Source organism: Aliirhizobium smilacinae (assembly GCF_006335145.1).
Lineage (GTDB): Bacteria > Pseudomonadota > Alphaproteobacteria > Rhizobiales > Rhizobiaceae > Neorhizobium > Neorhizobium smilacinae.
Window position 1 is genome coordinate 338,457 of record NZ_VDMN01000003.1, and the last position, 54,333, is coordinate 392,789.

Annotated in this window: 60 protein-coding genes and 1 tRNA gene (1 of these 61 cut by a window edge); 27 read left to right on the plus strand and 34 right to left on the minus strand. The window is 59.6% G+C overall.

What is annotated here, in order from left to right:
* The 9 genes from FHP24_RS16325 to FHP24_RS16365 form a co-directional block, all read left to right on the plus strand.
* On the plus strand, positions 1–697 hold the 3' portion of the coding sequence (locus tag FHP24_RS16325; protein WP_139677280.1) for an urease accessory protein UreD. The gene continues 128 nt to the left of window position 1, outside the view; the window shows 697 of its 825 coding nt (coding positions 129–825); the start codon falls outside the window, past its left edge; the stop codon is at positions 695–697.
* Positions 698–730: 33 nt separating this feature from the next.
* Positions 731–1,033 (plus strand): urease subunit gamma, encoded by a 303-nt coding sequence (locus tag FHP24_RS16330; RefSeq protein WP_139677281.1) that lies wholly within the window; start codon positions 731–733, stop codon positions 1,031–1,033.
* Positions 1,034–1,043: 10 nt separating this feature from the next.
* Positions 1,044–1,307, plus strand: coding sequence for a DUF1272 domain-containing protein (locus FHP24_RS16335; RefSeq protein ID WP_139677282.1), 264 nt, complete (start codon positions 1,044–1,046; stop codon positions 1,305–1,307).
* Between the two features lie 11 nt (positions 1,308–1,318).
* A complete protein-coding gene (locus tag FHP24_RS16340) occupies positions 1,319–1,624 on the plus strand; it encodes an urease subunit beta (RefSeq protein WP_139677283.1) in 306 nt (101 codons plus the stop codon).
* Position 1,625: 1 nt separating this feature from the next.
* Positions 1,626–1,985: a GFA family protein gene (locus FHP24_RS16345; RefSeq protein ID WP_139677284.1), complete on the plus strand. Its 360-nt coding sequence runs from the start codon at positions 1,626–1,628 to the stop codon at positions 1,983–1,985.
* Positions 1,986–2,006: 21 nt separating this feature from the next.
* Positions 2,007–2,426: a lysozyme inhibitor LprI family protein gene (locus FHP24_RS16350; protein ID WP_139677285.1), complete on the plus strand. Its 420-nt coding sequence runs from the start codon at positions 2,007–2,009 to the stop codon at positions 2,424–2,426.
* A 74-nt stretch (positions 2,427–2,500) separates the two neighbouring features.
* Positions 2,501–4,210: an urease subunit alpha gene (gene ureC, locus FHP24_RS16355; RefSeq protein ID WP_139677286.1), complete on the plus strand. Its 1,710-nt coding sequence runs from the start codon at positions 2,501–2,503 to the stop codon at positions 4,208–4,210.
* Positions 4,211–4,234: 24 nt separating this feature from the next.
* Positions 4,235–4,906: a TIGR02117 family protein gene (locus tag FHP24_RS16360; protein WP_139677287.1), complete on the plus strand. Its 672-nt coding sequence runs from the start codon at positions 4,235–4,237 to the stop codon at positions 4,904–4,906.
* Positions 4,907–5,487: 581 nt separating this feature from the next.
* Positions 5,488–5,781 carry a hypothetical protein gene (locus FHP24_RS16365; RefSeq protein WP_139677288.1) on the plus strand — a complete coding sequence of 98 codons (294 nt, stop codon included), beginning with the start codon at positions 5,488–5,490 and terminating at the stop codon, positions 5,779–5,781.
* A gap of 97 nt (positions 5,782–5,878) precedes the next feature.
* On the opposite strand, the gene FHP24_RS16370 is transcribed toward FHP24_RS16365, so the two are convergent.
* Positions 5,879–6,349 carry a barstar family protein gene (locus FHP24_RS16370; protein WP_180356029.1) on the minus strand — a complete coding sequence of 157 codons (471 nt, stop codon included), beginning with the start codon at positions 6,347–6,349 and terminating at the stop codon, positions 5,879–5,881.
* Positions 6,350–7,373: 1,024 nt separating this feature from the next.
* Between FHP24_RS16370 and FHP24_RS16375 the strand changes: the two genes are divergently transcribed.
* The 3 genes from FHP24_RS16375 to FHP24_RS16385 all read left to right on the plus strand — a co-directional run bounded on the left by FHP24_RS16375 (position 7,374) and on the right by FHP24_RS16385 (position 9,306).
* On the plus strand, positions 7,374–7,916 hold the full coding sequence (locus tag FHP24_RS16375) for a peroxiredoxin (protein ID WP_139677290.1): 543 nt from the start codon (positions 7,374–7,376) through the stop codon (positions 7,914–7,916).
* Positions 7,917–8,055: 139 nt separating this feature from the next.
* Positions 8,056–8,580, plus strand: a complete 525-nt coding sequence (gene ureE, locus FHP24_RS16380; RefSeq protein ID WP_139677291.1) for an urease accessory protein UreE — start codon at positions 8,056–8,058, stop codon at positions 8,578–8,580.
* A 54-nt stretch (positions 8,581–8,634) separates the two neighbouring features.
* Positions 8,635–9,306 (plus strand): urease accessory protein UreF, encoded by a 672-nt coding sequence (locus tag FHP24_RS16385; protein ID WP_139677598.1) that lies wholly within the window; start codon positions 8,635–8,637, stop codon positions 9,304–9,306.
* A gap of 64 nt (positions 9,307–9,370) precedes the next feature.
* Here the strand turns inward: FHP24_RS16385 and FHP24_RS16390 are convergent, their stop codons facing one another.
* The gene (locus tag FHP24_RS16390; protein WP_139677292.1) at positions 9,371–9,562 is read right to left on the minus strand and encodes a hypothetical protein; all 192 of its coding nucleotides are present in this window, start codon (positions 9,560–9,562) and stop codon (positions 9,371–9,373) included.
* 289 nt (positions 9,563–9,851) lie between these two features.
* Here FHP24_RS16390 and ureG point away from each other — a divergent pair, with 289 nt between their 5' ends.
* Positions 9,852–10,463, plus strand: a complete 612-nt coding sequence (ureG, locus tag FHP24_RS16395; RefSeq protein ID WP_139677293.1) for an urease accessory protein UreG — start codon at positions 9,852–9,854, stop codon at positions 10,461–10,463.
* A 235-nt stretch (positions 10,464–10,698) separates the two neighbouring features.
* On the opposite strand, the gene FHP24_RS16400 is transcribed toward ureG, so the two are convergent.
* The 12 genes from FHP24_RS16400 to FHP24_RS16460 form a co-directional block, all read right to left on the minus strand.
* Positions 10,699–11,382, minus strand: coding sequence for a Crp/Fnr family transcriptional regulator (locus tag FHP24_RS16400; RefSeq protein ID WP_139677294.1), 684 nt, complete (start codon positions 11,380–11,382; stop codon positions 10,699–10,701).
* A gap of 151 nt (positions 11,383–11,533) precedes the next feature.
* Positions 11,534–14,860, minus strand: coding sequence for an efflux RND transporter permease subunit (locus FHP24_RS16405; protein WP_139677295.1), 3,327 nt, complete (start codon positions 14,858–14,860; stop codon positions 11,534–11,536).
* Positions 14,857–16,077, minus strand: a complete 1,221-nt coding sequence (locus FHP24_RS16410; protein WP_180356030.1) for an efflux RND transporter periplasmic adaptor subunit — start codon at positions 16,075–16,077, stop codon at positions 14,857–14,859. The genes FHP24_RS16405 and FHP24_RS16410 overlap by 4 nt, the downstream gene beginning before the upstream one ends.
* Before the next feature lie 264 nt (positions 16,078–16,341).
* Positions 16,342–17,307 carry an ABC transporter substrate-binding protein gene (locus FHP24_RS16415; RefSeq protein WP_139677297.1) on the minus strand — a complete coding sequence of 322 codons (966 nt, stop codon included), beginning with the start codon at positions 17,305–17,307 and terminating at the stop codon, positions 16,342–16,344.
* A gap of 53 nt (positions 17,308–17,360) precedes the next feature.
* Complete coding sequence (locus FHP24_RS16420; protein WP_139677298.1) at positions 17,361–18,488, minus strand: ABC transporter permease; 1,128 nt, start codon at positions 18,486–18,488, stop codon at positions 17,361–17,363.
* The gene (locus FHP24_RS16425) at positions 18,485–19,384 is read right to left on the minus strand and encodes an ABC transporter permease (RefSeq protein ID WP_139677299.1); all 900 of its coding nucleotides are present in this window, start codon (positions 19,382–19,384) and stop codon (positions 18,485–18,487) included. Before FHP24_RS16425 ends, FHP24_RS16420 begins: the two co-directional genes overlap by 4 nt.
* Positions 19,384–19,719: a hypothetical protein gene (locus FHP24_RS16430; RefSeq protein WP_139677300.1), complete on the minus strand. Its 336-nt coding sequence runs from the start codon at positions 19,717–19,719 to the stop codon at positions 19,384–19,386. Before FHP24_RS16430 ends, FHP24_RS16425 begins: the two co-directional genes overlap by 1 nt.
* Before the next feature lie 291 nt (positions 19,720–20,010).
* Positions 20,011–20,802: an ABC transporter ATP-binding protein gene (locus tag FHP24_RS16440; protein WP_139677301.1), complete on the minus strand. Its 792-nt coding sequence runs from the start codon at positions 20,800–20,802 to the stop codon at positions 20,011–20,013.
* 7 nt (positions 20,803–20,809) lie between these two features.
* Positions 20,810–22,264 (minus strand): dihydropyrimidinase, encoded by a 1,455-nt coding sequence (hydA, locus tag FHP24_RS16445; RefSeq protein ID WP_139677302.1) that lies wholly within the window; start codon positions 22,262–22,264, stop codon positions 20,810–20,812.
* A 52-nt stretch (positions 22,265–22,316) separates the two neighbouring features.
* Positions 22,317–22,679, minus strand: a complete 363-nt coding sequence (locus FHP24_RS16450) for a type II toxin-antitoxin system PemK/MazF family toxin (protein ID WP_139677303.1) — start codon at positions 22,677–22,679, stop codon at positions 22,317–22,319.
* Positions 22,676–22,888 carry an antitoxin MazE-like protein gene (locus FHP24_RS16455; protein WP_139677304.1) on the minus strand — a complete coding sequence of 71 codons (213 nt, stop codon included), beginning with the start codon at positions 22,886–22,888 and terminating at the stop codon, positions 22,676–22,678. Before FHP24_RS16455 ends, FHP24_RS16450 begins: the two co-directional genes overlap by 4 nt.
* Before the next feature lie 36 nt (positions 22,889–22,924).
* Complete coding sequence (locus FHP24_RS16460) at positions 22,925–24,178, minus strand: Zn-dependent hydrolase (RefSeq protein WP_139677305.1); 1,254 nt, start codon at positions 24,176–24,178, stop codon at positions 22,925–22,927.
* Positions 24,179–24,432: 254 nt separating this feature from the next.
* On the opposite strand from FHP24_RS16460, the gene FHP24_RS16465 reads away from it, so the two are divergent.
* Complete coding sequence (locus FHP24_RS16465; protein ID WP_139677306.1) at positions 24,433–25,071, plus strand: TetR family transcriptional regulator C-terminal domain-containing protein; 639 nt, start codon at positions 24,433–24,435, stop codon at positions 25,069–25,071.
* A gap of 100 nt (positions 25,072–25,171) precedes the next feature.
* Here FHP24_RS16465 and FHP24_RS16470 read toward each other — a convergent pair whose 3' ends face one another.
* Positions 25,172–26,206, minus strand: coding sequence for a glutamine synthetase beta-grasp domain-containing protein (locus FHP24_RS16470; RefSeq protein WP_139677307.1), 1,035 nt, complete (start codon positions 26,204–26,206; stop codon positions 25,172–25,174).
* A gap of 417 nt (positions 26,207–26,623) precedes the next feature.
* Here FHP24_RS16470 and FHP24_RS29430 point away from each other — a divergent pair, with 417 nt between their 5' ends.
* The gene (locus FHP24_RS29430) at positions 26,624–26,815 is read left to right on the plus strand and encodes a DUF2735 domain-containing protein (RefSeq protein ID WP_139677308.1); all 192 of its coding nucleotides are present in this window, start codon (positions 26,624–26,626) and stop codon (positions 26,813–26,815) included.
* A gap of 45 nt (positions 26,816–26,860) precedes the next feature.
* On the opposite strand, the gene FHP24_RS16480 is transcribed toward FHP24_RS29430, so the two are convergent.
* Positions 26,861–27,886, minus strand: coding sequence for a YeiH family protein (locus FHP24_RS16480; RefSeq protein ID WP_139677309.1), 1,026 nt, complete (start codon positions 27,884–27,886; stop codon positions 26,861–26,863).
* A gap of 114 nt (positions 27,887–28,000) precedes the next feature.
* Between FHP24_RS16480 and FHP24_RS16485 the strand changes: the two genes are divergently transcribed.
* On the plus strand, positions 28,001–28,912 hold the full coding sequence (locus FHP24_RS16485; protein WP_139677310.1) for a LysR substrate-binding domain-containing protein: 912 nt from the start codon (positions 28,001–28,003) through the stop codon (positions 28,910–28,912).
* A 60-nt stretch (positions 28,913–28,972) separates the two neighbouring features.
* Here FHP24_RS16485 and FHP24_RS16490 read toward each other — a convergent pair whose 3' ends face one another.
* The 3 genes from FHP24_RS16490 to FHP24_RS16500 form a co-directional block, all read right to left on the minus strand.
* Positions 28,973–29,587, minus strand: coding sequence for an acetate uptake transporter (locus FHP24_RS16490; protein WP_139677311.1), 615 nt, complete (start codon positions 29,585–29,587; stop codon positions 28,973–28,975).
* A 263-nt stretch (positions 29,588–29,850) separates the two neighbouring features.
* Entirely contained in the window at positions 29,851–31,755 is a 1,905-nt protein-coding gene (locus FHP24_RS16495) for a methyl-accepting chemotaxis protein (protein WP_139677312.1), read from the minus strand.
* A gap of 409 nt (positions 31,756–32,164) precedes the next feature.
* Entirely contained in the window at positions 32,165–32,569 is a 405-nt protein-coding gene (locus tag FHP24_RS16500) for a rhodanese-like domain-containing protein (protein WP_139677313.1), read from the minus strand.
* Positions 32,570–32,651: 82 nt separating this feature from the next.
* Between FHP24_RS16500 and ftrA the strand changes: the two genes are divergently transcribed.
* A complete protein-coding gene (gene ftrA / locus FHP24_RS16505) occupies positions 32,652–33,680 on the plus strand; it encodes a transcriptional regulator FtrA (protein WP_139677600.1) in 1,029 nt (342 codons plus the stop codon).
* Positions 33,681–33,696: 16 nt separating this feature from the next.
* Here ftrA and preA read toward each other — a convergent pair whose 3' ends face one another.
* Both preA and FHP24_RS16515 read right to left on the minus strand, forming a co-directional pair.
* Complete coding sequence (gene preA, locus FHP24_RS16510) at positions 33,697–35,010, minus strand: NAD-dependent dihydropyrimidine dehydrogenase subunit PreA (protein ID WP_139677314.1); 1,314 nt, start codon at positions 35,008–35,010, stop codon at positions 33,697–33,699.
* Between the two features lie 15 nt (positions 35,011–35,025).
* A complete protein-coding gene (locus FHP24_RS16515; protein ID WP_139677315.1) occupies positions 35,026–36,399 on the minus strand; it encodes an NAD(P)-dependent oxidoreductase in 1,374 nt (457 codons plus the stop codon).
* Positions 36,400–36,624: 225 nt separating this feature from the next.
* Here FHP24_RS16515 and FHP24_RS16520 point away from each other — a divergent pair, with 225 nt between their 5' ends.
* From FHP24_RS16520 to FHP24_RS16540, 5 genes are all read left to right on the plus strand, one after another.
* Positions 36,625–37,620 carry an MDR family oxidoreductase gene (locus FHP24_RS16520; protein ID WP_139677316.1) on the plus strand — a complete coding sequence of 332 codons (996 nt, stop codon included), beginning with the start codon at positions 36,625–36,627 and terminating at the stop codon, positions 37,618–37,620.
* Between the two features lie 187 nt (positions 37,621–37,807).
* The gene (locus tag FHP24_RS16525; RefSeq protein ID WP_139677317.1) at positions 37,808–38,230 is read left to right on the plus strand and encodes a hypothetical protein; all 423 of its coding nucleotides are present in this window, start codon (positions 37,808–37,810) and stop codon (positions 38,228–38,230) included.
* A gap of 156 nt (positions 38,231–38,386) precedes the next feature.
* On the plus strand, positions 38,387–38,710 hold the full coding sequence (locus FHP24_RS16530; RefSeq protein ID WP_139677318.1) for a FliM/FliN family flagellar motor switch protein: 324 nt from the start codon (positions 38,387–38,389) through the stop codon (positions 38,708–38,710).
* A 163-nt stretch (positions 38,711–38,873) separates the two neighbouring features.
* Positions 38,874–39,284 (plus strand): DUF2325 domain-containing protein, encoded by a 411-nt coding sequence (locus tag FHP24_RS16535; RefSeq protein WP_139677319.1) that lies wholly within the window; start codon positions 38,874–38,876, stop codon positions 39,282–39,284.
* Positions 39,262–39,486 (plus strand): hypothetical protein, encoded by a 225-nt coding sequence (locus tag FHP24_RS16540; protein ID WP_139677320.1) that lies wholly within the window; start codon positions 39,262–39,264, stop codon positions 39,484–39,486. The genes FHP24_RS16535 and FHP24_RS16540 overlap by 23 nt, the downstream gene beginning before the upstream one ends.
* An 18-nt stretch (positions 39,487–39,504) precedes the next feature.
* Here the strand turns inward: FHP24_RS16540 and FHP24_RS29030 are convergent, their stop codons facing one another.
* From FHP24_RS29030 to FHP24_RS16560, 4 genes are all read right to left on the minus strand, one after another.
* Positions 39,505–39,822 (minus strand): DUF423 domain-containing protein, encoded by a 318-nt coding sequence (locus FHP24_RS29030; RefSeq protein WP_246091814.1) that lies wholly within the window; start codon positions 39,820–39,822, stop codon positions 39,505–39,507.
* Between the two features lie 55 nt (positions 39,823–39,877).
* Positions 39,878–40,267, minus strand: a complete 390-nt coding sequence (locus tag FHP24_RS16550) for a group II truncated hemoglobin (RefSeq protein ID WP_139677322.1) — start codon at positions 40,265–40,267, stop codon at positions 39,878–39,880.
* 131 nt (positions 40,268–40,398) lie between these two features.
* The gene (locus FHP24_RS16555) at positions 40,399–40,578 is read right to left on the minus strand and encodes a hypothetical protein (protein ID WP_139677323.1); all 180 of its coding nucleotides are present in this window, start codon (positions 40,576–40,578) and stop codon (positions 40,399–40,401) included.
* Between the two features lie 77 nt (positions 40,579–40,655).
* Complete coding sequence (locus FHP24_RS16560; protein ID WP_139677324.1) at positions 40,656–40,958, minus strand: hypothetical protein; 303 nt, start codon at positions 40,956–40,958, stop codon at positions 40,656–40,658.
* A 466-nt stretch (positions 40,959–41,424) separates the two neighbouring features.
* Between FHP24_RS16560 and FHP24_RS16565 the strand changes: the two genes are divergently transcribed.
* The 3 genes from FHP24_RS16565 to FHP24_RS16575 all read left to right on the plus strand — a co-directional run bounded on the left by FHP24_RS16565 (position 41,425) and on the right by FHP24_RS16575 (position 45,008).
* On the plus strand, positions 41,425–42,147 hold the full coding sequence (locus FHP24_RS16565; protein ID WP_139677325.1) for a response regulator: 723 nt from the start codon (positions 41,425–41,427) through the stop codon (positions 42,145–42,147).
* Between the two features lie 78 nt (positions 42,148–42,225).
* Entirely contained in the window at positions 42,226–43,518 is a 1,293-nt protein-coding gene (locus FHP24_RS16570; RefSeq protein WP_180356031.1) for an ATP-binding protein, read from the plus strand.
* 359 nt (positions 43,519–43,877) lie between these two features.
* Complete coding sequence (locus tag FHP24_RS16575; protein ID WP_139677327.1) at positions 43,878–45,008, plus strand: porin; 1,131 nt, start codon at positions 43,878–43,880, stop codon at positions 45,006–45,008.
* Between the two features lie 355 nt (positions 45,009–45,363).
* Here the strand turns inward: FHP24_RS16575 and FHP24_RS16580 are convergent, their stop codons facing one another.
* Both FHP24_RS16580 and FHP24_RS16585 read right to left on the minus strand, forming a co-directional pair.
* On the minus strand, positions 45,364–45,669 hold the full coding sequence (locus tag FHP24_RS16580; RefSeq protein ID WP_139677328.1) for a hypothetical protein: 306 nt from the start codon (positions 45,667–45,669) through the stop codon (positions 45,364–45,366).
* 262 nt (positions 45,670–45,931) lie between these two features.
* A tRNA-Arg gene (locus FHP24_RS16585) sits at positions 45,932–46,008 on the minus strand.
* Positions 46,009–46,280: 272 nt separating this feature from the next.
* Here FHP24_RS16585 and FHP24_RS16590 point away from each other — a divergent pair.
* On the plus strand, positions 46,281–46,493 hold the full coding sequence (locus tag FHP24_RS16590) for a DUF3329 domain-containing protein (protein ID WP_139677329.1): 213 nt from the start codon (positions 46,281–46,283) through the stop codon (positions 46,491–46,493).
* 19 nt (positions 46,494–46,512) lie between these two features.
* On the opposite strand, the gene FHP24_RS16595 is transcribed toward FHP24_RS16590, so the two are convergent.
* The 4 genes from FHP24_RS16595 to FHP24_RS16610 all read right to left on the minus strand — a co-directional run bounded on the left by FHP24_RS16595 (position 46,513) and on the right by FHP24_RS16610 (position 50,321).
* Positions 46,513–47,016: a hypothetical protein gene (locus tag FHP24_RS16595; protein WP_139677330.1), complete on the minus strand. Its 504-nt coding sequence runs from the start codon at positions 47,014–47,016 to the stop codon at positions 46,513–46,515.
* Between the two features lie 67 nt (positions 47,017–47,083).
* Positions 47,084–47,932 (minus strand): transglutaminase family protein, encoded by an 849-nt coding sequence (locus tag FHP24_RS16600; RefSeq protein WP_139677331.1) that lies wholly within the window; start codon positions 47,930–47,932, stop codon positions 47,084–47,086.
* A gap of 26 nt (positions 47,933–47,958) precedes the next feature.
* A complete protein-coding gene (locus tag FHP24_RS16605) occupies positions 47,959–48,900 on the minus strand; it encodes an alpha-E domain-containing protein (RefSeq protein ID WP_139677332.1) in 942 nt (313 codons plus the stop codon).
* A gap of 11 nt (positions 48,901–48,911) precedes the next feature.
* Entirely contained in the window at positions 48,912–50,321 is a 1,410-nt protein-coding gene (locus tag FHP24_RS16610) for a circularly permuted type 2 ATP-grasp protein (RefSeq protein ID WP_180356032.1), read from the minus strand.
* A gap of 308 nt (positions 50,322–50,629) precedes the next feature.
* On the opposite strand from FHP24_RS16610, the gene FHP24_RS16615 reads away from it, so the two are divergent.
* On the plus strand, positions 50,630–51,514 hold the full coding sequence (locus tag FHP24_RS16615) for a DMT family transporter (protein ID WP_139677333.1): 885 nt from the start codon (positions 50,630–50,632) through the stop codon (positions 51,512–51,514).
* A gap of 6 nt (positions 51,515–51,520) precedes the next feature.
* Here FHP24_RS16615 and FHP24_RS16620 read toward each other — a convergent pair whose 3' ends face one another.
* The 3 genes from FHP24_RS16620 to FHP24_RS16630 form a co-directional block, all read right to left on the minus strand.
* A complete protein-coding gene (locus FHP24_RS16620) occupies positions 51,521–52,039 on the minus strand; it encodes a hypothetical protein (RefSeq protein WP_246091785.1) in 519 nt (172 codons plus the stop codon).
* A 71-nt stretch (positions 52,040–52,110) separates the two neighbouring features.
* The gene (locus FHP24_RS16625; RefSeq protein ID WP_139677335.1) at positions 52,111–52,350 is read right to left on the minus strand and encodes a hypothetical protein; all 240 of its coding nucleotides are present in this window, start codon (positions 52,348–52,350) and stop codon (positions 52,111–52,113) included.
* Positions 52,351–52,470: 120 nt separating this feature from the next.
* Positions 52,471–54,261: a DEAD/DEAH box helicase gene (locus tag FHP24_RS16630; protein WP_139677336.1), complete on the minus strand. Its 1,791-nt coding sequence runs from the start codon at positions 54,259–54,261 to the stop codon at positions 52,471–52,473.
* Between the last annotated feature and the right edge of the window lie 72 nt (positions 54,262–54,333).

Here is a 54,333-nt window from a genome sequence, read left to right on the forward strand (position 1 = left end):
CCTTCCGGAAACCTTTTCGCCTGAAATGGAGGCGATCCTTATCAATACGTCAGGGGGACTGACGGGCGGCGACGTGATCGAATGGTCCGTCGCCGCTGCGGCTTCTACCCGGCTCTCCGTCACCACGCAGGCCAACGAGAAGATCTACAAGGCCGCTTCCGGAACGGCCTCGGTCTCCACCGACATCACCGTCGGGCAGGGCGCATCCGTCCATTGGCTTCCCCAGGAAACAATCCTTTTCGACCAGGCCTCGCTGACCCGTCGTCTCGATGTGGATCTGGCCGAGGACGCAGAGTTTCTCGCCGTCGAGGCGGTGCTGCTCGGCCGCAAGGCGATGGGCGAGGCGGTCAGTCACGGTTTTTTCCGTGATCGCTGGCGGGTGCGCCGCAATGGGCAGCTTATCCATGCCGAGGAACTGCGGTTCGAAGGCGAGATCGAGCGGTTGACCCAGGCTGCCGCCGTGCTGTCGGGTCAGGTGGCGTTCGCCACGCTGTTTTATACAGGGCCGTTGGGCGAAGCGTTGCTGTCGCGGTTGCGGGATTGCCTTGCCGGTACGCCGGGTGGCGCCAGCTACTGGAATGGCAAACTCATCGCCCGTATCGCCGCCCCGACCGGTTTCGAGTTGAGAAAAATCCTGACACCGGCAATTTCCGTATTGCGTAACGGCGCGCCAGTGCCGAAAGTCTGGAACATCTGATTTGCCATATCTCATCTGGAATGCGGGTAAAACATGAACCTGACACCACGCGAAAAAGACAAGCTGCTGATTTCCATGGCGGCAATCGTCGCGCGCCGTCGCCTCGAACGCGGTGTGAAGCTGAACTATCCGGAAGCGATCGCGTTGATCACCGATTACGTGGTCGAAGGTGCCCGTGACGGCCGTTCCGTCGCCGACCTGATGGAGAGCGGCGCGCATGTCGTGACCCGTGACCAGGTGATGGAAGGCATTTCCGAAATGATCCACGACGTGCAGGTGGAGGCGACATTCCCGGACGGCACGAAGCTCGTCACCGTCCACGAACCGATCCGCTGAGGAGGACGCCATGGCTCTTGAATTGCGCCCGAACTGCGAATGCTGCGACAAGGATCTGGCCCCGGAAAGCCGGGAAGCGATGATCTGCACGTTCGAATGCACCTATTGTGCCGATTGCGCCACGAATGTGCTTGCCGGGATCTGCCCCAACTGCAGCGGCGAACTGGTGCGCCGGCCGGTGCGTCCGGCAGCTGCGCTGGTCAACAATCCGGCTTCGACCATCCGCGTCCTGAAGGCCGAGGGCTGCAAGCCACAAATCGCTTTAACGGCGTAAGGGAGAGATTCATGATTCCGGGCGAAGTCATTGCCGCTCAAGGCGAAATCGAACTCAATGTGGGTGCCCCGACGATCTTGATCGAGGTCTCTAACAGCGGAGACCGGCCGGTTCAGGTGGGCAGCCACTACCATTTCTTCGAGACCAACAATGGCCTCCTGTTCGACCGCGACAAGGCGCGCGGCATGCGGCTCGATATACCTGCCGGAACTGCCGTGCGCTTCGAACCCGGCCAGACCCGCTCCGTGACGCTGATCCCGCTTTCGGGCAAGCGCGAGGTCTATGGTTTTCAGCAGAAGATCATGGGAGCGCTCTGATATGGCGACCAAACACTACCTGGGCAGCTGCCAATGCGGTGCAGTCTCTTACGAGGCCGATGCTGATCTGGAGCAGACGGTCACCTGCAATTGCTCGCGTTGCCAGCGCCTTGGCGTCGTGCTTGCCTTCGCGCCGCGTGACGCGTTTTCGCTCACATCGGGTGGGGACAATCTGACCGAATACCGTTTCAACACGAAGACGCTGCAGCACCTTTTCTGCAAGACATGCGGCATCGAAAGCTTTGCCTACGGCAATTCACCGAAGGATGGTTCTGCGATGGTGGCGATCAACGTCAATTGTCTGGAAGGCGTCGATCCGAGGGCACTGACCTCGCACCACTATGACGGCGCAGCCGTCTGAGGCAATGCGGAGGAGGACACCATGCTGAAACTCGCTCTTTTGCCGCTATTATGCGGATGTGTGCTGCTTGTCGATGCACCGAGCTCTGCCCAGCAGCCGACACCCGATTGCAAGGAACCGCAGACACAGACGGACATGACGATCTGCGCCGGCCAGGATCTTGCCGATGCCGACAAGGCCCTGAATGCGCAGTACCAAGCGACGCGAAAACTCCTGAAAAAGCGGGATGCAGAGGCTTCCATGCCGGATCTGAAAGGTGGCGATGAGGCCTTGGTCAAGGCGCAACGCGCCTGGATCGGTTATCGCGACGCCCAATGCCTATCCTGGGGTTTTCAGGCGCGCGGCGGATCGATGGAGCCTATGCTGGTTTCCAGTTGCGAGGCTGATCTGACCCGCAAGCGCACCGCCGAACTGAAGGCGCTTGTCGACACCATGATGTAAATTACGGCCGGCTCCGCAGCCGTCCGATCCCCTATGTCCGAATTCGGATTGCCCGAACGATTGAGGTAGTACCCATGTCCTACAAGATGTCCCGCGCCGCCTATGCCTCGATGTTCGGTCCGACCACCGGCGACAAGGTGCGGCTGGCCGATACCGAATTGTTCATCGAGGTGGAGAAGGATTTCACCATCTATGGCGAAGAGGTTAAGTTCGGTGGCGGCAAGGTCATTCGTGACGGCATGGGACAGAGCCAGGCGACGCGCGCCGAGGGCGCTGTCGATACGGTGATCACCAACGCGCTGATCGTCGATCATTCCGGCATCTACAAGGCCGATGTCGGCTTGAAAGACGGCCGCATCCACGCGATCGGCAAGGCCGGAAACCCGGATACCCAGCCGGGCGTGACCATCATCGTCGGGCCTTCGACCGAAGCGATCGCCGGCGAGGGCAAGATCCTGACGGCCGGCGGCATGGATGCGCATATCCATTTCATCTGCCCGCAGCAGATCGAAGAGGCGCTGATGTCGGGCGTCACGACCATGCTCGGCGGCGGCTCCGGCCCGGCACATGGCACGCTGGCAACCACCTGCACCGGTGCCTGGCATATCGAGCGGATGATCGAAAGCTTCGATGCCTTCCCGATGAACCTGGCGCTTGCCGGCAAGGGCAATGCCTCGCTTCCCGCGCCTCTCGAGGAAATGATCCTCGCCGGTGCTTCTTCGCTGAAACTGCACGAGGACTGGGGTACGACGCCGGCTGCGATCGACAATTGCCTGACGGTGGCCGATGCATTCGACGTGCAGGTGATGATCCACACCGATACGCTGAACGAATCGGGTTTCGTCGAGGACACGGTTGCCGCCATCAAGGGCCGCACGATCCATGCCTTCCACACGGAAGGGGCGGGCGGTGGCCATGCACCCGACATCATCAAGATCTGCGGCAACCCGAACGTTATCCCGTCGTCCACCAACCCGACACGGCCCTATACGATCAATACGCTGGCCGAACATCTCGACATGCTGATGGTCTGCCATCACCTCTCGTCGTCCATTCCCGAAGACATCGCTTTTGCCGAAAGCCGTATCCGCAAGGAAACCATCGCGGCCGAAGACATTCTGCATGATCTCGGCGCGTTCTCGATCATCTCGTCCGACAGCCAGGCGATGGGCCGTGTGGGTGAAGTGGCGATCCGGACCTGGCAGACGGCCGACAAGATGAAGCGCCAGCGCGGTCAGCTTGCTCAGGAGACTGGCGACAACGACAATTTCCGCGTCAAGCGCTACATCGCCAAATACACGATCAACCCGGCGATCGCCCATGGTGTGAGCCATGAAATCGGCTCGGTGGAAGTCGGCAAGCGCGCCGATCTGGTGTTGTGGAGCCCGGCCTTTTTCGGCGTGAAGCCGGAAATGGTGCTGCTTGGCGGTTCGATCGCGGCAGCGCCGATGGGCGATCCGAACGCCTCGATCCCGACGCCGCAGCCAATGCATTACCGGCCGATGTTTGCCGCCTACGGCAAGCTGCGCACCAATTCTTCCGTCACCTTCGTTTCGCAGGCTTCGCTCGATGGTGGGCTTGTCCAGCGGCTCGGTGTTGCCAAGAAGCTGGTGGCGGTGATGAATGTTCGCGGCGGAATCGGTAAGGCGTCGATGATCCACAATTCGGCGACGCCGCATGTAGAGGTCGATCCCGAGACCTACGAAGTGCGCGCCGATGGCGAGCTGTTGACCTGCAAGCCGGCAACCGTTCTGCCGATGGCGCAGCGCTACTTCCTGTTCTGATGAACTGAAGGCAGAGGACGGCGAATGAGAGTGCTTGTTCGTCTCCTCATGGCGATTTTTGTAATCGTTCTCAGCGTCGCGGCGGGCACGTTTGTTCCGCGCCCGCTGTTTAAGCCCCAGCCTCCTATCGATGCCGCCACGGAAACGCGGCGCATTCTTATCCTCTCCAATCCGATCCACACGGATATCGCCATCCCGCTGAACGCAGAGACGCGGGTTGCCTATGCCTTTCTCGAAGCTTCCGGCATCCCGATTGCCGATCCCGCTGCCGAGTGGCTGATCATCGGCTGGGGAGGGCGCGCGTTTTATCTGGAGACGCCGACCTGGGCCGATCTGAAGCCGATGCCGGTATTTCGGGCGCTGACCATCGACCGATCGGTGATGCATGTGGACGTCGCAGGTCCGATCGATGAGACCCACCCGGCTATAAGGGTTTTCGACCTTCGGCCGGCCGAATTCGACAACTTGTCGGACTTCATTCAGGCGAGTTTCCTGCGCGAAGAGGGCAAGGTCGTGATGATTGCCGATGCGGGTTATGGGCAATACGATCAATTTTTCGAGGCGCATGGTTCTTTCAACGCTCTTGTCGGGTGCAACACCTGGACGGCTCGCGCCCTTCGTTTCGCGGGTATCCGGACCGGCTGGTGGAATCCTCTGCCGCAGACGCTGGGCCTGTCGCTCGATCTGTTCAACTGAGGGCGGATTGCGCCCTTGGCGATCCCGGATTTTCAGTTTCGGCCGGGACACGTCGGGTGCCTCGAATTGAATAAGTTATAGTGACACACGGCGTGTCCCGTTCAGTGTGTTTTTCCACGCAACTCCGGTCCGTCTGCTGCGGATCGGATGCCTTTCGGCAAGCGATCCGGGATGTGTGCGACACACGCACGCCCCTTGTTCAGGGAGGCAGACCATTTTCTGCGCAGCCTCGCATGTCCCGCTTGCATAAGGGCGGTCCACGCGATCACCGGCTCCCCTTCGCCGGTTATGCGGACCGGTGTAGCCGAAGCGGAACGGAGTAATTGTAGGCACAGGTTCGGAGGGCGGGGATGAGAGATTGGGTAAGAGATTGTAATGCCTTGGACCGGGTTCTGGATCTTCCCCGATGGGCGTTTACCGGTTCGGCCGTAAACCTTGCGCCATCATTCGATGTCAGGGCGGTAACGGTCGGTACTTCGCCGGCCGTATCGGAAGCTTCTTAGTCATGGGTGTCGGTCGTGGTGGAACTTCGGCAAACGCCAACTGTTCTCTGTTCATCATCCAAAGCCGAGATCACCACCATGAGAAAAACATTCATTGCCTTGGCCGTTGCGACGCTCACCGCGTGCAGTGCGACTGTCGATCCTGAATTGGTCGCACGCGACTACGGATCCGACATCAAGCCAATCTCGGGTAGCATCACATATAACGGTCAACCAAAAAGCCGACTTACGAAAGCGCCCGCCGGCAGCACGTTTGAACATGAGTTCAACAATAGCTTCGGCAATCGGGTTGTCGAGCGCTACCAAATTCAACCAGATCGAAGCCTCCGAATTGTTAGCCGCCAGATATTCAACCTACCTTCGGACGGTTGAATAGAGAGGTGTGGTCAGGACGTGTCCACTGCCCGCGACCGAAAGATGTAACGGTGGTGGGTGCCCGAGGAGCGCAAATCGGGGTACGACAAATGTCTCAACCCAACAATGCAGGGATGCTGAATGGAAGACGCTCACTAGCTTCTCTCTCAACGTAGACGTGAAAGGGAACCGCGTTCCGATCCCACCATTCCCCATCCGTCACAAGCCTTGCCCACTCTTCTCCGACTGAATTGAGCAATGTCATTAATGCCTGGAAGGATCGCTGGTCACGTCGAGAAAAAGCCGGCGCCCCTACAATAACGATATTGATCGAGTTTAGCCTAAGCCAAGAGAGGTCCGCGAGCGCCTCATCTAGCGCGTCCCAGTTTGGGATTTCTTGATACGGCATTTGCATCGCAACACGGAATTTCTCAAACATTTCGTGAGCGGTACTCGATGAGCTGATATCAACGATGTAGGTGGTCACACCAAGTAGCTGTAGCCGCCTCTCCACGCTGACGCGACCGCTTTCGCTTTGCAGGAGAAACGGAGAGCCAAGGGAGTTTACGAGATCCTGGAGAAACATCATTCAAGCCCAAACTATAGTCCCGGGATAGCTAATTCTCGCCCTGACCGCAATTTGTATGACGTATTTGATGTCAGGGCGGTGGGGGTTGCCAGCGGTAACGGCTTAGTTGACGATGACCGAGAACATACTTTAAGCCTTTTTCCTACAAGGCTTATCCAACGAGATGAGACATGATACCCGGACTACCTACCAAGTATGTTTTCATGATCCTGATTTTGGAAGCCGGCCTTATCGCCTCATGTTTCGCAAGTTATTCTGTAGAAATTGGCGTACTTGGAACGATAAGCGCACTGATCGTCGGCTATCTCCACCTAACTCGATCTACTTTTAAAGTTATTTCTTTCGTCAGAGGGATCGATCCTAAGGTGTATTCGCAAGAGATAAGGTGGGGGATCGTGATCGTGCCAGTTCTGATCTCATGCGGCCTTGCTGTTCCGATCACAGGGATCTTTCCGACAAACTACTCAGTTGACCTATAGAAGTTGGTTTTCTTCTTCAGCGTTGCGGCTTGGTCGCTATTGGAAGGCGTCTTCTGGATAAGATTCTGATGTCAGAGCGGCGGGTTACGCAGCCATCAGGCGATCGATGCCAAGCTGCGGGGTAATCACGCACAGCAATCGCCCCGACACCATTCAGATGAAGCCGTCGTCAGTGTGCTTCGGCTTCCACTTGCCGCTTTTCCAGGCCATCTCGGCTGCGGCTGCCAGATCAACGCAGCCGAACTGTCCGGACCCCACGTCGGGCACGATCATTGACCTTGATCCGCTCGGCATTCGCGCTGTCGAGCACCTGATCCGAGCAGTTCGCCGAAGACCATTCGCCCGTGGTCTTAGGCGGAACGGTCGCTTCCCGGATGCGAGCGCTTCGCCGAAGCCTCTCCCTTCCAGCCCTGCTTCCTGTGAATAGCTGCCTTGCTCGACTGCTTTTTATCAAGAACTTTGCTGCACTGCGGAAGAAGTATGGTTATGAGAAAACATCTGCCTCTCATCGGGGCGAATGTTCATTTCTCATGGAGGCATTGATGCTGGGCAAACGAGTTCCGCAAGTCACTTTCCGCACTCGCGTACGCGACGAGGCCGTTGGCGGTCCGAACCCTTTCCGCTGGCAGGACGTTACTTCTGCCGATTATTTTGCCGGAAAGCGCGTCGTGCTGTTCTCCCTGCCTGGCGCATTTACGCCGACCTGCTCGACCTACCAGCTGCCGGATTTCGAAAAGCTGTTTCCTGACTTCCAGGCTGAAGGCATCGATGCCATCTACTGCATGTCGGTCAATGACGCCTTCGTCATGAATGCCTGGGCCAAGAGCCAGAACCTTGCAAACGTCACCGTTATTCCGGACGGTTCGGGCGAATTCACCCGCAAGATGGGCATGCTGGTTGCCAAGGACAATCTCGGTTTCGGCATGCGCTCCTGGCGTTACGGCGCGATCGTCAATGACGGCGTCGTCGAACAGTGGTTCGAGGAAGAAGGTTATTCCGACAACTGCGAAAGCGACCCTTACGGTGCGTCTTCGCCGCAGAACATTCTCGATAACCTCAAGGCCATCAAGATCGCGGCCGAATAAGCCGCTTTTTCGACCCGCATTGCTCGAAGCCCGGTTCTCCAGCCGGGCTTTCTGCTGTCCGCCGGCAACTACCCCTTGTGTACGGCGCCGCCTTTGGCAATGATGGCATAAGATTTTACAGTTCAACGGGTTATCCATCATGCAGCATATCCATTCCTATCGCCCGGCCGGCGAGATCTCGGATCCGCCGATCGACACCGTCAGCCTGCCGCATGACCTGCGCCATCTGCGCCGCAAGCTGCTGCATCTGTCGAATGGCGACATGGTGATGCTCGACTTGAAGGAGGCAGTGCTTTTCCATCATGGCGACCGGCTGGTGCTCGATAATGGCGACACGGTCGAAGTGCAGGCGGCGCCCGAAAAACTTTTCGAGGTGAGGGCGCGCGATACGCTGCATCTGATCGAGCTCGCCTGGCATCTCGGGAACCGGCACCTTTCGGCACAGATCGAAGAGGGGCGTATCGTGATCCTGCGCGATCACGTGATCCGCTCAATGCTGCAAGGGCTCGGGGCAAATGTTTTCGACATAGAAGAGCCGTTCCAGCCGGCCCGCGGTGCCTATCATTCGCATGGCTCCCATGGTGGTCATGATGATCATAACCACGGACATGATCATGGCCACGACCATCATGACCACGGGCATCATGGCCACAAGCACGACTGATCGGGCAGCGTGTTGGAACAGGCGCTACCGGTGGATCCGGCGATGAACGAGGCGATGGAAGCTTCGTATGACACAAAGACCTTGCTGCGGCTGATGGCGTGGCTGTCGCCGGCCTTTCCGATCGGCGGCTTCGCCTGGTCGGGCGGGTTGGAGCGTGCGGTCGCGGATGGGCTCGTCAAGAATGCCGGGGACCTTCAGGGCTGGATTGAGACCGTGCTTTGCCATGGTGCCTTGTGGAACGATGCGGTGCTGTTAGCAGAGGCCTGGCGGCAGGTCGGCAACGAGACCGCGCTCAACGAGGTTGCGGCGCTCGGGCTGGCGCTTGCCGGTTCGGCCGAGCGTTTCAGCGAGACCTTGTCGCTGGGCAAGGCGTTCGTTACGGCTGCGGTTGCATGGCCGCATCCGGTATTCGATCGGCTTCCGGCGGATCTGCCATTTCCGGTGGCTGTCGGTGCCGTGGCGGCGGCCCATGGCGTGCCTTGCTCGCAGGCGCTTGCCGCGTTCCTTCATGCAGCCGTATCGCAAGCCGTCTCGGCCGCGATCCGGCTGAGTGTTGCGGGCCAGGCCGAGGGTGTTGCAATCGTTGCCGGGCTTGAGGCGCTGATCGACGACCTTTCGCAAAGGGTGGCTTCGACGACCCTCGATGACCTGGGTGGCGCAGCCGTGCAGGCGGAGATCGCTTCGTTGCGCCACGAGACGCAGCATTCCCGGCTGTTTCGGTCTTGAATTACGAAAATAGCAGTGACGCTACCGGCTGCCGCAATCCGCGTTGTGACACCAGCAGCGGCCGTCAGGCCTCATGGGCGACGAGAAGAATGCGGTCGTCGATCGCGTCTGCCAGCGACAGAAGCATCTCGCGTCGATCAAAGCCGTAAGAGGCCAGCATTTTCAGCATGCTGGAAAGGGCAGCTTCTGCCGCCTTGTGGCAGTCACGCTCTTTTCCCGATAGTTCAGATGTGGATGCAGTCGGCTGGTAATCCATTCTGATTTCCCCGTTTCCCAGTTCAGGTAAGTCTCAGCATGCGATAATGGAACACAACTACAATACGTATTATGACGGTCTTATCCGGCTACCACAATTTGAATGGAAGGTTTTCTACAGATATCTAAGGATATACTTAATCCCGCAAATCTCGATGACACTTTACTTTTCCGACGCAGAAAATCCGTGAAGTGGAAGGCATGATGCGCTGAAGCGGGATCCTCCAGTTTCCGATTGCGTCGGCATCCGACCGCATTATTGTGATCGCATCATACTGAAAGGACATTTCATGAAATCGGCAAACGGTCCCCTTCGTGTCGGCATTGGCGGCCCGGTCGGATCCGGCAAGACGCATCTGGCAGAAAAGCTGTGCAAGGCGATGCGGGACGAGTTTTCGGTCGCGGTCGTCACCAACGATATCTACACCAAGGAAGATGCCGACGCGCTGGTGCGGATGCAGGCGCTTTCATCGGATCGCATCGTGGGTGTCGAGACGGGCGGTTGTCCGCATACGGCGATCCGCGAAGATGCGACGATCAATCTCCAGGCGATTGCGGGCCTCAATGAGCGGTTTCCGGACCTGGATGTGGTGTTCATCGAATCGGGCGGGGACAATCTCGCAGCGACCTTCTCGCCGGATCTGGCAGATATCACGATCTACGTTATCTCAACCTGCCAGGGCGAGGAAATTCCGCGCAAGGGCGGGCCGGGGATTACCCGTTCCGATTTGCTCGTCATCAACAAGAAGGATCTGGCGCCTTATGTCGGCGTCGATATGGATGTGATGGACCGGGATGCCTCGCGCATGCGCGAGATGAAGCCGCATGTGTTTACCGATCTGAAACGCGGCGAGGGCGTCGGCCACATTGTCGAGTTTCTGAAACGGCAGGGCGGGCTGTAAGTTTTCGCGCTTTTCAGATGAATTTGAAAAGAAAAGGCCGGCGGTCTAATGACCCGCCGGCCTCGCCTGTCGCCGGACACCCCTGTGGCAACAGGCCGCTACGAAGGCTGCGTCGTCTCGCGCGCCCTCGAGCCTGAAGCAATTCCGCCTTTTTTCGAAAAGCGAAACTGCTCAATCTTGTATGTCTCGCGCAATTCCGGGCGCAAAACCGGTTCCCACTTTTTCTGGAATTTCTTTAGATGTTCTTGAGTGCCTGAACGTCGCCAACCTGGATGATACGGCCGCGGACCGTCACGCCGACGCGGCGCAGGCTGGAAAAGGCGCGGGAGAGCGCTTCCGGTGCAAGTCCGAGCATGCCAGCCAGAAGGCTTTTCTGGAACGGAAGGCGGATCGATGCGGAGCCACCCTCAACCGGGCAGCGGCTCAATATGTAATTGGCGACCCGCTGCGGCGCGGTGAAAAGGCGGTCGTTGGCGATGCAGTCCATCGTGCCGACCAGATGCCGGGAGATTGCGGCGATCAGCGCCTTGGCAATTTCCGGGTCCTGCTGGGCAAGATCGCGCACAGCCTGCATGTCGAAGCGGGCGAGCGTTGCCGGCTCGGCCGTCTGGGCGTTGCAGCGGTAAACGTTGTCGTTGAACAGCAGATGTTCGGCAAATGTGTCGCCGGGAGCGCAAACCATGATATCGGCCTCGCGGCCTTCGCGGCTCAACCGGAAAAGCCGGACATAACCATTCAGAACGCAGTAAAAGGCGTCGGCGGTTTCGCCCTCGCGCATGACGAACTTGCGGGCCGGAAGCGTGCTGATCGTCATCATAGACATCAGCCGGACAAGGGCACTGTTGCCCAGCCCTGCCAGAAACGGTGCTTTCATAAGCACTGCCCGGTCTCGATTGCTGAGTTTCAGACTGCTGTTCATCTCACTATCTCTTCCCTTTTTTCGACCAACGCGAAATCCTTGAAAACAGGATAACGCGTGAGGCAAAGAGGGATTTGATACTGATCAATCAATCACGCAATTTGGATCGTTGTCAGACAGTCAGATATGGCGGATCAACCCGACGGAAAGGTCACTCGGCGGCCGTTGGTGGCAGCCGAAGCACGCGTTGGCCTGCCTGCGTACCGGAAGTGTCTGAATTTCCGTTGTTTTCCAGGCGATCCAGTCGTTCTTCGAGTTCCGTCAGGCTGCGACGATTTTGCCGGGTCTGATGGGCGACTTCGTCCGATGACATCAGGTCTTCCTGCTCCTTGGCGCCGACGAAGCGGCCGAAGAGGCGGCCGAGAAGGCGTGACAGATCGTCCATGATGAGGAAAAAGGAGGGAACGACAAGCAGCGACAGCACCGTCGAGACGATGATGCCGCCGATGACGGCAATCGCCATCGGTGCGCGAAATGAGCCGCCTTCGCCGACGCCCATCGCAGAGGGCAGCATGCCGGCGGACATGGCGATCGAGGTCATGATGATGGGCCTTGCACGCTTGCGGCCGGCCTCGACCATGGCGTGAACCCGTTCCAGCCCGTGCCGTTTCATCTCGATGGCGAAATCGACGAGCAGGATGGCGTTCTTGGTGACGATGCCCATCAGCATCAGGATGCCGATCAGGACCGGCATGGAGAGCGCGTTCTGCGTTGCGATCAAGGCGACCGCCACACCGCCGATGGCAAGCGGCAGGGAGAAGAGGATGGTGAAAGGCTGGATCACGTCCTTGAACAGCAAGATCAGCACGACGAGAACCAGCATCAGGCCCATCAGCATCGCATTGCCGAAGCTTTGCGTCATTTCGCCCTGGACCTTGGCGTCACCGCTTTCTGCCAGCCGGACCGTGGAGGGCAAGTCGGTTTCATCGACGATGCGCTTGAATTCGGCGCTTGCTGTGTCCAGCGCCGTGCCGAAGGGAACGTCGGAGCCGATCGCCACGACCCGGTTTCGGTCGTTACGCTTGATCGAGCTCGGGCCTTCCGAATAATCGATATCGGCGACGCTGTAGAGCGGCACCATCGTGCCGGACGAGGTTTTTACCTTGAGATTGCGGATCGATTGCAGGTCGCGGCGGGTGTCGAGCGAAGTCTGCACCCGGATCGGGATCTGGCGGCTGTCCAGCGAGATTTTTGCGAGATTGGCATCGATATCGCCGATCGTCGCGACGCGGACGGTTTCGGAGATCTGCTGCGGGGTGATGCCGAGGCGCGAGGCTTCCGCCATGCGCGGGCGGATCTGCAGTTCCGGGCGGGGCAGGGCGCCTTCCGACGAAACGTTGACCAGGATCGGCGAAGCGCGCAGTTTTGATTCCAGCAGGCTGACCGCGTCGTTCAGGTCGTCCTCGCTGGAGGATAGGAAGTTGAACGACAGTTCGCGTTCGGCCCGGTCGTTGACCTTGGAGATGCGCACGTCCGGGATCGAGCGTACGGCGGCAAAAATATCCTTTTCGACATCCCATTGCGGCCTGCTGCGGCCGTGTTCGGGAATTTTCGGCAGGAGATCGCCGATCAGCGGGATGGCGCCAAAACCCTTGTTGACGATGGTTTTCACCAGCGAATGGTCGATATTCTGCAGGATTACGCGCACGGTTGCGCGGCGCAGTTCGAGATCGCCCTTGGGGGAGGCGCCGCCCAACGTGAAGACGCTTTCGACGCCGTCGATATTCTTGACGGCCTCATAGACGCTGGTGCTGACGGCATCCGTCTCTTCCAGCGTCGCATTGGGCGGCAGCTCGAGAGAGAGGACGACGCGGGACGAGTCATCCGGCGGCAGGAATGAGCCGGGAACCTTGCTGAGCAGGAACAATGACCCGGCGAGAAAACCGATCGCAACGAGAAGGGTCGTGTAGCGCCAGTACCATTTGCGCGTTGTGCCGGTGACGACGCGGGTATAAGCCTTCATCAACGGGCCGTCATTGTCGTGATGGTCGTCCTCTCTCCCGTCTTCGGCGCGCATCAGGTAGGCAGCCATCAGCGGCGTGATCAGGCGTGCCACCGCCAGCGAGAAGAATACCGAGAAAGCCACCGTCAGGCCGAACTGGATAAAATACTGGCCCGGAATACCCGGCATGAAGGAGACCGGCACGAAAACGGCGATGATGGTGAAGCTGGTGGCGATCACCGCAAGGCCGATTTCGTCGGCCGCTTCCAATGCGGCGCGATAAGGTGTCTTGCCCATCTTGATGTGGCGGGCAATGTTCTCGATCTCGACGATCGCGTCGTCGACGAGGATGCCGGTCGCAAGCGTCAGCGCCAGGAACGAAACGAGGTTCAGCGAGAACCCCATCATATGCATGATCCAGAAGGTCGGGATGGCCGACAGCGGCAGGGCGACAGCCGCAATCAGCGTTGCACGCCAGTTGCGCAGGAAGAGAAAGACGACGATGACGGCAAGGATCGAGCCCTCCACCAGCGTGTGAAGGGCCGCTTCGTAATTGCCGTAAGTGAAGTAGACGGAATCATCGACCATTTCGATGGCGACATCGGGATGCGCCTTGCGGATACCGTCCAGCCCCTCGGCCACGGTTTCGGCGACCGACACTTCGCTGGCGCCCTTGGCGCGGAAGACTGCGAAGGTGACGGACGGGTTGCCGTTGAAGCGCGAGAAGGATTTCTGCTCCTCGTAGGTGTCGGTCACGCGGCCGAGTTCGGACAGTTTCACGAAGCGCCCGTTGGACAGGGCGATGTTGGTATCGGCAAGCTGCTGGACATTGCGGGCGTCGCCGAGCGTGCGGATCGTCTGTTCGTTGCCGGCCACCTGGCCGCGGCCGGAGCCGAGATCGACATTGGTACCCTTGATCTGCGTGTTCACGTCGGCGGCAGTGATGCCATAGGCATCGAGCTTTGCCGGGTTGAGCGATACACGCACTTCACGATCGGAGCCGCCGTAACGGTCTATGCGGCCGATGCCGGGCTTGCCCTGCAGGTCACGGGTGATCGTATCGTCGACGAACCAGGAGAGTTCCTCCAGCGTCATGTTGGGAGAGGAGACTGCGAAGGTCTGGATCGCCTGTCCTTCGACATCGACCTTGCTGACGATCGGTTCCTCGATGCCTGCCGGCAGGTCGCTGCGGATCTTGTCGATCTGGTCCTTGGTGTCCTGCACCGCTTCTTCGGTCGGCTTTTCGATGCGGAAGACGATGACGGTCTGCGACTGGCCGTCGGTGACGGTCGACTGGATTTCGTCTATGCCGCTGATCGAGGCGACGGCATCTTCGATCTCCTTGGTCACCTGCATCTCGAGTTCGGCCGGCGAGGCGCCGCTCTGCGTTACGGTGACCGAGACGACGGGAACGTCGATATTCGGGAAACGGGTGATCGGCAAAGCGAAGAAGGATTGCAGGCCGACGACCAGCAACAGGGCGAAGGCCAGCAGGGGTGCGATCGGATTACGGATCGACCAGGCGGAAAAATTCATTGCGAGGCCTCCGTGCCCTTCGCTGCCGCCGGTTTTTCCGGAACCGGTGCGATATGATCTCCGTCACGGACGAAGGCACCGGCCTTGGCAACGACAACGTCTCCTGACCGCAGGCCGTTCAGAACCTGAACAAAGCCGCCGTCCTGAAAACCAATGTCGATTTTGACCTGCTTGACGATGCCTTGCTCGACCTTACGGGCAAAGGACCCCTCGCGTCCCGTCGTGACGGCGGAGAGCGGAAGGGCGAGCGCTTCGGCCTGCTCAACGATGATCGCGGCGCGGCCGTACATGCCGGCGCGGGCGCCGCTGTCGGCATCGATCTCGATATGGACGAGGCCGAGCCTGGTGGTCTGGTCGACGGTCGGGGAGACAAGCCGGACGCGGCCTTCAATCTCCCGCTGGCCGCCGGCGACGGTGACGAGCGCCTTCTGGCCGATCTTGGCTTTCTGAATGTCGGATTCGGAAATGTCGGCGACCAGTTCGATCGCACCGTCCTTGATAATGGTGAAAAGCGGATCGCCATTGCCGGAGGCGATGGCCCCGACCTTGGCATTTTTCGCAGAGATGACACCGGCAACCGGCGCCTTGACGCCGGTGCGGGCGAGCTGCAGATCGACGTCCGCAAGCTGGGCCTCGATGACGTGGACATCGGCTTCGCCAACCGCGACCGACTGGCGGGCGGCATTCAGCCGGGCGCGGGCAACATCGACCTGGGCATTCGCCTGTTCTAGCTGGGAGACGGTGCTCGTGCCGCTCTCGTTCAGCTTTTTCGTGCGGTCACGCTGTTTCGTTGCGTCATCGAGATTTGCCTCAGCCTCGATGACCTGAGCCTGGTACTGGGCGACCGAGGCCTCGGCCTTGGCCCTATTGGCCTGATACTGGCTTTTCTGCAGCAGCAGGGCATCGTCGTTGAGGGTCGCCAGGACGGCGTCCGCTTCAACCTCGTCGGCGATATCGACGTTGATCGTCTTTACCGACAGGCCCTCGACAAGCGGCTGCACATAAATCTCGTCGATCGGCCGGATGGTGCCGGTTGCGATGATGCGATTGGTCAGCGGCCTGGTCACGGCCTCGGTGACGATGATCGACGGGAGCTTTGCTTCTCCAATTGCGGCCTGGCCGGTTTCCTGGGCTGCAAGCGGCGAGGCCGCAAAGGAGGCGGCCAGCAGGATCAATGCAGGTATCGATTTCGACAAGCGAAGCGGCATGCGACACATCCAATATTCGAGGTCAGAAGCGCGCCGAAGATCGGCGTCCCAGCGTCATACGTCCTCCCTGTATGACGCGGGACAAGAGCGGCATCCGACATTGCTTCGAAACAAAAGCCGGAAATAGTGATGCTCGCTTTCGCGGCTACATTTAAGTGCTTGCCGTCCGGCGATCAATCCGTTCATTCCAGACGAGATGACACGCCCTGATGGCAAAAAAATGCCCGGCAACGTGCCGGGCATGAAGAAGTATCAGGGATATTTGTTGCCGGATTATTTCAGCGCTGCACTGGTGATATCTGCCGTATAGGCGCCTTCCGGTGCCTTGCTGATGATCTTCTGGTCGGTGAGCGCCTTGACCGTACGATCATAAGTTCCCTTGTCCAGCTTGCCGTCGCCGATCAGCTTGGCGACTTCGCCCACCATGCGCTTCTGATGGTTCTCGTCCTGACCGCCGTTGTCCATGACGATTTCGGCGGCTTCTTCCGGATTGTCGATCGCGTACTTCCAGCCCTTCATCGAAGCGCGGACGAACTTGACCATGTTTTCCTTGAATTTCGGGTCCTTGAGCTTGGTGTCGAGGACGTAAAGCCCGTCTTCCAGCAGGTCGTTGCCGAGCGCGGTATAGTTGAAGACGACAAGGTCTTCCGCCTTGAAGCCGGCATCGATCGCCTGCCAGTACTCGTTATAGGTCATCACAGAGATACAGTTCGCCTGCTTCTGGACGAGCGGTTGCACGTCAAAGCTCTGCTTCAGCACGGTGACGCCATCTGTACCGCCCTCGGTCTTCAGACCGAGCTTGTTCATCCAGGCGAAGAACGGATATTCGTTGCCGAAGAACCAGACGCCGAGCGTCTTGCCCTTGAAGTCCGCCTCGGTCTTGATCGGGCCGTCCTTGGGGCAGATCAGTTCGAGGCCGGATTTCTGAAACGGCTGGGCGATGTTGATCAGCGGCACGCCCTTTTCGCGGGCGACCAATGCGCCGCCCATCCAGTCGACGATGACATCGGCGCCGCCACCGGCGATGACCTGCTCCGGCGCGATATCCGGGCCGCCCGGCTTGATCGTGACGTCCAGGCCTTCCTCTTCGTAATAACCCTTGTCCTTGGCGACGAAATAACCGCCGAACTGGCCCTGGGCCACCCATTTCAGCTGCAACGTCACCTTGTCGGCTGCGATCGCCTGCGCGGCCGCAAGCGACATCACACCGGCCATCAATGCCATCATCATCTTTTTCATTGCTGCTACCCTCTCTTTCCGCGGCGCGATGTTACGCGGGCGGTTCGTTGCGCCTAACCCCCACGGTTAGACGGATGCCAGAATGTGGTGGCTCTCTCTCCCAGAGCGACCACACCATAAAAGACAGAACCGACGAGCGCTGCAACCGCGATTTCGGCCCAGACCATATCGACATTCATGCGGCCGATCTCGGTGGAGATGCGGAACCCCATGCCGACGATCGGGGTGCCAAAAAATTCGGCGACGATCGCGCCGATCAGCGCCAGCGTCGAATTGATTTTCAGCGCATTGAAGATGAAGGGCATGGCTGCGGGCAGGCGCAGTTTCGTCAGCGTTTGCCAGTAGTCCGACGCGTATGAATGCATCAGGTCGCGTTCCATCGAACCGGCTGCGCTCAGGCCCGCGATCGTGTTCACCAGCATGGGGAAGAAGGTCATGACGATGACGACGGCTGCCTTCGATTGCCAGTCGAAACCGAACCACATGACCATGATCGGCGCGACACCGATGATCGGCAGTGCCGACATGAGATTGGCGATCGGCAGCAGGCCGCGACGGAAGAAGGCGATGCGGTCGGCCAGGATCGCCACCGCGAAGCCCGCAGCGCAGCCGACAAGATAACCGAAGATCACGGCCTTGAAGACGGTCTGCTGCACATCCGCCCAGAGTGTCGGGATCGAGGATGCGAAGCGGACACCGATCGCCGACGGTGGCGGCAGGATGATGAAGGGAATGCCGAAGCCGCGGGTCGCCGCTTCCCAGAGGATCAGGATCCAGGCGCCGAAGATTGCCGGGATGACGAGGCGCAGAAGGCCATCCACGGTTTTCGACCGGACCTTAAGCGCGGAAAGGATGCTGACGCAGCGCCAGGCCAGCAGCCAGTTGGCGGCGAGTGCTAGGAAAAAGGCCGTGGATGCCATTCCTTCGTTACCGGCAAGGCGGGCAATCAACAGACTGGTGGAAAAATGCGCGCAGACGAGCAGCGTGACTGCCACGAATACAGAGGGCAGTGGCAGGAGTGAGACGAGTGTCGCGCCGATCGTCAGGACGAAGATGGAGAACATCCGCATCGGATTGTAGGCGAATGGCGCTTCTGCTGAGAGAAAGGGGAGAGTCGCCAAGGCTGCGAGCGCAAGCGCCAGTGCCAACCACGATTGCCAGGATCTTTTCAGGATGGTCATCCGAGCCTCCTTTCCGGTTTTGCACCCATCGCCCGTTCCACGAGCTTTCCGACCAGTGCGACGATGGCGACCAGAAGTGCCGCAAGCACCGAGCCGGCGATCAGGGCTGCCCAGATGTCGATCGTCTGGCTGTAATAGGCGCCGGCGAGCAGTTTCGAGCCGATGCCGGCAACCGCGCCGGTCGGCAGTTCGCCGACGATCGCGCCGACAAGGCTGGCGGCAATCGCAACTTTCATCGAGGTGAACAGGAAGGGGACGGAGGCCGGGACACGCAGCTTCCAGAAGGTCTGGGCGATGCTCGCATGATAGGTGCGCATCAGGTCGAGCTGGATCAGTTCCGGCGAGCGCAGGCCTTTCACCATGCCGACGGCGACGGGGAAGAAGGAGAGGTAGGTCGAGATCAGCGCCTTGGGCAGGAGGCCGGTGATGTTGACAGCGCCGAGCACGACGATGACCATGGGGGCGACAGCAAGGATCGGCACCATCTGCGAGGCGATGATCCAGGGCATCAGGCTGCGGTCGAGCGCCTTCACGTGGACGATGCCGACAGCAATCAGGATGCCGAGAAGCGTGCCGAGCGTGAAGCCGACCGCCGTCGACGAAAGCGTCACCCCGGCATGATAGACGAGGCTGCGGTTTGAGGTGACTTTTCGCAGAAACGTGTTTTCGAAAACGCTGCTTGCCACCTGATGCGGTGCCGGAAGCGTCGGTTTCGGCTGCGACATGGTCTTTTCGAAGAACTCGATTGACGTCGAGGTGACGTTGGCGCGGCGGTCGAGATCGCGCTGGAAGGGCGCATTCATGAAATACGCGCCGACATACCAGATCGCGATGATGGCGATGACGATCGTCGCGACGGGCATGATCCTGTGCTGGAACAGTTTTTCGCGTTGCATCAGCTTTTCGCTCCGACCGGGAACAGCATCAACACCATGGCGGCGACACCCAATCCGACGCCGGCAAGCTGCAATGATGTCAGCCGCTCGCCGAAGACGGCAAAGGCGATGACGTTGATGAGAAGAAGCTGGGCAATGGCCGAAGCGGAGATGGCCAGACCGAGCCCGCCCTCGCGCATCAGCTTCACCATCATCAGATTGCCGACGCAATAGAGCGCCAGAGAGAGGATTAGCAGAGCCATGTTGCTGGAGGCGATATAGGCGCGCGAGGCGGTGGCCGCGGCGAGGAATACGGCCATGGCGCCGGTGAGCCAGAGGAGGAAGGCGGGGCTCATGGGCTAACTCCTGAAGCGAATATGCCGCTTTCAATTCTGTTATGTCTTGAGATACCCCCCTCTGCCCTGCCGGGCATCTCCGCCACAAGGGGAGAGATCGGATTGAAGCGAAGCCACCGCTTCAATCCGATGCCGAAATTGCCGCTCTCCCACGTCTGATCATCGCTACCGATATGACGGTCGATGTAATGTGGCGGCAGTGCGTCTTGGTGATCTCCCTCCTTGTGGGGGAGATGCCCGGCAGGGCAGAGGGGGGTATCTTTCGACAGTACGAAAAGCATATTCTGGAGATTATTCCTCATAACTATGCCCCGCCCGCAAACCTTCCCGTACCCGGTGGGCGATTGCCAGAAACTCCGGCGTCTCGCGGATTTCAAGCGGGCGTTCCTTTGGTAGTGTCGACTCGATCACGTCGGTCACCCGGCCCGGGCGAGGGGACATGACGACGATTTTGGTCGACAGATAGACGGCCTCGGGGATCGAATGGGTGACGAAACAGATGGTTTTTTGCGTCCGCGCCCAGAGTTTCAGAAGCTGCTCGTTCAGGTGGTCGCGGACGATTTCGTCGAGCGCGCCGAAGGGTTCGTCCATCAGGAGAAGATCGGCATCGAAGGCGAGTGCGCGGGCGATCGAGGCGCGCTGCTGCATGCCGCCGGACAGCTGCCATGGGTATTTCTTGCCGAAACCCGCAAGATTGACGAGGTCGAGCGTGCGTTCGATGCGTTCTTTCCGCTCGGCGGCCGTGTAGTTCATGATCTCCAGTGGCAGCGCGATATTCTTTTCGATCGTGCGCCAGGGATAGAGCGCCGGGGCCTGGAAGACATAACCGTAGGACCGCGATTTGCGGGCGTTTTCAGGCGTCATGCCATTGACGGTAATTTCGCCCGCAGTAGCACCTTCAAGATCTGCGATGACGCGCAGAAAGGTGGTCTTGCCGCAACCGGACGGGCCGATGAAGGAGACGAAATCGCCTTTTTTCACCTCCAGATCGACATCGGAAAGCGCATGCACCGGGCCATCGCCGGTTTCGAATGTCAGGCCGAGTTTTCTGGCGGAGACGACGGAGAAATTATTCTCAGCCATGTGCCGATCAAACCCCGCTTGCTGGGATGCCACTGCGCTCCACCTTTCGAGGAGCGGTCAGTTCCTTCCAGGTGGAGAGCGCCTTGTTGACCGCGGGATAGGGTTCGCGGGCGACGAACTGGCCATGGCCTTCGCGGCTTTTCAGCGAGCCGTCCTCGACCGCGACCACGCCGCGCGACAGCGTGTAACGCGGCAGGCCGGTCACCTGCTTGCCTTCGAAGACGTTGTAATCGATCGCGGATTGCTGGGTTTTGGCCGAGATCGTCTTCGATTTCTTCGGATCGAGCACGACGAGATCGGCATCGGCACCGACGAGGATCGCACCCTTTCTCGGGTAAAGGTTGAGGATCTTGGCGATGTTGGTGGAGGTGACGGCGACGAATTCGTTCATGGTGATGCGGCCGGTTGCGACGCCATAGGTCCACAGCATCGGCAGGCGATCTTCCAGTCCGCCGGTGCCATTTGGGATCTTTCGGAAATCGCCGACGCCGTAGCGTTTCTGGTCGGTGGTAAAGGCGCAGTGGTCGGTCGCGACGCATTGCAGCGAGCCCGCGGCGAGGCCGGCCCAGAGTGAATCCTGATGCTGCTTGTTGCGGAAGGGAGGCGACATGACGCGGCGGGCGGAATGATCCCAGTCCTTGTCGAAATATTCGCTTTCATCGAGCGTCAGGTGCTGGATAAGCGGTTCGCCGTAGACCCGCATGCCGTTCTGCCGCGCCCGGCGGATCGCCTCATGGGCCTGCTCGCAGGAGGTATGGACCACGTAGAGCGGAACGCCCGCCATGTCGGCGATGATGATGGCGCGGTTGGTGGCCTCGCCCTCGACGGAGGCCGGACGGGAATAGGCATGGGCTTCCGGCCCGTCATTGCCTTCATCCATCAGCTTCTGCTGCATGGAGGCGACGATATCGCCGTTTTCGGCATGGACGAGGGGGAGCGCGCCAAGCTCGGCGCAGCGGGAGAACGAGGCGAACATCTCGTCGTCATTGACCATCAGCGAGCCCTTGTAGGCCATGAAGTGCTTGAAGGTGTTGATGCCCTTTTCCTGAACGACGGTCTGCATCTCGTTGAAGACCTGCTCGCCCCACCAGGTAACGGCCATGTGGAAGGAATAATCGCAATGGGCACGGGTTGCCTTGTTGTCCCAGCGCTTCAGCGCGTCGAGCAGTGACTGGCCGGGATCGGGCAGACAGAAATCGACGACCATGGTCGTGCCGCCGGAGAGCGCCGCGCGGGTGCCTGAGTCGAAATCGTCGGCGGAGTAAGTGCCCATGAAGGGCATTTCGAGATGCACATGCGGATCGATGCCGCCCGGCATGACATAACAGCCGGTGGCGTCGAGGGTTTCGTCGCCCTTCAGGTCCGGGCCGATCTCGATGATCTTGCCGCCGTCGATTTTCACATCCGCCTTATAGGTCAGGTCGGCGGTAACGATGGTTCCGTTCTTGATTACTGTGGCCATGGTTGTTCCCCTTATTGGCTCTTCTAATCTGATGAAGGAATTGTTTCCCTTGTTATCTGATCCTCGTAGTCGGCATCACGGTCTGCCTCAGGCCCGTAATGTTGATCACCGCCGCCTCCAGCATCTGTATTTCGTCCTCATCGAGATGGCCGATGACCTGGCTAATTGCCGACTTCCGCAGGTGGGTGATCTTGTCGACCATGATCTGGGATACGGAGTTCAAGCCATTTGTCCCTGAGGGCTGGATGGTCGGCCGGAAGGCGGGGGAATCGGCGAGAAAGGTGGTCAGCGGACAGAGAAGAAGCGTGACGTGATCGGCAATGAACTCGTCGGCATGAATGATGACAGCCGGTCTGGGTTTGCCCAGATCCCCTTGGAATGCCGCCGTCACCATGTCGCCTCGCGTTAGTTTCACGGCTTATCCCAGTCTTCGGCGGCGCCTGGGTCGACAAGTTCGGTCAGGCCCGCCCGCCTGTCAGCTTCAACGGAAGCTTGCGCCTGCCGTGCAGCGTCCTGCCGATAGGCTTCGCTGGCACCATCCGGCACCCAGATTTCAACGGGGCGATAACCGCGGCGGATGAGGTCCGCCCGCTCGTCCTGCGTCAATTCCCGTGGTCGTCCCATCGTCGTTACCCTCCTCAGGGTGCGTCCTTTGACAAGCTACTCCACAATCTCCGCCGTCTCCACCACCGCATGGAAGAGCACATCGCAGCCGGCGGCGGCCCAGTCCTTCGAGATCTCTTCGGCCTCATTGTGCGACAGGCCGCCGACGCAAGGGCACATGATCATCGTGGTCGGCGCGAGTTTTGCGGCCCAGCAGGCGTCGTGGCCGGCGCCGGAAATGATGTTCATGTGGCTGTAACCGAGCTTTTCAGCGGCATCACGGACACGGTCAACCAATGTCGGATCGAAAGTGACCGGATCGAAATGGCCAACGGCCTCTACCGAACAGCCGACGCCGAGCGGCTCGCAGACTTCTATCGCTGAGGCCTCGATCTTGGCGCGCATGCGGTCGAGCTTTTCCTGGCTCGGGGTGCGCAGGTCGACGGTGAAGACCACCTTGCCGGGCAGGACGTTGCGGGAATTCGGGGTGAAGAAGGCCTGGCCGACACCGGCCACTGCGCCCGGCTGTTCGGCCATGGCGATCTCCTGCACTTTTTCCATGATGCGGCCGAAGGCCAAGCCGGCATTGACGCGCATATCCATCGGGGTGGAGCCAGTGTGGGCTTCCTTGCCGGTCAGGGTGAATTCCAGCCACCACAGTCCCTGACAGTGAGTGACGACGCCGATCTGCTTGTCTTCGGCTTCAAGGATCGGGCCCTGTTCGATGTGATATTCGAAATAGGCATGCATCTTTCGCGCGCCGACTTCTTCGTCGCCCAGCCAGCCGATGCGCTTCAGTTCGTCGCCATAGGTCTTGCCTTCGGGATCGCGGCGCGCATAGGCGTAATCGAGCGTGTGGATGCCGGCGAAGACACCGGAGGCGAGCATGGCGGGCGCGAAGCGGGCGCCTTCCTCGTTGGCCCAGTTGGTGACGACGATCGGGTGTTTCGTCTTTATTCCGAGATCGTTCATCGAGCGGACAACTTCAAGGCCGGCCAGTACGCCCAGCACACCGTCATATTTGCCGCCGGTCGGCTGGGTGTCGAGGTGGGATCCGACGTAAACGGGAAGGGCGTCCGGGTCGCTGCCTTCGCGGGTGGCAAACATCGTGCCCATTCTGTCGGTGCCGACGGTCATGCCAGCTGCTTCGCACCAACGCTTGAACAGATGCCGGCCTTCGCCATCGGCGTCGGTCAGCGTCTGGCGATTGTTGCCGCCGGCAATGCCGGGGCCGATCTTCGCCATGTCCATCAACATGTCCCAGAGCCGGTCGCCGTTTACGCGCAGGTTCTCGCCCGGTGCTGCCACCATTTTTCAGTCCTCATCTGGTTATGCTCTGCCAAACGGCAGTAATCTGTTGTTCCCACCGGCTTCGTCCTGTCCTTAACGGCTTTGTCGCCGTTAGGTCCGGAAGATCGGCATTGCGTTTGTTCTGCTTGTCGCCGATAATTTGACCGCTTGGTAAAAGCTTACAATTTCCGCGGCATCACTCAAGCTCAAAATCGTCACGCTTCAGATGTTTTCGAGGATTTTGCGGAAGGGAAGGACGAGGGGCACAAGAGAGCATGGCCATTCCCAGAGCTGCGAAGACGCAGCGGCGTACGCGCATCCAGGAGGAGAAGGAAGAGCTTATCCTGGAGGCGGCTCTCGACATATTTTCGCAGAATGGTTTTCGCGGTGCGACGATCGACCAGATCGCCGATGCGGCCGGAATGTCAAAGCCCAACCTGCTCTATTATTTCCGCACCAAGGAAGCGGTCCACAGGCAGCTTATCGACCGGGTTCTGAGCACCTGGCTGGAGCCGCTCCGGGCGTTCGATGCCACTGGCGACCCGGAAAGCGAAATCCGCTCCTATATTCGCCGAAAGCTGGAGATGGCACGCGATTTTCCGCGTGAAAGCCGGCTGTTCGCCAATGAAATACTGCAGGGCGCGCCACGGATCGAGGACGAGCTGAAAGGGCCGTTGAAAGAGCTGGTGGACGAAAAGGCAGAAGTTATCCGCGTCTGGGCGCGTGCCGGCAAGATCGCCAGATGCGATCCCTATCACCTGATTTTTTCGATCTGGTCGACCACGCAGCATTATGCCGACTTCGATGTGCAGGTGAGAGCCGTGCTGGGGCAGGCGCATTCCGGCGACGGGCGGTTCGAGGATGCTGCGCGGTTTCTAGAGAAGCTGTTTATGGACGGGTTGCGGGTGAGGTAAGGGATGAGGGCGGATTTGCAAGCCGCCGCACCCGGAACCCATAAACGGAAAACGCCGGCGCTAAGGCCGGCGTTCTCGTTAATCCTTGGGAGGACTTCTATCAGGCAGCAGCCGACTTTGCAGCCGGGACTTCCGAGATCGTCTTCAGAACCTGCGAAGCGATCTGGTAGGGGTCGCCCTGGGAGTTCGGACGACGATCTTCGAGGTAGCCCTTGTAGCCATTGTTGACGAAGGAATGCGGAACGCGGATCGAGGCGCCACGGTCAGCAACGCCGTAGGAGAACTTGTTCCACGGAGCCGTTTCGTGCTTGCCGGTCAGGCGCTTGTCGTTATCGGGACCGTAGACGGCAATGTGGTCGTCCAGGTTCTTTTCGAACTGGGCCATCAGGGCTTCGAAATATTCCTTGCCGCCAACTTCGCGCATGTGCTTGGTCGAGAAGTTGCAGTGCATGCCGGAGCCGTTCCAGTCGGTGTCACCGAGCGGCTTGCAATGATATTCGATGTCGATGCCGTACTGTTCGGTCAGGCGCTGCAGCAGGTAACGGGCCATCCAGATCTGGTCGGCGGCGCGCTTAGAGCCCTTGCCGAAAATCTGGAATTCCCACTGGCCCTTGGCCACTTCGGCATTGATGCCTTCATGGTTGATGCCGGCTGCGAGGCACTGGTCGAGGTGCTCTTCGACGATTTCGCGAGCGACAGGGCCGACATTGCTTGCGCCGACGCCGCAATAATAGGGACCCTGCGGAGCCGGGTAACCCAGTTCCGGGAAGCCGAGCGGACGGCCGTTTTCGTAGAAGAAGTATTCCTGCTCGAAGCCGAACCATGCATCTTCGTCGTCGAGGATGGTTGCGCGGCTGTTGGACGAATGCGGCGTGACGCCATCCGGCATCATGACTTCGCACATGACCAGGACACCGTTGGTGCGGGCCGGATCCGGGTAGATGGCGACCGGCTTCAGGACGCAGTCAGACGAACGGCCTTCAGCCTGCATCGTCGAGGAACCATCAAAGCCCCAAAGCGGAAGCTGCTCAAGTGTCGGGAAAGAATCGAATTCCTTGATCTGCGTCTTGCCGCGCAGGTTCGGGACGGGGGTGTAACCGTCCAGCCAGATGTACTCGAGCTTATACTTGGTCATGTTGTGTCTCTCAGGCCGTGGTGTTCATGGTTGAGCCATCCAAGGATTACCTTCCGTAACAGTCGATATCCCGGGCTTGAACCTATGAATGCATGCTCCGTGCCAGTTTGAGCGTTGGCAGGCGTGACAAGATGAAAAAAATGCAGATGCCTTCATATGGGTCGTTTTCAGCAGGTTGCCGGTGTTTGGAATTGCTTAATAAACAAGCCAAATTCCATATAGGAGCAGGAGATGTGGAACCTAGTCTGCTCAGCCCTTGTTTACCGGCATTCACGGCATGCGGCGTTGTGCAATTTTAATTGCTTGCAATTTCCGCTAGCGGACTCGCTGTAAATGATGTAAAATCATGCAATTGGATTAAAAAATAGGCAGATATTGTGCCTGTCCAATGTCATGCAGTTGTTCAGGAGGCGATAGATGGCAGGCATCCATCGTGAGACAGCAAAGATTTATGAGTTTCCTCTGATCCAGCGGAGACGTCTTGATAATGGATTGACGGCGCCTGTCCCTTCCAGGGACATCGTCTTTTCCGTTGTCGATACGTGCTGGTATCACGGCGATGCTATCCGCGAGGATGACCCTGCGCCGGATCGACCGAAACCCTGCTGATACGGAAGTATATCGGAGAACGCCACCCGCTGAAACGTGGCGTGATCAGAAGCCGAACAGCTTCAGGGCGGCATAACCGAAGGCTGCGATAAAGATCCAGCCGAATGCGCCCAGCGCCAACGGTCTCCAGCCCTCCGCGCGCAATTTGCCGATATTGGCCTGCAGTCCCATGGCGGCGAGAGCCATTGCCAGAAGGAAGTTCGTCAGCGTTACGATATTCCTGCTGATATCTGCCGGGATCGCGATGACGCTATTGGCCAGCATAATCGCGATGAAACCGAGGACAAACCATGGCATCGGCGCCTTGACGCGTTGCCCCTCGGTTGTGTTGGATCGCATCGCAAAAGCCAGCGTCATCACCAGCGGGGCGAGCAACACGACGCGCGCCAGTTTGGAGACCGTACCGAACTGGCCGGCCACGTCGCCGGCCTGAAACGATGCGGCGACGACCTGGGCGACTTCGTGGATCGTTGCGCCGGACCAGAGGCCATAGGCGCGTTCATCCAGCCCAAGCGGGGCGGCGAGCAGCGGATAGGCAATCATCGAAATCGAGCCGAAAAGGGTTACGCAGGCGACGGCATAGGCGACATGTTCTTCCTTGCCGCGGACGACGGTGTTTGCCGCGATGATTGCCGATGCGCCGCAGACGGAGGTTCCGGCGGCGATCAGGTCCGTCAACTGCCGGTCGACACCCATCAGCCTGCCCGCCAAACGCATCGCTACGAATGTCGTCGCAAGCGTCAGGGTAACCATGACAATGGCCGCGCCGCCGAGCGAAAGGATCTGGCTTGCCGTGATCTGAAGGCCGAGAAGGATGATGCCGGCCCGGAGAATGCGCTTTAAAGAAAAACGTATGCCTGGCTCTACGCTCTGGGGCAGGGTGACGGTGTTGCGGATCAGCATGCCCAGGATGATGGAAAGGATGAGCGGGCTCAGTGCCATCCAGCCGGTCGCGGATCTTATCGTCAACGCCGCTGCGGCTATTGCTGCGGTCAGGGCCAGCCCCGGAACGAGCGGCTTTAACCCGGATAGCGATGAGTAAGGACGTTCTGCCCAATCCGAAAACGACATGAATAAAATTCCACAAAATCACAAGATTATCGAATTCCATTCTCCATTTTTGAAAAGAACAAATCCAATTCATAAGCTTTGTGATATCGTTCGACAAAATCGAACGGTGTGCGGATGACGCTTGAGCAATTGAAGATATTCCTCGAGGTTGCGCGCCTCGAACATGTGACGCGGGCAGCAGAAGTGCTCAGTCTCACCCAGTCGGCGGTCAGTGCCGCGATCTCGGCGCTGGAGGCCCGACACGGGGTCATTCTGTTCGACCGGGTGGGGCGTCGCATCGCGCTGACGGAAGCGGGCCGGCTTTTCGTCGATGAGGCGCGGGCGGTGATGGAGCGGGCGAGGGCGGCAGAGCTGGCGCTTGCCGATCTGGGAGGCTCTGCCTCCGGTGTGCTGCGCGTCCATGCCAGCCAGACGGTGGCGAGTTACTGGCTGCCATCCAGGCTGGTTGCCTATCACGAACGATTTCCGCGCGTCGATCTGAGATTGATCGTCGGCAATACGCTAAGTGCCGTGGAAGCGGTGGTAACAGGTTCGGCGGATCTGGCCGTGGTCGAGGGCGAGATTGGGCAATCGGAACTCAAGCGCTCGACGGTGGCGGAGGATCGTCTTGTTCTCGTGGTCGGCCGGCGGCATGCCTGGAGGGATGGGCGGAAACTTGCGGCGAGCGATCTTCTGGAGACCAACTGGATCATGCGCGAGGCGGGATCGGGAACGAGGGCCGCTTTTGAAAGCCAGCTCTTGAGCCTTGGTGTCGATCCGCAGCAGCTTTCCGTCGTTCTCGAACTGCCGTCGAACGAGGCGGCGATGGCGGCGGTCGAGGCGGGGCTTTCGGCGACGGTGCTTTCCAGCCGCGCGACCCAGTTTCATTCTCTGGCGGGTCGGCTGCATGTGGTGGATTTCCCCATGCCGCTGCGCCGGTTTTCAGTCGTCCATCATCCGGAGCGACATGTCACACGCGCCTTGCGCTCGATGCTCGATCTGCTGGACGAGGATTTCGGAGACGAGGATGCGGCTGGCGGGGAATGAAAACGGCCCCGTCTTCAAGAGACGAGGCCGTACAATAACAGTGATATCTGTAGAAATCGGTTAGATCATCGGCTTGCCGACCGGCAGCACATCGCGACCGAAGGCATCCTTATAGATCTGGTGGGCCATGACATAGAGCGCCAGCGCGCCGCAGACCATCAGCTCGTAACCGGCGATGACATTGAAGACGTGCGGGCCGAAATGGCCGATGACGAGCAGGACGAAGCCGATGAACAGGGTGATGAAGACCAGGCCGAGGCCGGTGCTGGCGCGCATCGCACCGGGGGTCATGATGGCGGTGTAGATCGCCCAGATGACCAGGAACCAGCCGAGATCCGTTTCGCTCGTCGGGAAGAGGCCCGTCGCATTGCCGATCTGCAGCAGGCACAGCGCGATCCAGAAGCAGCCATAGGCGGTGAAGGCGCTATAGCCGAAATTGTTGCCGACCTTGCCTTCATGCAGGCCGGCGATCAGCTGCGCCAGACCGCCGAAGATCAGCCCCATCCAGATGACCGGCCCGAGCGAGGCCCAGCCGACATTGTGGAACTGCAGGACGATGGTGGTCATGCCGAAGCCGGCGAGACCGACGACCGCTGGGTTGCCGTGACCACCGTGTGCGTGGTCGGAAGCAGGTGTTGCCGTGCTGGTGGAGGATGGAGAGACGTTCGCGTTCATGTCGGATCCATGGTTCGGGTGGCTGTGTTCAACAGGCTGCCAACCTCCTCATGTGTGCAGCGCGCATCGGGATGCGCTGACTAGCGTGGCGTCCGACGATTGAGGCTTGATCTCGATCAAATGCGGCGGTTGGCCTCAGCCGGGAGTTGTGTTTTCGCAAGGCCAGCCGGCGATTTGCTTGCAACGCAAGCTCAGGACGTGCCGGGCATCAACGGAAAAACCCGGCGCTGGGCCGGGCTTTCGGGTTTCGAAACAGGATGTGGTCAGGCTGCGTAGCGCATGCCGCGGGAGGATGTGGCTTCGCCGCCAAGCTTGAAGTTCGACAGGATGTGCTGCAGCTGGCGGCTTTCCTCGGCGAGCGTTTCGCTCGCGGCGGTGGTCTCCTCGACCATGGCCGCGTTCTTCTGGGTCATCTGGTCCATGTGGTTGACCGAGGAGTTGATCTCGGCCAGTGCGGTCGCCTGTTCGCGGGCGGCGGTGGCGATCGATTCCACATGTTCGTTGACCTTGTTGACGAGGCCTTCGATCTCGAGCAGCGCGTCACCCGTCGAGCGGACGAGCGAGACGCCGCCTTCGACTTCGGCAGCAGACGCGCTGATCAGCGTCTTGATTTCCTTGGCGGCGTTTGCGGAGCGCTGTGCCAGCTCGCGGACTTCCTGGGCGACGACCGCGAAGCCGCGGCCGGCTTCACCTGCACGGGCTGCCTCGACGCCTGCATTGAGGGCGAGCAGGTTGGTCTGGAAGGCGATCTCGTCGATCACGCCGATGATCTGGCTGATCTTGCTGGACGAGTCTTCGATGCGACCCATGGCGGTGACGGCCGAGCGGACGATGTCGCCGGACTTTGTCGCGCTCTGCTTGGTGGCATGCACCATGTCGCGGGCTTCGGTGGCGCGCGACGATGCAGCACGGACGGTTGCCGTGATCTCGTCGAGAGCGGCTGCCGTTTCTTCCAGCGCTGCCGCCTGCTGTTCGGTACGCTTGGACAGATCGTTGGCGGCGGCTGAGAGTTCTGCCGAGTTGTTGTTGATCGTGCCGGCAGCGCCGCGGACGTTGTTCATCGTGCCGCGCAGGCGGACCATCGTGGTGTTGACGTTGGTCTGCAGTTCGGCGAAGGCGCCCTGGAACTGGCCGTTCATGCTCTGCGTCAGGTCGGCATCGGCAAGCGCTGCGATGACCCGGCGGACTTCGGTGGTCGCTGACTCGACACTTTCGACCAGTTCGTTGACGCCGGCGGCGAAACGGTTGAGGTCGTCGTTGTTATAATCCCTGGAGATGCGGCCGGAGAAATCGCCGGCGACGGCGGAGGCGACGACGGTCGAGATGCTCGACTGCAGGTCGCTGCTGTTGCGATGCAGGGCGGCTTCCTGGGCCTTCAGATCGTTCATGGTCAGCGCATTGGTGCGGAACACCTCGACGGCACGTGCCATTTCGCCGATCTCGTCCTTGCGGGCGGCATCGATATCGAGATTGTCGAGCTGGCCGTTTGCGAGGCGGCTCATGGACTGGGTCAGCGACCGGATCGGGCGAACGATGCCGCGGGTCGCAACCATCAGGCTGATTGCAGCGCCGATGACGATGAAGACGACGGCAGAGATTGCCGAAATCAGGATGGCGGTCGTCGAGGAGGCAACGGCGGCCTCACGAGCGCCGGCCAGCGATTTGCCGGAATAGGTGCTGTAGACCTTGACCGTATCGGTGACGACCTTCTGGCCATCGAGTGCAGCCTTGAGTGCCACGGAAATGGCGGCGGTATCCGCCGGGTTCTTCTCGGCAACGCCGACCATGCTGCGGATCGTGCCGAAATAGCTGTCGAGTGCGCCGCGGATCGCCTTCAGCTGATCCTTTTCGGTGATATCGGCAGTGGATTCGATCTTCGGCAGGCGGGCGAGCATTTCGGAAGAGCGCTTGTCCGTTTCGGCGCGAAAATCCGCTGCCTTATCCGGCGCGGCGGCCAGCTGGTAGGTCATGCGGCTGATGGCGATGATATCGACGCGCAGGTCCATCGCTTCACGGGCGACTTCCTCGCGGGCGCCAACGGAAATCATTGCATTCTGCAGGCCGTAAAGACCGGAAGCCGCAATGCCGGCAATAATCAGCGAAGAAAGGCCCATCACAACCGTGACGAGACCGAGTTTCTTCGAAATGGCCATATCTCGAAATGCCATGTAACACACCACTTAAGTTTGCCCAACACATCAGCTCATGGCGCGTCTTATGAAGCGCGTCAGGATGCCGCGCTAAAATATTGTCATGACTAGACTAATTGCAGGTTAAAATGGCTACGCGGTGTGGAGTTTTGCTTTCTCGACGCGTCGTTTGCTTGGTCGAATTTGAGCAATATTTCGAGATGCGAGCAATTGCTCGTAAAAGATGCACCTAAAATTCATTGTTTGTCCGACACTTCACTCTATGCGGGTGAGGTGGAATCGGTTTTTGTTGCGTTGCAGCATATTGTTGATTTTTTTAGTTGTCTCGCCCGCCTTGGCTGGAATTGATGATTTCCGGTTGGAAACCGGCCGTCCCTGATATGGATGTGCGACCGGTTCCTTTCTTCCTGACACTTAAATCCGCGGTTCAGGCCGCTGCTGCAGTCTCGTAAGCGAAGCCCTCATCTGCCCAACCGGTCATGCCGCCGATCATCACCTTGACGGAGATGTTAAGTCGGGAGAGGCGCAATGCCGCCTTGTCGGCACCGTTGCAATGGGGGCCGGCGCAATAGACGACGAACAGCGTATCCGCCGGCCATTCTGACATGCGATGCGCGGTCATCTTGCCATGGGGCAGATTGAGCGCGCCCGGTAGATGCGATTGCGCAAAGAGCGTCGGAGAGCGGACGTCGAACAAGACGAAATCGACCTTGCCCGAGGCGAAGGAGGCGTGGACATCCCAGCAGTCCGCCTCGAAGGCGAGCTTGCGGGAAAAATGCGCGGCTGCATCCTGTGGTGATGCGGCTGGAAAATCGGAGACCGGGCTTGGCATGGAGCGATCCTTTCATGGGTGTCGGTGGAAGCGTGTTGCTGCCGATCATGACTGATGATACGGATGGTTGAAATTGGCCATCGTGACCGGTAGCGTAAACATCATGCCAAAATCCTCTATGCACCAGACCAGCGGTCCGCATGTCGTCGCGCTTGTCTATGACGGGCTTTGCACGTTCGAATTCGGCATTGCCTATGAAGTCTTCGGCCTTGACCGCCCGGAGCTGGGGGAGGGCTGGTACCGGTTTTCCGTCGCGGGTGTGGAGCCGGGACCGCTGCGGGCGGCGGGTGGATTGACTGTCTCCGTCGATTACGGGCTGGGCGTGCTTGAGACTGCCGATCTTGTCGTCGTGCCCGGTTGGCGGGGAATAAGCGAGCCGGTGCCTGCACCTTTGATCGAGGCACTGCAGGCTGCGCACCATCGCGGTGCGCGGATCATATCGCTCTGCTCGGGCGTGGCGGTATTGGCGGCTGCCGGTCTGCTGCACGGACGGCGGGCAACGACGCATTGGCGGTATGTGGAGGCGATTGCCGAGGTCTATCCGGAAACCGATTTCGATGCGGACGTACTCTATATGGATGAGGGCAATACGCTGACGGCTGCAGGAAGTGCTGCCGGCATCGATCTCTGCCTGCATGTCGTGCGTGGCGATTTCGGGGTCGAGGCGGCCAATAGCGTTGCCCGCCGGCTGGTCGTGCCGCCGCATCGCGAGGGCGGGCAGGCGCAGTTCATCGCGTCACCGGTGCCGCGGGAGAGGGAAGAGCTTCGCCTCGGGCCACTGATCGAGTGGATGCGCAAGCGGCTTTTCGAGGAGCAGCCGATCCGCATGCTGGCGGAGCGGGCGGGCATGAGCATGCGGACCTTTCAGCGCCGTTTCGAGGCTGCCACCGGCGACAGTGCCGGAGAATGGCTGGTCAAGGAGCGTTTGCGGCTGGCGCGCGATCTGCTCGAGAAACAGGTTTCGGCGTCGCTGGACGATATCGCGATCGCCTGCGGTTTCGGCACGCAGGCGACCTTGCGCCACCATTTTCGCAAGCGACTGGGAACGAGCCCGGCGGCTTACAGAAAGACATTCGGTCAGCAGGAGGCCGGTCGCCGGGAAGGCGGCTGACTTTGTGCTTTTGTGGTCACTCCGCCGCTTGCCGCGCCATCGGGTTGTTGGGATGGGTCGTCCAGTTGGCATAGTTGGGATCGACCGGCCGGCCGGTGCGTTTGTCGAGGCTGCCGGCGGGCAGGGCATCCATGGTGATGCAGTTTTCCACCGGACAGACGTTGACGCAAAGATTGCAGCCGACGCAATCCTCTTCCTTCACCTCGAAATGCCTGACTCCATCGACCATCGCGGTAATCGCCTGGTGCGACGTGTCCTCGCAGGCGATGTGACAGCGGCCGCATTTGATGCAGGCGTCCTGATCGATATGCGCCTTGGCGATGTAGTTGAGGTTGAGATATTGCCAGTCGGTGACGTTCTGCACTGCGCGGCCGGTAATGTCGTCCAGCGTCCGGTGGCCCTTCGAGTCCATCCAGGCGGTGAGGCCGGTGATCATCTCCTCGACGATCTTGAAGCCGTAGGTCATGACCGCCGTGCAGACCTGCACGTTGCCGGCACCAAGCGCGAGGAATTCTGCAGCATCACGCCAAGTCGTCACACCGCCGATGCCGGAAATCGGCAGGCCGTAGGTTTCCGGGTCGCGGGCAATCTCGGCCACCATGTTGAGCGCGATCGGTTTGACTGCCGGGCCGCAATAACCGCCATGGCTGCCCTTGCCGTTGATCGACGGATTGGGCGAAAAGCTGTCGAGATCGACCGAGACGATCGAGGAGATCGTGTTGATCAGCGATACGGCGTCAGTACCGCCACGCTTTGCGGCGCGGGCAGGGAAGCGGATGTCGGTGATGTTGGGCGTCAGCTTGGTGATGACCGGCATGCGGCTATATTGCTTGCACCAGCGCACCACCATCTCGATATATTCCGGCACCTGACCAACCGCGGCGCCCATGCCGCGCTCGGACATGCCGTGCGGACAGCCGAAGTTGAGTTCGATGCCATCGACTTCGGTTTCCTCGACCAGCGGCAGGATCGCCTTCCAGGCGTTTTCCTCGCAGGGGACCATGATCGAGGCGACCACGGCGCGATCCGGCCAGTTCTTCTTCACCTGCTTCATCTCGATGAGATTGGTGTAGAGGTCGCGGTCGGTGATCAGTTCGATATTGTTCAAGCCGAGAAGCCGACGGTCGGCGCCCCAGATGGCGCCGTAGCGCGGGCCGTTGACGTTGACGACAGGCGGCCCCTGTTCGCCAAGCGTCTTCCAGACGACGCCGCCCCAGCCGGCCTTGAAGGCGCGCTCGACATTATAAGCCTTGTCGGTCGGCGGTGCCGAAGCGAGCCAGAAGGGGTTGGGGGATTTGATGCCGACGAAATTGTTGCGGATATCAGCCATGGTCGATGTCTCCCCTCAGGCCACTGCGCTGGACGGCTGAGCGCCGGCTGCCAGCATGCGGTTGATGCTTTCTGCTGCATCGCGCCCTTGCGCGACCGCCGAGACGGTCAGGTCTTCGCCGCGACCGATGCAATCGCCGCCGGCCCAGACATTCTCGACCGAGGTGCGGCCCTGGGCGTCTACCGCGATCTTGCCTTTTTCGAACTGGAGAGCGCCGAGGCCGGAAGCTTCGAAGGTCTGGCCGATGGCCTTGAAGATCTGGTCGGCAGCGAGAACGCCCGTCTCACCGGTGCCGGTCAACCTGCCTTCGATCATCGCGGTATATTCGACCTCGATGCCGGCGACATGAGCGCCGTTCGGGCCGTCCTTGCCGATGATCGATTTCGGCTGCATCCAGTGGCGGATGATGACGCCCTTCGAGGCGGCGAGATCCTGCTCGTATCCGGAGGCGTTCATGTTTTCCTTGCCGCGACGATAGCAGATCGTCACTTCTTCGGCGCCGAGCAGTTTTGCCTGGATGGCGGCATCGATGGCGGTCATGCCGCCGCCGAGCACGACGACACGGCGGCCGACCGGAATGGCCGCCTTGTCCTTCGCCTGACGGAGTGCGGCGATGAAATCGACCGCATCTTCGACGCCGGACAGGTCCTCGCTTTCGATGCCGAGGCCGTTGACGCCGGAAAGCCCCATGCCGAGAAAGACTGCATCATAGTGTGCGGAAAGATCGGACAGCGAATAATCGCGGCCGAGCGCCTTGCCGTGTTCGATGGTGATACCGCCGATGGCGGTGACATAATCGACTTCGCGTTGGGCGAAGTCATCGACCGACTTGTAGGTGGCTATGCCGTATTCGTTGAGGCCGCCGGATTTTTCACGGGCTTCGAGAATGGTTACGTCGTGGCCGTTGACCGCCAGCCGGTGCGCGGCGGCAAGGCCAGCGGGGCCTGCGCCGACAACGGCGATCTTCTTTCCGCTCGCTGCCTTCCGCTCGAAGAACTGACGCCCGGTCTCCATGGCGATGTCGGTCGCATAACGTTGCAACCTGCCGATCTCCACCGGTCGATCCTCTGCGGTGTTGCGGACGCAGACGTCCTCGCACAGCGTCTCGGTGGGGCAGACGCGGGCGCACATCCCGCCCAGAATGTTCTGGTCGAAGATGGTTTTCGCCGATCCGAGCGGGTTGCCAGTCGATATCTGCCGGATGAACATCGGGATATCGATGGCGGTGGGACAGGCCGTCATACACGGCGCGTCGTAACAGAAGTAACAGCGGTCTGATGCCACCAGTGCCTCATGCTTGTCGAGGCGCGGGTGAAGGTCGGAAAAATTCGATGCGTATTCGTTGGACGAGAGCCTTCCGGCCTCGATCCCGCTTCCCAGTCGCTCCATCCGAGTTCCCTCATTATATGGTTATGGACAACTATTGGGCAGATCGTAACACGGCTTAAAATTTTATCAAACGGTAAATTTTTTGAGATGCGTGTGCTGCGGCATGCCGTCTCGCGCCTATCGAACGGACGGCATCGCGCCCTTGCGATCGTGACATGTATCAATAGCCGGAAGTCGCTTCGGCTCTAGATACGGACTGTAGAACAAAGCAATTGGAGTGACGAAATGGTTGATACGTTCAGGGCGATGGTCATCGACACGATCGACGGCAAGCCAGCAGGGGTCTTCAGGGAGGTCGCTCTCAGTGAACTTCCGGACAACGATGTCCTCGTCGAGATCGCCTACTCGACGCTGAATTACAAGGACGGGCTGGCGATTACCGGCAAAGGCCGGATCGCCCGCCGTACGCCTCTCATCGCCGGAATTGATATTTCCGGAACGGTCGTCGAGTCGCGGTCCGCCGAGTGGAAGCCGGGTGACAAGGTCATCCTGAACGGATGGGGCATGTCGGAAACCGAGCCGGGTGCATACGGGCGCTACCAGCGGGTGAAGGCCGAATGGCTGATCCCGCTGCCGGAAGCGTTTTCCATGCAGCAGGCAATGGCGATCGGCACGGCAGGTTACACATCCGCGCTTTGCGTCGATGCGCTGGAAAAATGGGGCAGGATCAAGCCGGGTGAGGGCGAGGTGCTGGTAACGGGGGCTGCCGGCGGTGTCGGGTCGGTGGCGATCGCGCTGCTTGCCGCCCGAGGCTACAGTGTCACCGCCTCCACCGGACGGCCGGAAACCCATTCCTATCTGGAATCCCTTGGCGCGACGAATTTCATTGATCGGGCCGAACTGCAGCAGAAGGGCGGGCCGCTGCAGAAGGAGCGCTGGACGGGTGGTATCGACAGCGTCGGTTCCACGACGCTGGCCAATGCGTTGGCGCAGACAGTGCGCGGCGGGGCGATTGCCGCATGCGGCCTTGCGGGCGGTGCCGATCTTCCGGCAACCGTGCTGCCGCATATCCTGCGCAGCGTCGCCCTGATCGGCGTGGATTCGGTCATGGCCCCGAAAGAGCAGCGTCTTTCTGCATGGAGCCGGCTGGCTCGCGATCTGGACAAAAGCAAGCTCGATACCATCACGACTGTCGAGCCGATGTCGAAGCTACCGGAACTTGCGCAGGCGATCGTTGACGGAAAGATTCGAGGTCGGGTCGTCATCGACGTGACTGCCTGACCGGCAGCCGGCAAACCGGATGATGCGGCTCTCATGGGATCATGAGGGCCGCCGACGGCAGGTGGAGACGTTCATCTGCCTGCCCCCAGCAGCGGACAATTCACGCACCCCTAAATCTGATAATTGAACATGTCTTCCCGGTACGATACGTAGTTAGGATTGTTTTAACCATTTCCGGATCGTCACTATGTTAGAGAACGGCAAGCCTCGCCATTACCTTGCGCAGTTCTATGGGGCGAACGACAATCCGAAGGTCCGATATCGCAAGACCAATCTTGTCGCGCGTGCGGTCTATCCGAATGGCGGGGTGAAGTCGTTTTCGAGCCTGCAGGTGCGCATCATCGGCATATGCGAGACGGGCGCCCTCATTCAGGCCGCGGCCGTCGAGTTCGTTCCCGATCACTTCTATCTCTGCCTGGGCAACAACGAGGTGTTCTTCACCTGCGCCAAGCGGAATGTGATGAAGGACAAAATGGTCGTGAGTTTCTCACAGCCGGAAGATACGTTTTTCATTAATGCCCTCACCAAAGGCGGGTTGCCGCTGGCGACGCTGAAGCGCATGCGGGCATCGACGGTCGTGCGGACCCGCACGACGCACAACGCCAGTTGATTTTATGATATTCTGTCGGCTTTGCATCTTTATGATCCGTCAACTGTGGATGTTAACGGCTGGTTAAGGCTTACGGCCGGTGCAGGGCGAAGTGGGGTGCTGCGGCGTTTATTTTCAGGTGAGTCGCACCCCCGCATATTTCAGAAAGTGACCATCATGATCGACGACGCTGCCGAGAAGCCGTTTCCCAGATTTCCGGAATTTCCAGCATCGGAGGAAAATTCCCTGCAACGGCAGTCACCCAGCGCGCGCGTCGGCGATATCCCGGTCGAAATCCAGGTCGTGATCGGCAGGACGAAAGTCTCGGTGGCTCAACTGACGGCCGCAAAGAAGGGATCGTGGTTCCGGCTCGACAAGCGTTTCGGCGAACCCGTCGAGCTGCAGGTCAACGGACAGACGATCGGGTACGGGGAAATCGTGTCCGACGACCGGGATAATTTCGTCGGCATTCGCATGACATCCGTCGAGAACCGCTTGTAGAAACACCTGAAAGCAATGATTTGTCGCTGCTTCCAAATGCCATCCTGCGTCTGATATAAATATGAGTAAGATCCTCACGTTTAATCTTTACTCTGATACTCAACTTATCTAAGGTGCCGCTTACCGAAGGTTCCCGAGACGAGAATCGATCAGGCGAGGCGTGATGGCGAAGAAGCAGAAACGGAAGAGTGGCGGCGCAAACGAGGCGGCGGCTGCAACCCAGCAGGCGAAACCCGAACGCGACGCGATCGATGTCCGCAGCTTCCTTTATGTCGGCGGCCGTGACTGTCAGGTTGCCCATTTGCGCGCAATCGCAACCCGCCACGGGGCGGAGCTGATCCACCACGATGGCGGTCTTCGCGAGGCGGTTTCCCGCATCGATACCGTGCTCCCATCTGTCGACTGCGTCTTCTGCCCCATCGACTGTATCAGCCACGATGCGTGTCTGAGGGTGAAGACCGGCTGCAAGAAGTTCGGCGTCACCTTCGTCCCGCTGCGCAACGGCTCCAAGTCGAGCCTTGAGCGTGCGCTACAGACGATGAAGGATCGACATGATGAAAGAAGAGCGTCCTGACGCTAGCCTGTTTATCGGCCTGCACAAGCTGGCGGAGCAGAATGGCGAGGGACTGGTGCCGGAGCTTTACGAACTCTTGGTAAGTCGTAGCCGTGACAATCGAGATGATGATAATATCATCCGTTTTCCCGCCCAGGCCACAGTGAGTGCCACGACCGTGCCATCCTGGGAAGCAGGCAAAATATTGCCATTCCGGCGATAAATCGGGTGGCAGGCCTTCTCAAGCCCTTTGGCTGAAGAAGGCTCCGGCGGCTACGGTCAGCCACCCCAGCATCATCAGCATACCACCCGTTGGAGCGGCGAAGGGAAAAAGCCTTTCGCCGAGAAAGTGCCGAGAGACGAGATCGCCGGCAAAGACGATCGTGCCGAGGCCGAGAACGAGGCCGGCGAGCGTCGCCGTCCTGAATGTGCGATTGCCGATATAGAGAGCCAGCAAAACCGGCGCATGCGCCAGGCACATCGTGGATGCGTTGCCGAGAAACTGGGTGTCACCTCCATGTGTGGCCGCGGCGGCGAGTGCTACGCCCGAAAGCCCCATCAAACCGCTGAAGAGCAGCAGCAGCGGCCGCAATTTCTCGAGTCTTTCCAAGACGCTATTCCCTGTTCTGCATGTGATGACCCAGCCGTTCGATCGGCGGCCAGATGATGTCGCGAAGTTTCGGATTTTCGATTGTCTCGTCCAGCGCCCGCCTGAAGCAGAGCAGCCATTCATCGCGTTCGGCAGGTCCTATCGCGGCACCGAAATGGCGGGACCGCAGACGCGGATGTCCGTATTTCTCGACATAAACGGGTGGGCCGCCGAGATAACCTGTCAGGTATTCATGGAGTTTTGCTTCGCTGCCTCCGAGGCTCGGCGGATGAATTGCCCGGCAGTTGCGGGCTTCCGGCAGCGTATCCATCAGCTGGTAGAAACGCCGTGCCAGCGCGCGAACCGTCGCATCGCCGCCGATCGCCTCGTAAAGGGTGATGGTCTCTCCCGTCATTCCGCCTTGGCCACCTCGCCCGCATTGTCGTCATCCGGTGTTATCCGGCCGGAAGAGGGCGGGCAAGTGCGATGATCGGGTCGCGCGGGCAAGGAGGTTGCTACGCCTTTACCTGCGCACTGTTTGCGGAATTATTCCGGGCCGGAATCGGTATCCTTGCTGTCCTTCGACGGCAGGGAGCCGGTGCCGGGTGTCTTGTCGTAATCCGTCAGATGATCCTTGGCATGAGGGCCGGCGGCGGGATGCCGGCCTTTTCCTGCATCAGCGCTGCCTTGCTCGACGGCTTTTTGTGCGTCTTTATCCTGGGCCATGATCGCCTCCGTTTCTCTTGTCGGAAGGAAAACGGTTGCGCAGGCCGTCCGTTCCGTCGATCCGGCCGGCCGGAACGTCAGCGGCCGCCGCTGACGTTGATCGGGGTGATCCTGCGGCTGTAGATATCGAGGCTGCCGTCGTTCAGCACGCGGTAGCGTTCCTCGACGCGGCTTCCGAAGCTGCCGTAGAATTCATGGCTGAATGTGTATCCCGCCGGCATGTTGGCATACCGGGCTCTTGTTTTGCCGCCATAGGTGATGCTGCCGGGGATGGGCTGTATTCCGGGGCCGTAGTCGATGGCACGAAATTCGGGATTACCCGTGGAGCTGCAGGCCGTCAGCGCAATTGCCGCGATGGCCATGACAAGCAATCTTTTCATTGAATGGCTTCCTTCAATCGGTGCGAATTCCGCGGTGAACAGAAACCCGCGAAACCGGATTTAGTTCAAGGGGACAAACAAAGGAAGATAGTACCGCTCGGGGAGAAGCCTGGGACATGGCGCTACATGCAGTGCATGGATAAACCGAGAAGATCAGAGCTGGAAGCGCAACTGGGTGGTGTCCTGACTGGAGGTCGAGATCGAACCGGCGTTTACAGTTGCGCTTCCGAAGCGGATTGCCGTGAAAGGTGGTTCTTTTCACGGCGTCAACGAAGGATTGGAGCCCTGCCTGTAACCGGGAGAGGAAACTCAAACCCTTCGACCCGTTTTCTATAACGAATGTTTGTCTCCGGATTATCCCTGACAAAAGCCAGAATGGTATCGGACTGTCGCAATGGCTTCGTCTGCGACGTGCCGTTACAAAATTTCTGATGCGTGGCGATCTGCCATCGGATAAATCGCTGCTATGACCAGCCACCCCAATATCTTGATTGTCGATGATCATGCCCAAACCCGGGATGCGCTGAAGCTCTATTTGGAGAAAGTTGGCATGCGGGCGGTCGCTGTCGACGGTGGCAAGGAGATGGACCGGGTGCTGATGTCAGGAGGGTTCGATCTGGTGATCCTCGACGTCATGCTTCCCGGCGAAGATGGATTGGCCATTTGTCATCGTCTTCGAACCACGAGCAAAATTCCGATCCTTATGCTCAGCGCGCTCAACGAGGAAACCGACCGGATCATCGGGCTTGAACTCGGTGCCGACGATTATCTCGCCAAGCCCTTCAATCCGCGTGAAGTCGTGGCCAGAATAAAGGCCATTCTTCGGCGCTACGAGCCGACTGCTCCATCCCTGGGTGGAGAGCATGGCGGTCAGGTGCTTCGCTTCGGTAACTGGTCGCTTCAAATCGACCGTCGATGCCTTGTCGATGAGGACGGCGTGGAGACGCCGCTGACCGTTGCCGATTTCCAGTTGCTGATGGCGTTTCTGGAGCGCCCCAGGGTTATTCTGTCGAGGGAACGGCTTCTCGAACTGACCTCGGCCCGCAGTGCTGGTCCATTCGACCGGGCTATCGACAATCAGGTCAGCCGGTTGCGAAGAAAGATAGAACAGAGCAAAGATCGTCCGGAACTCATCATCACCGTGCGCGGAGGCGGCTATTGCCTTGTCGCCGATGTCGCCAAGGCCTGACACATGAAGATCGGCGTCCCTCAAAGCGTTCGAGGACAGCTCATCCTGCTGCTCTTAGGGTGTCTGCTTGCGGCGCAAATGCTCAGCATTTCATATTTCCTGCACGATAAGAACAGACTGCTCCTCGACTATCGGGCCTTTGATGCCGTCGAGCGGTTGCTGAGCACCGCAAAATTGCTGAAAACGCTTCCAGCTGCGGATGAGGAGGCGGTCATCAAGACGCCCGCCGAATGGGGGCTGCAATATACGATAACCGTCGCGGCACCACAGGTGCGTGACGAACTGCAGTTATCCGAAGATCTCGCAATCTACCTGAAGGACAAGTTCGGCCTTTCGTTCGGGGATGGTTTTCTCCTTGCCGCAGCGGAAAGCGGGAATCGGTCCGAGATAACCGGCCAAAGTGACAAACCCGGTCGGAATCTGGTGCTTCTGGCTTCGATCAAGTTGGACGATGGACGATGGCTTACCGCACGGGATGTATTGCACTTGCCCAAGCCTTGGGCCTGGCAGCTCACGGTCACCATTCTTGCGACAGTCACCATTGTCGTCGCTGTCGTCTGGATTATCGTCGCCAAGATAACGACGCCGCTTCGACATCTGTCGAATGCAGCCGACAATCTGGGCCGGGGTGAAGACCTGCAACCCATTTCTGCCTCTGGTCCGTCCGAACTGAGGAAACTGACCCAGGCCTTCAACGACATGGCGGCCCGGCTCACCAGATTGCTGAATGAACGCGCCAGAACGCTTGCGGCGATCGGGCACGACCTTAAATCCCCGATCACAGCAATGCGGCTCAGGATCGAGCTTCTCGATGATGGCGAGCCGAAAGATCGGCTCGGTCTATGTCTCGATGAGATTCAAGAACTGGTGGATGCTGCACTGTCCCTGTCGCGCGGTTGCGATACTTCGGAGCCGGAAGTCGTATTCCAGCTTGAAGACCTCATGAGCGAACTGGTGTCGGATCTGAGGGTCGTGGGGGGCGAGATCACTCTCGTCAATCCTCATCGGTTCTTCATCTATGGGCGTCGAAATGCGTTGAAGCGCGCGGTGCGGAATGTGGTGGAGAACGCGCTGCGATATGGCCACCGGGCAAGGATATTCGTCCGTCCGGCGATGGCGGATGTGTGTCTGCTGATTGATGATGACGGACCTGGTATTCCAGAGGCCGATCGGGCCCGTGTTTTCAATCCGTTTGTTCGCCTCGAAGAATCCCGCAGCAGAGACACAGGTGGAAGCGGCCTCGGTCTCGCTCTGGCCAAGTCGATCATCGACGGCCATCAGGGAAGGATTAGATACGAGGAGGCCGATTCAGGAGGCGCCCGTGCGGTGATCATCCTGCCGCGCTTGCTGGACCAGTCAGCTGCAGTCTAGATCTGCGACATTGATAGCCGGTCGCTGCCGTCGATCTCTACAATCATTTTGGATGATCAGAATCGGACGATCTTAGACGCCCCAAGCTTAGGGCTGGACGTGTTCGAGTTTGTCGCGGAACCGTTGCCTTCGTCTGTTCCTGATACCGTTTGATTACCATCAAATTACGCACGGTTACAAACCGATGCGCGTGGGCAACAGCTTCGATCGCTGCATCCCGTTCTCCATATGTGGGAGAATACTCCTGCTATCGTCCCCTGCCGGCTCCTCGTATTTCTTGGTCACCGAATATGCCTTCGGTTTTTTAATTTGGTGGTTGAGGCTCCCGGCCGCGGTCCATCATCTGAATGGAGATCATAATGAACATCAAGAGCCTTCTTCTCGGCTCCGCTGCAGCTCTCGCAGCAGTATCCGGCGCGCAGGCTGCCGATGCGATCGTCGCGGCAGAGCCCGAGCCGATGGAATATGTCCGCGTTTGCGACGCCTTCGGCACCGGTTATTTTTACATTCCCGGCACCGAAACCTGCCTGAAGATCGGCGGTTATCTCCGCGTTCAGGTCGATGGCCGTAGCGACGACGATCTGTCCGGTAACGACGCAGGCTACCGTACGAACACCCGCGCCCAGGTCCGTCTCGAAGCCAAGACCGACACCGAATATGGTACGCTCGGCTCGCGCATCACGCTTCGCGCCAACAACAACTCCTCGAACACCACTTCGATCACCATTCCGGATGCTGTCGGTGGCGGTTCTACGACCTACAGCTCTTCGCAGGGTAACAGCGATTTCTTCCTGGAAGAAACCTATATCGAACTGGGCGGCTTCCGCGTCGGTTACTTCTACAACTATTTCGACACCGGGCTTCCGGGCGAAACCGTTCTCGCCGACGACCGTCCATACAACAACGGTGGCGACGGCGCAGACACGCTGAACAACTCCATCCGTTATACCTATGATGCTGGTGCATTCTCGGTTTACGGTCAGGTTGACGCCTTCAACTCGCAGGCCGGTTACAAGACCGACGATGCAGGCAATGCTGACGAAATCGGCATCAACGGCGTCATCACCGGTAAGTTCGGCGGCGTAACTCTCGACTTCTTCGCTGGTTACGACTTCGACAACGAAAATGCTGCTTTGGCTTCGACGCTGACGGCAGCCATCGGCCCGGGCTCGCTCGGCGTCTTCGCTGCATACTCCTTCGGCCAGAACCGCTACTTCGACGCTTCCGAGTGGACGATCGGCGCGGAATACGCCATCAAGGTCACCGACAAGTTCTCCATCGCACCGGGCGCCCAGTACTGGGATAACGTCGAACTCGACGGCAATGGCGACTTCGACGGTGGTGATGCATGGCGCGTTGGTGTAACGGCTGATTATGCCATCACCGAGAACCTCGCGGCCAAGGCGACCGTCAACTACACCGACGTCGACAATGGCACAGACTCTGCCGACAAGTGGGACGGTTTCCTGCGCCTGCAGCGCTCGTTCTAATTCGCTGCATATTACAAATGAAAGCCCGGAGCGATCCGGGCTTTTTTGCATTTGGGCACAGGTTATGAAGCTTGCTTACAGCGGAAGGCTGGTCGTATGCCGAGATCTCCGATGAGAAGACCTATAGAGCGAACCTGACACGTAATCTCGGGCGACGGCGCCGAGATTACGTGTCAGGTACTCTGCCAGATCGACAGAGATCACCCGCAGCCACTCCCGCGTGATCGATGCCATCAGGAGCCGTCCGAATGATCTTAAGGCATCATCAGGCTGTTTGCCGCCCGCCGCATGCCTAAGAGGTCTTGCTGGATGCTGCGGTCGGCGAAGCGATTATTGACTAGAAATGGGAAAGTCTTCACGCTAGAAGGGTTGGCGTGTCCAGCTCGCGCCGGATGCGATCCTGCAGCGCGTCCGCCACCGCGTGCAGGAATTCTTTCCGGCGTTGGTCTAATGTCATCTCGGCATCAAGATTAAGCGGTTCGCGGATCCTTTCCATGAATCCCGAATGGTCGTAACGATCGGAAGCTACGTTCACCTCGACCTCGTCCATGAAATGGGCAAGAAGTGGTCCCAAAGCAAGGTTCGTATCCTTCTGATATTGGATGGCCATCTGCTGGGCGAGCTTGCGCATCTGTACGTAGGGGCCGAATTCGGTGCTCATCGAAATTTCCTCAATGACGTGCGTGAGCAACTTAGATAGTTACCGCCGGCCGGAAGACGATGGCTATTTTCGAGATTGATCGTGAGATCGCTAATTATCATAGTCAAACTGCTGTCTACGCGCTGCTCCAGCTTGGCCATCTTGGTTCCGTTATTTTTTTGGCAATTCGTTTTACATCATCGAAAAGGTCGATCATCTTCCTAGCGCCAACATCCCTCTTCCGAAGGAAGTCGCCATAAAACCAATGACTTGGGAAATGAAATGGCGCACCCGACAGGATTCGAACCTGTGACCTTTGGAATCGGAATCCAACACTCTATCCAGCTGAGCTACGGGTGCTAACCTAAACCAGCGATGACTCGCCGGTGTCCGATGAGTGGTTCTTAGCCTAGCTCGGCAGAGGCTTCAATGCCAATACCGCTGAGGTGACGAAAAATCGTTCCTGACGCCGAACTTCCGGGCCGGGTGAGAATATCTTTGGGTAAAGGGCCTCGCAGCGGGCATGGTCGGCATCGCAAAACGAAGTTGATGGGTCCGCAGCCTTGCATTTTTTCGCGCCAACCCGGATATCCAGTCGAGGTCGCGCGTGTCCGGCTGGAGGAGAAAGAAATATGATCGACCCGAACCATCCTTTTTACGATGCGCTGTGGCGCCGGGTGCTTATCCCGGTCGTGTGCCTGGTTTGGGTCGGCATTGAGCTTTATGCGGGCGAGGCCATGTGGGCCGGCATTGTTGGTGCCGTCGGCCTGTTTGCCACCTACAAGCTCTTCTTCGACCGGAGGAAGCCTGAAGAGCAGAGGCCTCCTGAGCATCAAGAAGACTAAGGCTCCGTTCGAACGATTGTCAGCGCCAGTAGAGTGACGCCAGCGCGCGGTCTATCATCAGGTTGGCCGTCTTCATCCTCATTGTCGCGTTGTCGCGAAATTCCGGGGCAACGCGGTCCGGGTGATTAAGCTTGGCGAATTGCCGGCGCTTTTCGTTCAGCGCCGCCTCGCCATCCTTCGATGAAATCGCCAGATCCTCGGCAATTTCCGCCTCCGTCAGCCGTTCCAGATGGGGCGGCATGACAGGGGCTTCCGGCTGTTTTCCTGCATCTTCCGTATCAGGCGATGTGTCGGCCTCCGACTTTCCGGCATCGGGGTTTGTGCCGGGCCAGTCGGAGAGATAATCGAAATAGGCGCCGGTATCGGCTTCCGCCCCGGCAGGGCGCCCATCGGGCGTGAGAAAGCCAGCACCAAGCCCGCGGATGCGGAAATCCGCATCTTCGGGGGCCGTCTCTTCATCGTCTTTCTGCTCGTCCTTCAGTCGGGTCAGTACCGACTGAAAGACAGACTGCCCTAACAGCATGCGGCCCCCGGTCCAGAAACCTCATTCAAGCATCTGGGGATGGCGCCGGGCTTGCGTGCGCGCAGGTTCAGGACTGGGTCTGGTTCTGCCGACCTTGACCCTGGCTCTGTGACTGGCTCTGGCTGGGCGTCACGGTCAGGCTCACCTTCAGGTTCTCGCCGACCGAGCCGATGCGCATACCGGAAACGGGGGCGCAGTCGCGATAGCAGAGGCCGGATGAGATGCGGACATAACGGTCGTCGGGGCAGACGTTGTTGGCGGCGTCGAAGCCCACCCAGCCGAGGCCGGGAATATGCGCTTCCGCCCACGCATGGGTCGCCACCTGTTCCGGATTGTCTTCCATCAACAGGTAACCGGAGACGTAACGGGCCGGCACGCCCGAGAGCCGTGCCGAGGCGATCAATATGTGAGCGTGGTCCTGGCAGACGCCGGTTTTTGCGGCCAGCGCCTCTTCGGCGGTGGTTTCCGTCGTCGTTGTTCCGGGCGTATAGGCAACCGTCTCATGGATCACGTCCATCAGGGCATGCATCCGCGCAAGCTCGCTGTCGCCATTCACGCTTCCGGCGAGATCTTTCAGGAGTTTGCCCGGCTTTGTGAGGTTGGTGTCGCGCAGGAAAAGCCAGAGCGGGCAGAAGCCGACATGCGGGCCGAAAACGCCAGCCTTGTCGGTGGCTTCCACCTCTCCCGAGGCCGTGATGCGGATCGTGTGTTCGGCGCCCTCGACGGACACCAGTTCCACCCTGTTGCCGAACTGGTCGGCATAACCCGTCTCGATCTTGGCGCCGTCGACCGTCACGGCCCAGTTCAACACCTTCTGCGTTGGGCCGGTTACCGGCGTCAGGCGCAGGCGCTGGAGCGAATAGGGGACGGGTTCGTCATAGAGATATTCGGTCGTGTGTGAAATCTTCAGCCGCATGGGGATGGTCCTTCAGGTGCGGTCGTCTATTGATAAAAACGGTAGCCTTGCGAAATCTCGGCGCTGAGCTGGTTGTTGCGATAGACGAAGTCCTCGAGGAATTCGTGCAGGCCCTGGTCCATGACTTCGGTGATCGATCCTCTTTTCAGGATCGCCCGAATTGCATCCGCAGTCTCGTGCGCCTTGTGGCGCTGGCCGTAGTCGGTGGCCAAATAGCCGAGATTGCTGACGATCTTTTCGTAACAATAGGCGAGCGATCGCGGCATCTGCACCTTGAGGATCAGAAAATCGGCGATATTGGCCGACTGGTAGTCGCCGTCATAGACCCATCCATAGGAACGATGCGCCGAGACCGAGCGCAGGATCGATTCCCATTGCATGTTGTCGAGTGCCGAGCCCACCTGGCTGACGGAGGGCAGGAGCACGTAATATTTGACGTCGAGAATGCGGCTCGTATTGTCGGCCCGTTCGATAAAGGTGCCGATGCGGGCGAAATTATAGATCTCGTTGCGCAGCATCGAGCCGTGAAACGCGCCGCGGATCAGGCCGCAGCGATGCTTGATGCCGTCGATCAGCTCCGGCATGTCGGCGGCCCTCAGCTTGCGCGAAAGCCGTGCCTTGAGGTCTATCCACGCCTCGTTCGTCGCCTCCCATGTTTCCCGCGTCAGCGCGGTTCGCACCATCCGCGCATTGTTGCGGCCGGCCTCGATGCAGGAAATCACGCTCGAAGGGTTGGCGCTGTCGCGCAAGAGATAGTCGATCGCATCTGCCGCGGTCAGCTTGTCGTGCACTTCGGAATAGGCTTCGCGCACGCCGGCACTTTCCAGTACGCCATGCCAGTCCTCATCGGAGGAGCCGGCGCGGGTCAGCGATACACGCAGGCCGGCATCGACGAGACGGGCGATGTTTTCGGCGCGCTCGATGTAACGGAACATCCAGTAGAGGCCGTTTGCAGTTCTTCCCAGCATTCTTTACGCCCTCAATCTTCCAGAACCCAGGTATCCTTGGTGCCGCCGCCCTGGCTGGAATTGACCACCAGCGAGCCTTGCTTGATCGCCACGCGGGTGAGGCCACCCGGAATGATCTTCACCTTGTCGGATACGAGTACATAGGGCCGCAGATCGACATGGCGCGGGGCAATGCCCTTGTTGACGAAGATCGGCACGGTGGACAAAGCCAGTGTCGGCTGGGCGATGTAGTTGGAGGGGCGGGCGGCCAGCTTTTCGGCAAAGTCCGAACGTTCCTTCTTCGTTGCCGTCGGGCCGACCAGCATGCCGTAACCGCCGGATCCGTGGACCTCCTTGATCACCAGGTCGGCAATGTTTTCCAGCACGTATTTGAGGCTGGCGGGTTCGGAACAGCGCCAGGTCGGCACGTTTTCCAGAAGCGCCTTGCGGCCGGTATAAAATTCGACGATTTCCGGCATGTAGGAATAGATCGCCTTGTCGTCGCAGATGCCGGTACCCGGCGCATTGGCGATCGTGACATTGCCGGCGCGGTAGACATCCATGATGCCGGGAATGCCAAGAGCGGAATCGGCCCTGAAGGTGAGCGGATCGAGGAAATCGTCATCGACACGGCGGTAAAGCACATCGATCGGCTCATATCCGCGGGTGGTGCGCATCTGCACCTTGCCGTCGAGGACGCGCAGGTCGGAGCCTTCCACCAGTTCGACGCCCATCTGGTCGGCGAGAAAGGAATGTTCGTAATAGGCGGAATTGTATATGCCCGGCGTCAGCACGGCGACGCGCGGCTTGCCCTTGCAGCCCGGCGGTGCGACGGCGGCCAGCGACTGGCGCAGAAGCCGCGGATAATCCTCCACCCGCTGCACCTTGTTCAGGGTGAACAGTTCCGGGAACATCTGCATCATCGTTTCGCGGTTCTCCAGCATGTAGGAGACGCCGGAAGGCGTGCGGGCATTGTCTTCCAGCACGTAGAACTGGTCCTCGCCGGTGCGCACGATGTCGGTGCCGACGATATGGGTGTAGACGCCGCCCGGCGGCTTGAAGCCGATCATCTCCGGCAGGAAGGCAACGTTCCGCTCGATCAGTTCGCGCGGAATGCGGCCTGCCTTGATGATCTCCTGCTTGTGGTAGATGTCATCGAGGAAGGCGTTGAGCGCCAGAACCCGCTGCTCGATGCCTTGCGCCAGCTTGCGCCATTCGCGGGCGGAAATGATTCTGGGAATGATGTCGAAGGGGATGAGCTTTTCGGAGCTGTCCGCGTGGCCGTAAACCGCGAAGGTGATGCCGGTCTTGCGAAAAATGTTCTCCGCATCCTGGGTCTTGCGGATCAGATGGGCGGTGTCCTGTGCGGCGTACCACTCGTGGTAGTTCTTGTATGGTGGTCGCGGAAGGTTCTCCGCAGTTAACATTTCATCAAATGCCAAAGAAACGATCCCCTTTTTTGGCCATAAGAATACAACGCAGAGGGCAATGCAAGAACCATGCGCAGTTGCCGAAGATAAAATCGAAACTCCACTTGGCGTAAGAGAAAAGGGCTGAGCGGCCCCAAACTGCGGGTCCATCCCCAATCGGTCAGGTTTTGCTTACATGCGCCAAATCAATATGTTGCCCGTTAAAACGCCATGTGCTCACGGGATGATCAACGTCATTGACGATTGTCGTCAGATTTTCTGCTTTGACCGGAAATCGCTGCCCGCCTATGGGGAAAGACCCTCTTTGACGGAACCTCCCCATGCTTGACCGATTTGCGCCGGCGATATTCGCGTTTCTTTGGTCCACGGGCTGGATCGTTGCCAAATACGCCGCCATGCATGCCGATCCGATCACGTTTCTTGCCGTGCGCCATGCGCTTGCGGCATGTGCATTCGCGGGCATCTGTCTGGTGATCAAGGCGAAATGGCCGAATAGCGCGACAGGGTTCGGCAGAGCCATCCTGTCCGGTGTGTTCCTGCACGGGCTTTATCTGGCCGGTGTCTGGTATGCGATCGGGCAGGGCGTGCCTTCCGGGCTCTCGGGCATCATTGCCGGGCTGCAGCCGCTGCTCACGGCGCTTGCCGCACCTTTCTTCCTCGGGGAGCGGCTGGCGTTGCGCCAGCGGATCGGTCTCGGTCTCGGTTTTGCCGGCATCCTCATCGCCATCTCGCCGCAACTGATCGCAAGCCTGTCGGCTGGTCTGACGGGGCTCGGCATCCCGCTCGCCATCAATCTCGTCGCGATGAGTTCGGTGACCTACGGAACGCTCTACCAGAAACGCTATCTGCAGCACGGCGACATATGGACGACGGCAACCCTGCAATTCATCGGCGCCTTCATCGTTACCCTGCCGATCGCGATGCTGACCGAAGAGATGCGCTTCGACTGGACCTATACGGCGATCGCCGCCATGGCCTGGTCGGTGATCGGCATCTCGATGGGTGCGGTATTTCTGCTTCTCTATCTCATCCAGCGCGGGCAGGTGTCGCGCGCAGCCTCGCTGATCTATCTGATGCCGCCGATGGTGGCGATCGAAGCGTCGGTACTGTTCGGCGAGCCGCTGACCTTGCCGATGATCGTCGGGACGGTGATCGTGGTGGCCGGGGTGTATCTGGTGAACCGCAAGGCGAGGCTGGGCGGGTAAGACGAGCTACGGTTTCCAGGAACTCCCCACGGCCGCTGGGTCATCGATCCCTTCCGGCAGGTCGGTGAACCTTCGAGCATCTTGCGGACGTCGCCCCGGCTTGCTTGGTTGAAGCATGTCATGGATGACCCCGTCGGCCGACGTGATAAGACCTACCTGCTCCAGGCCTCGCAGAAATCCAACGGTCGAGAGAAGGTGCAAGTTCGGTGGCTTGTTGAAGATGCGCAGCCCTGCATCGTCGAAAAGGATCGCGACCGGCTCGTCTGATCGCAGATAGCGGCCGATTCCATCGTCTGAAGAGATGAAGTCGATCATTGCCAGTTCGCCGGCGTTTCGCTTGGGCTTGTTACCGGCGCGCCGCTTTTCACGTTCGGCGGTCCCTATGTCGGTCGCCTCGATGATGAATGGTGGACTGTTGATGTCGATGAATGTCTTGACCTCGCTATCCTTCAAATAAGAGAGATCGCTGGTCAGTTCATCGTAGACTGCGTCGACCAGTACGATTTTCATCTCGATCTGAAGCAAGAGTTGCAGTCGGTCGGCAACCCAAAGGCTGTTTATCGGCCCCGCGTCCGGAAGGATAAGCGTGCACCGCTTCATCCCTGCTTCCAGAGTCTCACGAAGGTCGCCGCCTGCTCGTCGATCTCCTGCCGAGGTGGGAGTGGCATGGACAGGTTAGCATCTCCCAATGCAACCAGAAGGTCTGCATAGTCCCGCAGGCCGAGATCGCGAATGGCATCTCGGCGTGAGATCAGTCCCGTCGAGTAGGCGACCAGTATGTCGCGTTTCGGCTGAGCCGGATCAACAGACGCTTCTATCGTCCTTTTCTTCAGCATGTGCCAACCTCCAGAGCTTTCGAACCATACTCCGCGGAACGAGGGCCTGCAATCATGCCGCCAAAAGCAAAACGGCCGGGTTTGAGCCCGGCCGTCTTTCAGTTCATCTGGTGCTGGCGATTATGCCGGACGGCGCTTGCGGCCCTGGAGACCGGCGCCACGCTGATCGTCGCGCTGCTCTCCACGGTTGTCATTGCCGAAACGGACCGGACCACGACCTTCGCCCTTGCGTGCTTCACCCTGTGCGGGCTGCGACGGCTTGGTGGCGGCTGGGTTCGGGGCGCCGTTATGGGCCTTGCGCTGCTTGCCGGCTTCATGCGCGCCATGGGCTGCATGATCGCGGTTGCCGGCAGCGGCCGGCTTGGCCGGACGCTGGCCTTGGCCCTGAGGACGGCCGCCATTGCGGTTTTCGCCGTTGCGCGGGGCCTGCTGGCCACGGTTACCACGGAAGTCCGACGTTGCGGCCAGATCGTTATCGCCCTCGGAACGCGGAGCTTCCTCGCTGCGGCGCTGGCCGCGGAACTCTTCGTTGCGACGGTTGTCACGCTGCGGACGGTTGTTGGCGCCGCCACGGCGTTCGCCGCGCTCTTCCGATGCACCTTCTGCGCCTTCTGCTGCGAAGAATGGCTTGCGGGCAGGGCGTTCGCGACGCGGACGACCTTCGCCAGCACCGTTGCCACCGCCATTGCCGCGACCACCAGCATTGCCGCCGCGGGCCTTGTTGCCACCACGGTTGTTGTTGCCATTGCCGTTAGCGCGAACCGGACGGTTCATGGCTTCAGGACGCTCGCCGGACGCAGTCTTGATCTCGATGCCCATCAGCTTTTCGATATCGCGAAGCAGCAGGGTTTCGTCCGTCGCGCAGAACGCGATGGCGATACCGTCGAGGCCGGCACGCGCCGTACGTCCGATACGGTGGACATAGGCATCCGGTACTTCCGGCAGATCGTAGTTGTAGACATGGCTGACGGCCGGGATGTCGATGCCGCGGGCAGCGACGTCGGTTGCGATCAGCGTCTTGATCTCGCCGTCACGGAAACCCTTCAAGGCGCGCTCGCGCTGGCCCTGGCTCTTGTTGCCGTGAATGGAGGCGACCGAGAAGCCGATATTGTCGAGATGCTTCATCAGCTTCTCGGCAGTGTGCTTGGTGCGCATGAAGACGATCGAGCGACCATCCGGGTTTTCGAGCAGCGACTTGCGCAGAAGCTCGGTCTTGTCACCCTTGCCGCCAACGAAGTGGACGAACTGATCGACCTTGTCTGCAGCCTTGCCCGGAGGCGTGACTTCGACCTTAGTGGGCTCGGTGAGGAAGTCGGCAGCCAGATCGGCGATCGCCTTCGGCATGGTGGCCGAAAACAGCATGGTCTGGCGCTTCTTCGGCACCATTTTCGAGATCTTGCGCAGGTCGTGGACGAAGCCGAGGTCGAGCATCTGGTCGGCTTCATCAAGAATGAGGAAGCGGACCGTCGTCAGGCCGATGGCCCGGCGGGCAATCAGATCGAGCAGGCGGCCGGGGGTGGCAACCAGGATGTCGGTGCCCTTTTCCAGCTGCAGCTGCTGCTTGTTGATCGACACGCCGCCGACGACGAGATTGATCTTAAGCGGCTTGCCCTTGGCGAAGGTTTTCAGGCTGGCGGCGATCTGGTTCACCAGTTCGCGCGTCGGAGCCAGAATCAGCGAACGGGTCGTGCGGTTGTCGGGGCGGACGTTGTCGGCGAGAAGGCGCTCGATCAGCGGCAGGCCGAAAGCGGCGGTCTTGCCGGTGCCGGTCTGTGCGAGACCGATGAGGTCTCGGCCTTCGAGGAGGAGTGGGATTGCCTGCGCCTGGATCGGCGTCGGTGTTTCAATGCCAAGCGCGGTCAGCGTGGCGACGATCTGCTTGGAGACACCAAGAGATTCAAAATTCGTCAAAGCGAATACCTTTCGGGGCGCCAGAAAACAACATGCCTGCATGGCACCATGCCATGTCGGCTGTTTCTGGCG

What these genes read in the sequence shown, in the direction of transcription:
- FHP24_RS16330 (WP_139677281.1), top strand. Translation starts at nt 731, where the DNA reads ATGAACCTGACACCACGCGAAAAAGACAAGCTGCTGATTTCCATGGCG.
- FHP24_RS16335 (WP_139677282.1), top strand. Translation starts at nt 1,044, where the DNA reads ATGGCTCTTGAATTGCGCCCGAACTGCGAATGCTGCGACAAGGATCTG.
- FHP24_RS16340 (WP_139677283.1), top strand. Translation starts at nt 1,319, where the DNA reads ATGATTCCGGGCGAAGTCATTGCCGCTCAAGGCGAAATCGAACTCAAT.
- FHP24_RS16345 (WP_139677284.1), top strand. Translation starts at nt 1,626, where the DNA reads ATGGCGACCAAACACTACCTGGGCAGCTGCCAATGCGGTGCAGTCTCT.
- FHP24_RS16350 (WP_139677285.1), top strand. Translation starts at nt 2,007, where the DNA reads ATGCTGAAACTCGCTCTTTTGCCGCTATTATGCGGATGTGTGCTGCTT.
- ureC (WP_139677286.1), top strand. Translation starts at nt 2,501, where the DNA reads ATGTCCTACAAGATGTCCCGCGCCGCCTATGCCTCGATGTTCGGTCCG.
- FHP24_RS16360 (WP_139677287.1), top strand. Translation starts at nt 4,235, where the DNA reads ATGAGAGTGCTTGTTCGTCTCCTCATGGCGATTTTTGTAATCGTTCTC.
- FHP24_RS16365 (WP_139677288.1), top strand. Translation starts at nt 5,488, where the DNA reads ATGAGAAAAACATTCATTGCCTTGGCCGTTGCGACGCTCACCGCGTGC.
- FHP24_RS16370 (WP_180356029.1), bottom strand. Translation starts at nt 6,349, where the DNA reads ATGTTTCTCCAGGATCTCGTAAACTCCCTTGGCTCTCCGTTTCTCCTG.
- FHP24_RS16375 (WP_139677290.1), top strand. Translation starts at nt 7,374, where the DNA reads ATGCTGGGCAAACGAGTTCCGCAAGTCACTTTCCGCACTCGCGTACGC.
- ureE (WP_139677291.1), top strand. Translation starts at nt 8,056, where the DNA reads ATGCAGCATATCCATTCCTATCGCCCGGCCGGCGAGATCTCGGATCCG.
- FHP24_RS16385 (WP_139677598.1), top strand. Translation starts at nt 8,635, where the DNA reads ATGGAAGCTTCGTATGACACAAAGACCTTGCTGCGGCTGATGGCGTGG.
- FHP24_RS16390 (WP_139677292.1), bottom strand. Translation starts at nt 9,562, where the DNA reads ATGGATTACCAGCCGACTGCATCCACATCTGAACTATCGGGAAAAGAG.
- ureG (WP_139677293.1), top strand. Translation starts at nt 9,852, where the DNA reads ATGAAATCGGCAAACGGTCCCCTTCGTGTCGGCATTGGCGGCCCGGTC.
- FHP24_RS16400 (WP_139677294.1), bottom strand. Translation starts at nt 11,382, where the DNA reads ATGAACAGCAGTCTGAAACTCAGCAATCGAGACCGGGCAGTGCTTATG.
- FHP24_RS16405 (WP_139677295.1), bottom strand. Translation starts at nt 14,860, where the DNA reads ATGAATTTTTCCGCCTGGTCGATCCGTAATCCGATCGCACCCCTGCTG.
- FHP24_RS16410 (WP_180356030.1), bottom strand. Translation starts at nt 16,077, where the DNA reads ATGTGTCGCATGCCGCTTCGCTTGTCGAAATCGATACCTGCATTGATC.
- FHP24_RS16415 (WP_139677297.1), bottom strand. Translation starts at nt 17,307, where the DNA reads ATGAAAAAGATGATGATGGCATTGATGGCCGGTGTGATGTCGCTTGCG.
- FHP24_RS16420 (WP_139677298.1), bottom strand. Translation starts at nt 18,488, where the DNA reads ATGACCATCCTGAAAAGATCCTGGCAATCGTGGTTGGCACTGGCGCTT.
- FHP24_RS16425 (WP_139677299.1), bottom strand. Translation starts at nt 19,384, where the DNA reads ATGCAACGCGAAAAACTGTTCCAGCACAGGATCATGCCCGTCGCGACG.
- FHP24_RS16430 (WP_139677300.1), bottom strand. Translation starts at nt 19,719, where the DNA reads ATGAGCCCCGCCTTCCTCCTCTGGCTCACCGGCGCCATGGCCGTATTC.
- FHP24_RS16440 (WP_139677301.1), bottom strand. Translation starts at nt 20,802, where the DNA reads ATGGCTGAGAATAATTTCTCCGTCGTCTCCGCCAGAAAACTCGGCCTG.
- hydA (WP_139677302.1), bottom strand. Translation starts at nt 22,264, where the DNA reads ATGGCCACAGTAATCAAGAACGGAACCATCGTTACCGCCGACCTGACC.
- FHP24_RS16455 (WP_139677304.1), bottom strand. Translation starts at nt 22,888, where the DNA reads ATGGGACGACCACGGGAATTGACGCAGGACGAGCGGGCGGACCTCATC.
- FHP24_RS16460 (WP_139677305.1), bottom strand. Translation starts at nt 24,178, where the DNA reads ATGGTGGCAGCACCGGGCGAGAACCTGCGCGTAAACGGCGACCGGCTC.
- FHP24_RS16465 (WP_139677306.1), top strand. Translation starts at nt 24,433, where the DNA reads ATGGCCATTCCCAGAGCTGCGAAGACGCAGCGGCGTACGCGCATCCAG.
- FHP24_RS16470 (WP_139677307.1), bottom strand. Translation starts at nt 26,206, where the DNA reads ATGACCAAGTATAAGCTCGAGTACATCTGGCTGGACGGTTACACCCCC.
- FHP24_RS29430 (WP_139677308.1), top strand. Translation starts at nt 26,624, where the DNA reads ATGGCAGGCATCCATCGTGAGACAGCAAAGATTTATGAGTTTCCTCTG.
- FHP24_RS16480 (WP_139677309.1), bottom strand. Translation starts at nt 27,886, where the DNA reads ATGTCGTTTTCGGATTGGGCAGAACGTCCTTACTCATCGCTATCCGGG.
- FHP24_RS16485 (WP_139677310.1), top strand. Translation starts at nt 28,001, where the DNA reads ATGACGCTTGAGCAATTGAAGATATTCCTCGAGGTTGCGCGCCTCGAA.
- FHP24_RS16490 (WP_139677311.1), bottom strand. Translation starts at nt 29,587, where the DNA reads ATGAACGCGAACGTCTCTCCATCCTCCACCAGCACGGCAACACCTGCT.
- FHP24_RS16495 (WP_139677312.1), bottom strand. Translation starts at nt 31,755, where the DNA reads ATGGCATTTCGAGATATGGCCATTTCGAAGAAACTCGGTCTCGTCACG.
- FHP24_RS16500 (WP_139677313.1), bottom strand. Translation starts at nt 32,569, where the DNA reads ATGCCAAGCCCGGTCTCCGATTTTCCAGCCGCATCACCACAGGATGCA.
- preA (WP_139677314.1), bottom strand. Translation starts at nt 35,010, where the DNA reads ATGGCTGATATCCGCAACAATTTCGTCGGCATCAAATCCCCCAACCCC.
- FHP24_RS16515 (WP_139677315.1), bottom strand. Translation starts at nt 36,399, where the DNA reads ATGGAGCGACTGGGAAGCGGGATCGAGGCCGGAAGGCTCTCGTCCAAC.
- FHP24_RS16520 (WP_139677316.1), top strand. Translation starts at nt 36,625, where the DNA reads ATGGTTGATACGTTCAGGGCGATGGTCATCGACACGATCGACGGCAAG.
- FHP24_RS16525 (WP_139677317.1), top strand. Translation starts at nt 37,808, where the DNA reads ATGTTAGAGAACGGCAAGCCTCGCCATTACCTTGCGCAGTTCTATGGG.
- FHP24_RS16530 (WP_139677318.1), top strand. Translation starts at nt 38,387, where the DNA reads ATGATCGACGACGCTGCCGAGAAGCCGTTTCCCAGATTTCCGGAATTT.
- FHP24_RS16535 (WP_139677319.1), top strand. Translation starts at nt 38,874, where the DNA reads ATGGCGAAGAAGCAGAAACGGAAGAGTGGCGGCGCAAACGAGGCGGCG.
- FHP24_RS16540 (WP_139677320.1), top strand. Translation starts at nt 39,262, where the DNA reads ATGATGAAAGAAGAGCGTCCTGACGCTAGCCTGTTTATCGGCCTGCAC.
- FHP24_RS29030 (WP_246091814.1), bottom strand. Translation starts at nt 39,822, where the DNA reads ATGGGGCTTTCGGGCGTAGCACTCGCCGCCGCGGCCACACATGGAGGT.
- FHP24_RS16550 (WP_139677322.1), bottom strand. Translation starts at nt 40,267, where the DNA reads ATGACGGGAGAGACCATCACCCTTTACGAGGCGATCGGCGGCGATGCG.
- FHP24_RS16555 (WP_139677323.1), bottom strand. Translation starts at nt 40,578, where the DNA reads ATGGCCCAGGATAAAGACGCACAAAAAGCCGTCGAGCAAGGCAGCGCT.
- FHP24_RS16560 (WP_139677324.1), bottom strand. Translation starts at nt 40,958, where the DNA reads ATGAAAAGATTGCTTGTCATGGCCATCGCGGCAATTGCGCTGACGGCC.
- FHP24_RS16565 (WP_139677325.1), top strand. Translation starts at nt 41,425, where the DNA reads ATGACCAGCCACCCCAATATCTTGATTGTCGATGATCATGCCCAAACC.
- FHP24_RS16570 (WP_180356031.1), top strand. Translation starts at nt 42,226, where the DNA reads ATGCTCAGCATTTCATATTTCCTGCACGATAAGAACAGACTGCTCCTC.
- FHP24_RS16575 (WP_139677327.1), top strand. Translation starts at nt 43,878, where the DNA reads ATGAACATCAAGAGCCTTCTTCTCGGCTCCGCTGCAGCTCTCGCAGCA.
- FHP24_RS16580 (WP_139677328.1), bottom strand. Translation starts at nt 45,669, where the DNA reads ATGAGCACCGAATTCGGCCCCTACGTACAGATGCGCAAGCTCGCCCAG.
- FHP24_RS16590 (WP_139677329.1), top strand. Translation starts at nt 46,281, where the DNA reads ATGATCGACCCGAACCATCCTTTTTACGATGCGCTGTGGCGCCGGGTG.
- FHP24_RS16595 (WP_139677330.1), bottom strand. Translation starts at nt 47,016, where the DNA reads ATGCTGTTAGGGCAGTCTGTCTTTCAGTCGGTACTGACCCGACTGAAG.
- FHP24_RS16600 (WP_139677331.1), bottom strand. Translation starts at nt 47,932, where the DNA reads ATGCGGCTGAAGATTTCACACACGACCGAATATCTCTATGACGAACCC.
- FHP24_RS16605 (WP_139677332.1), bottom strand. Translation starts at nt 48,900, where the DNA reads ATGCTGGGAAGAACTGCAAACGGCCTCTACTGGATGTTCCGTTACATC.
- FHP24_RS16615 (WP_139677333.1), top strand. Translation starts at nt 50,630, where the DNA reads ATGCTTGACCGATTTGCGCCGGCGATATTCGCGTTTCTTTGGTCCACG.
- FHP24_RS16625 (WP_139677335.1), bottom strand. Translation starts at nt 52,350, where the DNA reads ATGCTGAAGAAAAGGACGATAGAAGCGTCTGTTGATCCGGCTCAGCCG.